Source organism: Actinophytocola sp. (assembly GCF_036378875.1).
Lineage (GTDB): Bacteria > Actinomycetota > Actinomycetes > Mycobacteriales > Pseudonocardiaceae > Actinophytocola.
Map to the genome: position 1 here is coordinate 55,652 of NZ_DASUVO010000098.1, position 55,956 is coordinate 111,607.

Sequence of the window (55,956 nt, forward strand, 5' to 3'; positions counted from 1 at the left end):
GAACACCGAGGACGCGGGCGAGCAGACGTTCCGCGGACCCCGGTACGTGCAGGTCTAGGAGGGGACACAGTGGGTTCGGCGGAGACCCTGGCCGGCTACGACGGCGGCAGCGCGGTCACCACAGCCGTGGCGAAGATCAAGGACGCGGACGCGGCGGCCGTCACCACCGCGGCGAACCGGCTGTCCACCGCCGCGAGCAACGTGTCGTCCTACAGCGGCGAGGTCGCCGGCAGCGTCATCACGCTCGACGCGGCGTGGGAAGGCAGCTCCGCGGACGGGTTCGTCAACTACATGAACCGGTTCAAGACAGCCGGCTCGGACATCGGCACCGCGATGACCAACGCCGCGAACGCCCTCACCGGCGCGGCCAACGCCATCACCGCCGCCAAGAGCTACATCTCCACCCGCTGCGACCAGGCACTCTCCGACATCCGGACGTGGAGCGACAGCCACCCGACCGCCACACCCGACGAGTTCGACGCGATGACACGCGGTGTGTGCGCCGGCGCCGCCGCCGACATCAACACCCACCTCGAAGGCACCGAGCAGACGCTCAGCTCCGCGCTGAGCACCATCAACACCAGCAAGTCGCCGGCCACCACGTTCTCCGCGCTGCCACAACCGAACACACAGCCGTTCACACCGCAGACCGGCCAGCCGATCGAGTGGATCGAGACACCGCCGGCATCGACGAACCCGGCCAACAGCGACCAGCCGCCCGCCCAGGAGAACAAGACCAACTCGGGCAGCTCCTCCGGTGGAGGCAGTGGAGGCAGTGGTGGCGGAGGCAGTGGTGGCGGCGGGGGCGGCCTCGGCCCGTCCGGCGGCCCACCCGCCGGCGGCCCGCCACCGGGCAACGTGCAGGAATGGATCAAGCAGGCGATCGAGATCCTCCGGCAGAACGGCATCAACGTCAGCGAGGCCGACGCCCAGCGGATCTGGCAGATCATCCAGCACGAGTCGGGCGGCAATCCATCAGCGATCAACAACTGGGATTCCAACGCGGCGAAGGGGACGCCGTCGAAGGGGTTGATGCAGTGCATCGACCCGACGTTCAACTCCTACAAGCTGCCGGGGCGCAACGATATCTGGAACCCGGTGGACAACATCTGCGCCGGCGTGAACTACGCCATCTCGCGGTACGGCTCGCTGGCGAACGTGCCGGGCATCAAGGCGACTGCGTCGGGCGGCTCGTACGTCGGGTACTGATTGGTTGGTCACGAGATTATCTATTGCGGACCTATCGGCGTAACCTGGAGGTATGGATCTCGCGTTCCTGCTGGCCCACGCAAGCCATGTGCTGTCGACCGAGCTGACCGCCGAGCTGGCCAGCCAGGGAATCACCCCGAGGGGCCAGTGCGTGCTGTCCGCGGCGCTGGAAGGTGAGCGAACGCAGATCCAGCTGGCGGAGGCATGCCAGCTCGACAAGACGACGATGGTCGTCACCGTCGACGAGCTGGAGAAGGCCGGCATGGTGGAGCGGCAGATGTCGCCGACCGACCGGCGGGCGCGGATCATCGCGGTGACCGAGTTGGGGCGGAAGGTCCACAAGGCCGCGCAGGACGTGGTGGCCAGGGTCTACGAGGACGTGTTGTCGACGCTGCCCGACGAGGAGCGCGCCGCGTTCCTGTCCGGCCTGACCCGGCTGGTGGAGAACCGCCTGTCCACGCCGGTCGCCTGCCAGCGTGCCCCTCGCCGTCGCATGTGATCGCGCGACTGGACCATTCGTGCCGGCAGTCTCCCGGTTTTGTCAGTGCCCGCGGATAACGTGCTCGCGAGCGATCAGGCAAAGTCGTTTGCGCTGGTCAGCGATGTACGGGGATGCTGTTCACAGTGCCGTGGGGGTATCGGGCGTCAGTCGTACTCGTGACCTCGCGCGCAACCGAATTAGTCCCGTTGTAGTCAATCCCACTGTGGATCGTCTGAAACGAGACTATCTGCTACGGTCGCTCCTGTAGCTGAACAACCAGGAGGCGGCTCCACATGTCCCATACCGTTGGTCAACAACGAGACTCACGGTGGTTCGCGCTCGTCGTGCTGTGCGCGGGAATGCTGATGATCATCCTCGACGGCACGATCGTGAACGTCGCTTTACCTGTCATCCAAGCTGATCTCGACTTCTCCCAGTCCGGCCTGGCCTGGGTGATCAACGCCTACCTCATCCCCTTCGGAGGCCTGCTGCTTCTCGCCGGCCGCACCGGGGACCTGATCGGTCGCAAGCGCATGTTCCTCGGCGGCCTGTCGGTCTTCACCGCGGCCTCGCTGCTCTGCGGCCTCGCCACCAGTCAGGGGCTGCTCATCGCGGCGCGGTTCGTCCAGGGGGTCGGCGGCGCGATGGCCGCCGCGGTCATTCTCGGCATGATCGTCACCATGTTCCCGGAGAAGGGGGAACAGGCCAGGGCGATCGCTGTCTTCAGTTTCGTCGCCGCGGCCGGGGGTTCGATCGGTCTGCTCGCCGGTGGTGTACTGACCGAGGCCATCAGCTGGCACTGGATCTTCTTCGTGAACGTGCCCATCGGCGTGGTCGCGTTCGCGCTCGCCCTTCGCAGCGTGCCGGGCGAGCGGGGCGTCGGGCTCCGCGAAGGCGCGGACGTCCTCGGCGCGGCACTCGTCACCGGCGGTCTGATGCTCGGCGTCTACACGATCGTGAAGGCCGCCGACTACGGCTGGGGCTCGACCCACACGCTGCTGTTCGGCGCGGGCGCGGTCGTGCTTCTCGTCGGCTTCGTCGCACGTCAGGCCACGAGTGCCAAACCGCTGCTGCCGCTGCGGATCCTGAAGAACCGCAACGTCGCGGGTGCCAACCTCATCCAGGTGCTCATGGTCGCCGGCATGTTCGGCATGTTCTTCCTGGGTGCGCTCTACCTGGAGAGGGTTCTCGACTACGACCCGCTGCAGATCGGTCTCGGGTTCCTGCCCGTGGCGGTCGGCATCGGTGGTCTGTCACTTGGCGCCTCGGCCCGGGTCAACGCCCGGTTCGGGGAGCGGAACGTGCTGATCGGCGCGCTCCTGCTGGTGGCGGCCGGGCTCGCCCTGTTCACCCGCGCGCCCATCGACGCGAACTATTTCGTCGACGTGTTCCCGGCGGTGACGCTGATGGGGATCGGGGCGGGGCTCGGCTTCCCCGCCATGATGACCCTCGCCATGTCCGACGCCACGAAGGACGACTCAGGCGTCGCGTCGGGCCTGGTCAACACCACTCAGCAGGTGGGTGGCGCGCTGGGGCTGGCGGTTCTTGCCACCGTGGCAACGAGCCACACGAACGGGTTGGTCGCCGAGGGCAGCCCGGTCGTCGAGGCCATGACCAGCGGTTACCGGGTCGCGTTCGGCATCTCCGCTGGCCTGGTCGCGCTGGCGGCGCTCCTCGCGGTCACCGTGCTGCGCCAGCCGAAGGTCAGCGTGGAACAGGAGGAGTTGGTGCCCGTCACGATCGGGTGATGCAGGCTGGTGGCATGTTGAATGTCGCCGCCCGTGCACACATCCCGCCGTTTCACGTGATGGACGTGCTGTCCGCGGCCAACGCCCGTCAGCGCGCCAAGGGGGACGTGGTGTCGCTGGTCGCCGGACAACCGTCGGCCGCGGCACCACGCGCCGTTCTCGACAAGGCGGCCGATTCCCTGCCCGGCTATCTCGGCTACACCGAGCAACTCGGCATCCCGGAGCTCCGCGAGGCCATCGCCCAGCACTACGACCAGCGGTACGCCCTCGAGGTCGACGCGTCGGAGGTCGTCGTCACGACGGGCTCGTCCGGCGGTTTCCTGTTGGCGTTCCTCGCCGCCTTCGACGTCGGCGATCGCGTCGCGCTGACCCGTCCCGGCTACCCCGCCTACCGCAACATCCTCACCGCGCTCGGCTGTGAGGTCGTCGAGCTGCCGTGCGACGCCAGCACCCGGTTCCAGCCCACGGTCGCCATGATCGAGGACGCCGGGCCGCTCGACGGGCTGATCGTCGCCTCCCCGGCGAACCCGACCGGCACGATGCTGCCCGCCGGTGAGCTGGCGGCCATCGCCGGATGGTGCGTGGACCGCGACGTCCAGCTGGTCAGCGACGAGATCTACCACGGCATCGCGTACGGCGCCGACCCGCCGGCCTCCGCGTGGCAGTTCTCCCACGAGGCCATCGTGGTCAACTCGTTCTCCAAGTACTTCGCCATGACCGGCTGGCGGCTCGGCTGGCTCCTCGTCCCGCAGCGGCTCTTCCGTGCCGTCGACTGCCTGACCGGGAACTTCACGCTCTGCCCGCCGACGCTGTCCCAGCACGCGGCGACCGCCGCGTTCCAGTACACGGAGCTCGACGCCCTCGTCGACCGCTACCGGACCAACCGGGACGTGCTGGTCGCGGGTCTGGGGAAGCTGGGCATCGAGGTCGCCCCGGTCGACGGCGCGTTCTACGCCTACGCGGACGTCTCCCACCTCACCACCGACACCATGGCCTGGTGCCAGCGCATCCTCGCGGAGACCGGCGTCGCGATCGTTCCCGGGATCGACTTCGACCCCGTACTCGGTCACCGTTTCGTCCGGATCTCGTTCGCCGGGCCGGCACAGGACATCGAGACGGGCCTGGAGAGGCTGGGCAACTGGCTCGCCCCCTGAGACGAAACCCGTGAATTTCCCCGATGCCCAGGGCGATCGCCGGTGGTTGACTGAGGGAACCGCCGGCGACCGCCAGCCGTTCAGCTGGTAGCCCGGTTCAGGGGAGGTAGGAAATGCAGACGCTACTGAAGATCGCCGGGGCGATCCTCGTCATCTGGGCGGCCTTCTGGATGATCGGCCTCGTGCTCAAGGCCGTGGGCTGGTTGCTGGTTGCCGCGGCGGTCGTGACCATCGGGTATGTCGGCTACAAGGCCGTCACGAGTGGTTCGGAGCGCAAGCAGATCCGTTAGCCGTGAAACTTCGCGACCCGTGACAGGACCTCGTCGACGTCCCGGGCCGTGAGGTCACGATGTGGGATGAACCGCACCTGCCCGCCGATCGGCGCGGCGAGCACGCCGACCCGCTTGAGCGCGCCCAGCGTCACGTCGACGTCGGGCGTCGCGGCAAGCACGATGTTCGTCTCCGGCTGGTTGACCTCCCATCCGAGGTTGGCCAGCCCTTCGGCGAGCTTCCTGGCATTGGCGTGGTCGTCCAGCAACGATGGGATCCGGTCCAGCGCGACCAGTCCGGCGGCGGCCATGATCCCGCCCTGCCGGACACCGCCGCCCAGCATCTTCCTGACCCGTCGTGCCTCGGCCACGAACGCGTCCGAACCGCCGACCAGGCCGCCAATTGGCGCGCCGAGTCCCTTGCTCAGGCACACCTGAACGGTGTCGACGCCGACCGTGAGCGCGGCCGGCGGCACGGACAGGGCCACCGACGCGTGCCACAGCCGTGCCCCGTCCAGGTGGACCTTCAGGCCGACGTCTCTCGCGGTGGCGACCAGCTTGGCGTGTTCGTCCGGCGGGGTGACCGTCCCACCGGCCGCGTTGTGCGTGTTCTCCAGGCATAACAGCGTGGTGCGTAGCTTGTAGTACGGGCCGCTCCGTGCGGTGGCACGCACCGCCTCGACCGGCAGCCGACCCGGCCACGCACCCCAGTCGACGGCCTCGGGCATGCCGCCGGACAGCCACACGGACGCGCCGAGTTCGTCGTCCAGCACGTGCGCGCCCTTCGGCGCGAGGAACCGGTCGCCTCTCTGCAGGTGGATCATCAACGCCACGAGGTTGCCCATGGTCGCGCTCGGCACCCACAGCGTGGCCTCGACGCCGAGCAGGTCGGCGGCCCGCTCCTCGAGCGCACGCATCGTGGGGTCTCTGTCGAGCACGTCGTCGCCCACCTCGGCGCGCGCCATGGCCAGTCGCATGGATTCATCCGGTTGGGTGACAGTGTCCGAACGTAGATCGATCTCCCGCACTTTGGTCACGATCTGATCACACCACACCCGGGCCGGCACGTCCTGACGGGCATCCCCCGTCTGAGGCATGGCCTCGCCCGCTCCGGGGGGTGGCGTACGTCACGTACCTGGGGCATGCAACCTTAGACGCGACACGTTCCGTCCCCCATTCGCAGACGACGAGCGGAGAGAGTCCGCGTGGATCAGCGCGACGAGAAGGACTTCGCGGAGTACTTCGCGGCTCGGCGTGACGCCGTGCGCAGGTCCGCGTACCTGCTGTGCGGTGACTGGCATCGCGCGGACGACCTCGCGCAGACCGCGTTCGTCGCGTTGCACCGGAGATGGCGCAAGATCCGGGACCGTGGGGCCCTGGACGCCTACGTGCGGAGGACGGTGGTGCGCGCGGCGATCGACGAGTCCCGGCGACCATGGCGGCGGGAGCGGTATGTCGAGGAGATGCCGGACACGCCGCAGCCAGACGGCGAGGTGGGCGACTCCGTGGCGACCAGGTCCGCGCTGCTCGCCGGTCTGCGGGCGGTGCCGCCACGCCAGCGTGCGGTGCTCGTCCTCCGGTACCTCGAAGGGCTGGACGTCGCGGCCACGGCCGAGGCGCTCAAGTGCTCGGAAGGCACCGTGAAGAGTCAGACCGCCCGAGGGCTGACCGCGCTGCGGGAGGCGCTCGGGGACACGCTCGACGACCTCAGGTCGGCATCATGAGTGGAGAAGGAGGTGGCGGAATGGATGAGAAGAAGCTTGCTGAGCTGCTGAAAGAGGCGGTCGCCGATACCCCGCCACCGACCTTCACGCAGAGTGACATCACCAGAGAGTCAGAGCGACAGCGCGTCCGTCGCCGGAACGGGTTACTCACAGGTTCCGCCTTTGGTGTGGCGGTGTTGGCGGGCGCGACGGCGCTCGGCGTGGCATTGTGGACAGGGCCGAGGTCGGCGTCGGATGTAACGAGTGCGGAAAGCGTCGCATCAAGCGGTAACGGAAACGCTGCTCCATACGAGTTACCAGACGAGGACAGTGCAGCCGACGCGCCTGCAGAGCGTGGCGGCGAAAACAGCTTCCCGTCTGAGGGGCCCAAGCAGGGGGGTCCCTCGACAGGGAACGGCGGGCCTGCGGGGCCCGCCAGCACTCCTAGTGGGTGCGAACAGGTGGACCGGGAGCTCGCTGCTGCCCTCGCGGGCGAGCTCCCGGCCGCCGCCAACATCGAAGCCACTGATGCGTCGCCGGTCGTTCTGTCCTGCCCCGCAGGTGGCCGTGGCGCCACCTTCGATCTGCCCAACGGTCAGCTCAGCGTGCTGCTGTCGCCGCCGGGTTCGATGGAAGGCCTCGCGCTGGCCCCGCCGGGCGGTGCCGAGGCCACCGCGCGAACCAGCACAGGCGCGCAGGTGTTCGTGGTGAGTACGTCGTCGCCGGAGAGCGGCAGTGTCCCGTACGAGTCCGACCTGAGTCGCTTCGCCACCGCGATAGCCGAACGGAACTGAGCCGTACGATTCCTCGGCATGACGGCCGCCAGCACCCCGAAAGGCGAGCGGCGTCGCCAGGCACTCGTGGAGGCCGCGGCGACGCTGCTGGTCGAAGGCGGCTTCGAGGCGGTGCGGCACCGCGCGGTCGCCGAACGCGCCGACCTGCCGCTGGCGTCCACCACCTACTACTTCGACTCGCTGGACGAGCTGGTCACGGCCGCCGTCGAGCACCATTCGCGTGCCGAGCTGGTCCGTGGCCACGCGCTGTTGGAGGAGCTGCCGGCCGAGAAACGGGACCTCGACTCGGTCATCGAGCTGGTCCTCGACCAGCTGCTCGGCCCTCGGGCCGGCGAGCGGGACGCCGAGTTGGTGCTGCTCCGCTACGAACGGCTGGTGGCGACGTTCCGCCGGCCCTACCTGCGTCCACTGATGCGCACGCTCGGCACCGAGCTACGCAGCCTCCTGCACGAGGTCTTCACCCGATCAGGCACTCCGGTGGACGCCCTTCGCCTTGAGCAGCTCATCGCGCTCGTGGACGGCGCCGTGGTCAACGCGTTGATCGAGGTCAACCCGGACCCGCGCGCGGTCGCCCACCGGATGCTCCGGGACTCGTTGCAACCCTGATCGCCCCCGCGTCGTGGGTAACGGGCGGAAGGGGGCGCATGCGACAGCCCGACGAGGAGAGTTTCCGCCGGTTCGCGGTCGAGCACGCCGCACGACTGCGCAGGTCGGCGTACCTGTGCTGCGGCGACTGGCATCTCGCGGAGGACCTGATGCAGGCCACGATGATCAAGATCTACCGGGCGTGGTCACGGGTGCAGAAGGACGACAGCCTGGTGAACTACAGCCGCACCGTCCTGCTACGCACCTGGCTGGACGAGAAACGTCGGCCGTGGCGCCGCTCCGAGCAGTCGTCGGCGGCGGTGCCGGAGCAGGTCGACGAGGCACCCGGACCGGCGGACAGCCCGGACCGGTTGTGGGCGCGGGAGCTCGTCCACAAGGGACTGCTCCGCCTGCCGCCACGGCAGCGCGCGGTGCTGGTCCTGAGGTACTTCGACGACCTGTCCGTCGCCGAGACCGCCGAGGTCATGGGCTGTTCGGAAGGGACCGTCAAGTCACAGACGGCCCGTGGCCTCGACGCGCTGCGGGCGTCGGTGTCGCGACTGGTGGGGAGGGTCGCATCATGAGCGAGGAAGACGTGCGTGGCGGACTGCGGGACGCCGTCGCCGACGAGCCACCGCTGGACTTCGACGCGGACGTGCTGGTCGCCACGGCCCGCCACCAGGTCGGCCGTCGGCGGGCGCTGATCGGGGTCGGCGTGGCGACGGTCGCGGTCGCCGTCGCTGCGGTGGCCCTCCCGGCTGTGTTCGGTCGTGGCCAGGCACCGGTCGCGGACCGACCGGCATCGACGGCCACGACGACGTCGCCCCCCACTCGGGTCCCGAGCACGGTGTCGCCGGAGACGCCCTACCGGTACACGGCCGATGAGCTGCGCCGTCGCAGCCAGCAGATGGCGAGTCACCTGCGGCGAGCGGTGCCGACGGTGGTGCGTGAAGGGTGGGGGTTCGATTTCGGCGAGTTCGGTGGAGAGGCGGCGGGCCACTTCTACGACGGACAGAACTACGTGAACGCGCCGGTCGGCTTCACCATCGACGGCTCGCGGTACTCGATCTTCGTCACCACCTGGGTATCCGGCGTCGCGGACCCGTCACCCGCCACGGTCTGCGCTGTCGCGTGCAAGCAACTGGGTGAGAAGGACGGCGGGCAGCTCGTGAGCACCACCGACAACCTCGAGGCCCAGACCATCCGGACCGTGTACCACTTCCGGAAGAACGGGAGCGTGGTCCAGATCTCCGTGTACAACTACGACATGGCGGGCGAACCGCCGCCGGTCTACATGCCGACGATCCCGGTGACCCTCGACCAGCTGACGACGCTCGCGACCGACCCCGAACTGGGACTCTAGGCTTGGGGGGTGACGTCGAAGCCCCGCATCCCGAACGTTCTGGCCGGCCGCTACGCCTCGGTGGAGCTCGCCGAGCTGTGGTCACCGGAGCACAAGATCGTCCTGGAACGCCGGTTGTGGCTCACCGTGCTGCGTGCACAGGCCGAGCTCGGCATCGGCGTCCCCGACGGGGTGATCGACGACTACGAACGAGTGATCGACCAGGTGGACCTGGCGTCGATCGCCGCGCGCGAACGGGTGACGCTGCACGACGTCAAGGCCCGCATCGAGGAGTTCAACGCGCTCGCCGGTCACGAGCACGTGCACAAGGGCATGACGTCCCGGGACCTCACCGAGAACGTCGAGCAGCTGCAGATCCGCAGGTCACTGGAGCACATCCGGAGCCGCACGGTCGCGATGCTCGCCCGGGTGGCGACACTCGCGACCGAACACAGCGAGCTGGTGATGGCCGGCCGATCCCACAACGTTGCCGCGCAGGCCACCACGCTGGGCAAGCGGTTCGCGTCCGCTGCGGACGAGCTGCTGGTCGCGTTCGAGCGCCTGGACAGCCTCGTCGAGCGCTACCCGCTGCGGGGGATCCAGGGCCCGGTCGGCACCGCGCAGGACATGCTGGACCTGCTGGGCGGCGACCACTCCAAGTTGGACACGCTGCAGCGCACCATAGCCAGCTACCTGGGCTTCTCCCGCGTGTTCGACAGCGTGGGACAGGTGTACCCGCGGTCGCTCGACTACGACGTCGTGTCCGCCCTGGTGCAGATCGCCGCCGCCCCGTCGAGCCTCGCGAAGACAATTCGCCTGATGGTGGGACACGAACTGGCGACCGAGGGCTTCCGCCCGGGCCAGGTGGGCTCGTCGGCCATGCCCCACAAGATGAACACCCGATCGAGTGAACGCGTGAACGGCTTCGCGGTGATCCTCCGCGGCTACGCCTCCATGGTCGGCGAGCTGGCCGGCGACCAGTGGAACGAGGGCGACGTGTCGTGCTCGGTGGTCCGCCGGGTGGCCCTGCCGGACGCGTTCTTCGCACTGGACGGTCTCGTCGAGACCTTCCTGACCGTGCTCGGCGAGTTCGGCGCGTACCCGGCGGTGATCAACCGCGAACTGGACCGCTACCTGCCGTTCCTGGCGACGACGAAGATGCTGATGGCCTCCGTGCAGGCCGGCGTCGGCCGCGAAACCGCACACGAGGCGATCAAGGAACACGCCGTGGCGGTCGCACTGGCCATGCGCGAGCAGGGCGTGGAACGCAACGACCTGCTGGACCGTCTGGCCGCGGACGACCGGATCCCGTTGGACAGGGCACAGCTGGATGCCTTGTTGGCGGATCGCCTCCCGTTCACCGGCGTGGCGAGCGCCCAGGTGGCGTCGGTGGTGAAGCGGGTGTCGGACGTGGTCGCCCGCTTCCCGGAGGCGGCGGCGTACGCCCCCGGGGCCATCCTGTGATCCTGCGGTACACCGCACCCCCACACTGCGGGAAACCCCACTGTTCCTCGCCACGGTCGCCACTACTCTCGCTTTCGTGGCAACCGTCTCCAACCTGATCCTGTACCCCGTCAAGGGCTGCGCCGGCTCACCGCTCACGCGTGCCGAGGTGCTGCCCACCGGAGTGCTGCACGACCGCACGTTCATGTTCGTCCGCGAGTCGGACGGCGTGTTCCGCAGCCAACGCAGCACACCGAAACTGTCGATCATCCGCCCGGAGCTGACAGTGGAGGCCGACAAGCTCACGCTGTCCGCCCCGGACCTCCCATCGATAGCACTGGACGTGAGCACCGAGGGCCGCCGACTGACGGTGGAGATCCACGGCGTCTGGCGAGGTAAGGCCGTCGACCAGGGCGACGAGGTGGCCGAGTGGGCCAGCACGCTGGTCGGCGAACCGCTCCGGCTGGTACGCGTGGCCCCGGATCACGAACGCGCGGTCGACGACTGGCACGGCACCATCACGTTCACCGACTCGACCGCACTGCACCTGACGTCGCTGTCGTCTTTGGACGACCTGAACGCCCGCATCCTCGAAAAGGGCGCGGAGCCAGTCCCCATGGAACGGTTCCGGCCGAACATCGTGATCAAGGACTGGACGGTCCCGTACACAGAGGACGACCTCCGCGACTTCACGATCGGCACGGCACGCCTCCGCTGGGTCAAGCCAGACGTCCGCTGCAAGGTAACCATGGTGGACCAGCCCACCGGCACCTCAGCCGGCCCCGAGCCCTTACGCACACTGGCGGACTACCGCCGAGAACCAGACGGCGGCGTGAGCTTCGGCATCAAGGTTGCGGTGACCACCCCGGGTGAAGTGCAGATAGGAGATGAGTTGACTGCCCTCTGAGGTCTTCGCTGGACGGCTTGGCGGGTGGTCCGGGGCGGCCCGGGGCCGGGGCGGGGGTCGGGGACGCCCCGGCGGTCGGGTGGGCCGGGGAGGTTGGGCGGCTGAAGGGCCTGGGGTGGCCCCAGGGGCGGCCCCGCGGGCGGTCCCTCGGGGCGGGGGCCTGGGGAGCAGGTGGACCGGGGAGATTGGGCGGCTGGAGGGCCTGGGTGGCCTGGTTGCGGGAGGTGCAGGTGGTTGGGGGAACAGGTACCTTGCCGGCCACACGCCACTCGCTCAGCACCCACGCATGACGGTCTCCGTGTCCGGTTTGGCGGCTAGGGCAACACCCAGCTACCCGCATCGCCGCGCCGCCGACGGCCCAACGAGATCGCGGCGTTTGCGCGAGGAAGGTGCCGTCTCATGACTGTCACCGTGACGACCGACGGTCCTATCCTCCCCCGCGCCACCCGCTCAGGTGCCGACCCGCGTCACCCGCGCACGACGGGCTGGCCTCTCGCATCGGGCGCAGTCGGCCGGCCATCACCAAACACGATCCAACTGCTGAAGCTCCCCCTCGCGGTGCAGCGCCGGGTCGCGGCAGGTGTCCTGTCGTCCGGGCACGCCCGCGGTCTGCTCAGCCTCGAGGACGCCGGACACCAGGAAGAGCTAGTTGCCTGCGGTCTCGGCCGCCTGGTCGCGCGCGACCCTCCGCCACCGAACCTCTCCACGCCGCCCAGCCACACCTACTCGTCTTGTCTGCGTCACACGGCGCGACCGCCATCCGCGCCACCTAATCCTCCGGCGTCGCCCGCCTGCCCATCCCCCCCGGCCGTCCGTCGACTCGCGCCACTCGACCGCTCGGCTTCCAGTTCACCGGTTCCTCGATGCTCCGGGGCACGAACGCGACAGGGGTTTCGTGCCAGGCCCGCCACCCGTTATCTGGCGAACAGGACCCAGACCGGGTCCCCGACCGAGCCGCCGAACTCGCGGGCCGCTGAGCCTTCGTTGATTGCCAGTGCCACCCGGCCACTTGAGTCGACGTACACAATCAGTCCTTCGGGGCCCGCGTCGTCGAAGGTGCGGCCGACGGTGGCGTTTGCTGAGCGGCCGTTGATGTTGGCGTGCGCCATGGCGCCGAGGTTGGCACCACAGGCGTCGAAGTCGGCGCCTGTTGCCGCCAGTTGGATGTTGCCGAACGTGTCTATGTACTGGATCTCGGTGGTCAACTTTCCTGGTTCCACCGTCGTCTCCGGTTCGGGTAGTCGCACGAGCGTCGCCGGATCGACCGCTGGTCCGAAATGCTCTGGCGTTACCCCGGCGGCCAGGTGTGCGGCGGCGGGTGCGAACACGTCTCGGCCGTGGAACGTTGCCGACACTGTCGAAAGCCGGTACGTGGGCTCGGCCAGCTCGTAGGCGGCACGCACGCCGCCGAGCACCTCCGCCGCCGGCACCAGCAGACCGTTGTCCGGGCCGACCAGCACGCCCTCCGCCGCGACGAGCACGACACCTCGCCGATCGGTCCCCACCCCCGGATCGACCACCGCCAGGTGCACCGCCGGTGGCAGGTATGGCACAGCCTGTGCGAGGACACTGGCGCCACGCCGCACGTCCTGTGGCGGCACCGTGTGGCTGATGTGGATGACGCGTGGCCCGCCCGCGATCCGCGCGATGACTCCTTCGCAGATCCCGACGAAGCCGTCATCGATCCCGTAGTCCGTCGTGAACGAGATCCAGTCGTAGCTCATTGCCAAACCCTACGTTCCGGCAAACCGGATGGTGGCCCGCATGAATTCCGGGTGAAACCGTGGCGTAGTTCGGCAACACGTCACTTTCGTGTCAGTTCGGCGTCATGCGCGCATGTCGTCATGGGATTCGTGACCGCTCAACTGATGGTGTCACTGTCCGGGATCAACGCATGGACCCTTGACCACAGCGCCGACCTGAGCACGGAACTCGCGGCTCGTGGTGTGCCGTTCTCGATGCTGGTGGCCCCGAAGATCGCGGGCGCCGACCAGCCGGGCATGGTGCTGACCTGGGTGCGTGAGCAACAAACCGCCGGCAACGCGCTGCTCCAGCACGGCTACGACCACCCGGCCGACCCGAAGACACGAACAATACGCCGGCGAGCCGAGTTCGCCTCTCTCCCGGCCCACGAGGCGAAACTTCGCCTGACCGCCGCCGCGACGGCGATGGAACGCCTGAACCTCAGGACCGACGCGTTCGTCCCACCCCGTTGGGTGGCATCGCCCGGAACCCTGCTCGCGTTGCGTCACAAGGGCTTCGCGACGTGCGCGGACCTGATGGGTGTCCGTGACCTCCGCGCCGACACCGTCCACAGAGGACGAGTGCAGGGCTTCGGGTTCGGTGACCGAACCGAGCCGTGGTGGTGCTTCGCGCTCGTGATGGGCGCTTCGCGTGCGGCACGCAAAGGTCACCTGGTGCGCCTTGCGGTGGACACCACGGACCTCGCCCGTTCAGGACCTCGGCAGGCCCTGTTGGACGCAGTGGACATCGCGCTCCACCACGGCGCCACCCCGATCACCTACCCCGCGCTGGTCGCTCAGCTTCCTGCCCGCGCGGCCTGACCACACGGCCAGGGCTCAGCGGCGTTTGCCGTGGAGCAGGGTGATCAGCTTGGCGACCGTCGCGTCGGTTTTCGCCGTGCGGCTGAACGTGGTCAGCACCAGCGGGGCGCGGAAGCGTTGCCGGGCGATCGCCTTCGGACGGGCGAACTCCTTCAGGCCCTCCGGGCCGTGGATCCGGCCGAAGCCGGACTCGCCGATGCCGCCGAACGGGAGCGACGGGATGCCGGCGAAGGAGATCACGCTGTTCACCGCGGTCATGCCCGACCGGAGGCGGCGGGCCAGTTCCATGCCCCGCCGCTTGGCGAACACCGTCGACGCCAGGCCGTACTTCGAGTCGTTGGCCCTGGCCACCGCCTCGTCCATGTCGGCGACCTTCGCGATGGTCAGCGTCGGGCCGAACGTCTCCTCGCGGACCGCCGCCGAGTCCTCCGGCACGTCCACCAGGACCGTCGGCTGCACGAACCGGTCGCCGACCGCCTTCTCGCCACCCACCAGCGCGCGGCCGCCGCGTGCCAGGGCGTCCTTGATGTGCCGCCTGATGATCTCCAGCTGGCCCGGCATGGTGATCGGGCCGATCTGCGCCTCCGGGTCGTCGCCGGCCCGGACGTCATTCGCGATCTTCACGACCTTGGACACGAAGTCGTCGTACACCCGTTCGTGCACGTAGACCCGTTCCACGCCGACGCAGGTCTGGCCCGCGTTCGACATGCCGCCCCACACCGCGGCGTCGGCCGCCGCGTCCAGGTCGGCGTCCGCGTCGACCAGCAGCGCGTCCTTGCCGCCAGCCTCGATCAGCACCGGGGTCAGGGTCTCCGCGCACGCGGCCATGATCTTCTTGCCGGTGGCGGGCGAGCCGGTGAACGCGAGCTTGTCGACGCCTGACCGGCACAGTGCCGCACCCGTCGCGCCGAAGCCCGTGACCAGCTGGAACACCGGATGCTCCGGCACGACCTCGGCGAAGCTCTCCGCCAGCCACCGCCCGACGCCCGGCGTGTACTCGCTGGGCTTGAACACCACCGCGTTGCCGGCGGCCAGCGCGTACGCGATCGAACCCATTGGCGTGAACACCGGGTAGTTCCACGGCCCGATCACGCCGACGACGCCGAGCGGCTGGAACTCGACCGACGCCGCCTGGTTCGCCATCAGCAGACCGGCCGGACGCCGTTTGCGGCCGAGGACCTTCGACGCGTGCTTCGCGGCCCAGGCCGTGTGGTCGATCGCCAGCACGATCTCGAGCATCGCGTCGGCGTGCGGCTTGCCCGTCTCGGCGTGCACGACCTCCGCGAGCTGCGCGGCTCGCCGGGTGATCACGCCCTTCCAGCGCTGCAACAGCTCGGCCCGCCCGGCGAACCCCAGGCCGGCCCACCACTGGGCCGCGTCGCGGGCCCGTGCCACCGCGGCCTCGACATCCTCGGCGGTGTGAACCGGATACGTGCCGACGACCTCGTCGGTCGCGGGGTTGAGCGAGTTGAACGTGTCCTGCTTCGCTTGGACGGCGGTCATTACTGGCCTCCCTGCTGACAGTGCTGACGCCCACGTTACTCGGCGGTAGCGTTCGTCGCGACTAGCCTGGTCCGTGTGGAGATCGTTCACTTCGGACATTCGTGTGTCCTGCTGTCCACGGACTCGGCGCGCCTGCTGTTCGACCCGGGCGTGCTGTCCAGCGACTTCGAGTCGGTCCGCGAGCTGGACGCCATCCTGATCACGCACCAGCACTTCGACCACCTCGACGTGCAACGCCTGCCCGCGCTGGTCGCGGCCAACCCGAACGCGGCGCTGGTCGTCGACGAGGACACCGTGCCGGAGCTCGAAAAGGCAGGTCTCACCCCAACGGCGGTCGCTCGGCCAGGTGACACCCTCACCTTCGCGGGCGCGGCCATCAGTGTGGTCGGCGGCCGGCACGCGACGATCCACCCGGACTTCGCGATGCCGACGAACGCGGGCTACGTGGTGGACCACGGCGCGTTCTACCACCCCGGCGACGCGCTCTTCGTGCCCGAGCAGAGGATCGACGTGCTCGGGCTGCCGATGAGCGCGCCGTGGCTGAAGACGAGCGAGGCCATCGAGTTCGCGCGCGCTGTTGGGCCGAGGGTGGCGGTGCCCATCCACGAGGCCCTGCTCACCGAGGTGGGCTTCCAGGTTCAGCAGAACTGGGTGACCCGCATGGCGCCCGACGCCGAGTTCCGGGTGCTGCCCCGCGGCGAGTCGGTCACGCTCTGAGACATCACGCGTCGCGGACGATGATCGCGGCGCGCGGGTGCTGGGGAGTTTCGATCTCGTCGAGCAGGGCGATGGCGAAGTCGGCGTAGGAGATCCGGCTGTCGGGGTCGCCGTGCTCAGCGATCCGGTACCGGCCGGTGCGTGAGCCGTCGTGGTCGAAGTCGCCCGCGGGGGCGACGTAGGTCCAGTCGAGGTCGCTGGCACGGAGCTCGTCGAGGCCAGCCGCGTGGCCGAGATAGAAGTCGCGGTACTCGTTCGGGTAGCCGGGCTCGTCCATCATGAGCGCGCCGGACGCCCCCGGCATGATCGACGCCAGACCGACCACCACCAGGCGCCGCACCCCGGCCTTCGTCAGGCCGGTGTTCAGGGCGCGGGACGCCGTCGTGAAGAAGTCCTGCGGTGCCACGGACAGATCCACGGCAGCGCTGATGGCGACGTCGTGCCCGACGCTTGCCTGCGCGATATCCGCCGTGTCCACGACGTCCCCCGGAACGACCCGAACGTCGGTCAGGGTGCTGTGGCGGGCGGGATCACGCACCACGGCGGTGACCTCGTGGCCGCGCCGGCGTGCTTCCGCGACGGCCCGCCGACCCGCCCGACCGCCGGCGCCGAAGATCACGATTTTCATCCCGAGAACGTCCTCTCACCAGGGCCGGAGCGTGTTGCCCAGCCGGTGGGCCGACGCTATCGAGACCCCCGGTTACCAGCCGGATACCAGCTATCGTGAGTTCGTGAGAGAACCCCTGCCCGCCGACATGTTCGACGAGCTGTGCCCGTCCTCGCTCAACCCGATCCGGTTCGGCGACAAATGGGCCGGGCTCGTGATCCGCTGCCTCGAACACGGGCCGCGCCGGTTCTCCGAGCTGCGCGTGCCGCTTCGCCGCGTCACGCCCAAGGTCCTCACCCAGTCGCTGCGGTCCCTCGAACGTGACGGGCTGGTCAAGCGCACCGTCCACGCCGGGGTCGGCCCGCACGTCGAGTACGAGCTGACCCCGGTGGGCCGCAGCATGCTGGTGCCCATGGCGGTGGCCTGTGCATGGGCGGCGGAGCACTGGGACGAACTGCTCGACGCCCGCGAGGCATACGACGGCGTGGAGCTATGACGGTTCGGCGTTGGCCATTTGCGGGGTGCGGGTCGGCCTGTTCCGTAGCTCGTCCGTTTGCACGAGCCAGAACACCCCGAACTCGACGATCAACAATACTTCCACGGTGAGAACCGCGTAGCGGTTGCCAGCCGCGTAGAGCAGGGCACAAACAACGACGGTCAGCGCCATACCGAACGCCATGATGGTGTACCGGTTCCACCAGATGCTCTCATTGCGCTTCGTCGCGAAGTCGACGGCGTTGAACCAGGCCACCACGATAATGCCCGCGAAAAGGAGAATCGCCGCCGTGGTGTGACCGTACTGGAAGAACCAGTCGCGCCGCTCGAAGAAGATCACGAGCCCGATGACGAGCAGGACGAGCGTCACGGCGAGCGTCCGCTTGGCGAAGCCGCTGAGTTGATCTTCTGGTCGAAGCCACCGTATCCGCCAGGCGGCGATCGCCACGACTATCGCGGTCACCAGCACCGCGAGCACGTTGTTCGTCACGCTGTCGGCGAGGAGGGAGTTGTCGGGGGGTGGGGCGTGGGGAGGCGCGCCGGTCAGGTCGGGCCCGGTCGGCACGAACGCGACGATGAACGCCATGAAACCCGAGTAGTCGAGTACCGCGTTCTCTTTGTCGGTATTTCCGCGGTAGGCGATGAGACATACGCCGATCGCGCACAATGCGCCGACGAACACGCTTGACGCGGGTGAGTGGTAATAATCGCTGATCGAGTAGAGGCAACAGTCCGAGCTGAACATCTCTGTCGCGATCGCGATGAGAAGCATTAATGTCAGCGCGACAAGGCCGAACCGCAGGGCTAGATAGGTTTGCCTGGTGTTGTTCTCGTTCATGGCGGGACCTGCCTGGAGTCGTGGCCGGACACCTCGTTCGGCGACTTCCACCAAGGTCGCCGGTCCCGAACGCGACCGTAAGCCCGGAGGAGCAGGTTCACCCGCTAGGGGTGGCCTGTCCACACCTGTGGACAGGCCTGTGGATGATTCGAACTGGCGTTCACAAGTTGTCCACACCTGTGGACAACTCTGGGGATGAATCGAACGTGCGTTTGCTACCGCATGCTAGAACGGCCCCTGACCAGGTCCGCTGCCTTCTCGGCGACCATGATCGTCGGAGCGTTCGTGTTGCCTCGGGGGACCTTCGGCATCACCGACGCGTCGACTACCCGCAAACCGTCGATCCCATGCACACGCAACGTCGGATCCACCACCGCGTGTTCCCCGGTCCCCATGGCACATGTCCCGACCGGGTGATACAGCGTCTGGGTGTGTGCCCGGACCTGGTCGACCAGTTCGCCGTCGCTCAGTAGGAACCGCCCCGCCAGGTACTTCGCGAGCGGACCTTCGGCGGCGACCTCGGTCAGCGTGCGCAGCGCCGACACCATCGCGTCCATGTCCACCGGTTCCGCGTAGTAGGCGGGATCGATCATCGGGCGCCAGCGTGGGTCCGCCGAACGCAGCCACAACCGGCCCCGCGACGCCACGTCCACGAGCGTCGCGCCCGCGGTGAACCCGGCCACCGAGGGCTCGCGCAAACCGTTGTCGTAGAACAAGGTCGGTGCCACGTGCACCTGCATGTCCGGCGCCGGCAAGCCGTCCCGGGTGTGGAAGAAGGCGCCCGCCTCACCGACGTTCGACGCGAACGGACCGCTGCCCGTCGCCTGCCAGCGCATCAGCCGGCCCGGTGTGGCCAGCGACGTCAGGTCGGTCGTGCCCTTGGTGCGCCAGAGCATGGGCACGGCCGGGTGGTCGTGCAGGTTCTCCCCGACGCCGGGAAGGTGCGCGACCACGTCGATGCCCAGCTCACGAAGGTGCGTCGCCGGGCCGACCCCGGACAGCATCAGCAGCTGCGGCGAGTTCACCGCGCCACCGGACAGCAGGACCTCGGTCGACGCGCCCACCTCGTGCTCGACGCCGTGCCACGAGTACGCGACCCCGACCGCACGGCTGCCCGTGAAGAGAATCCGGTTCACCAGCGCGGCCGTCCGGACGGTCAGGTTGGACCGGGTCAGCGCGGGACGCAGGTAGGCGTCCGCGGTCGACCAGCGCCTGCCCCGCCGGCACGTCACCTGGTAGAGGCCCGCGCCCTCCTGTGTCGCCCCGTTGAAGTCGTCCGTCGGCTTCATGCCCGACGCGACGGCCGACGCCACCCAGGCGTGGGACAACTCGTGGGTGTACCGGCGATCCTCGACATACAGCGGACCGTCCACACCGTGCAGCGGTCCCGCGAGCCGTGTGTTGTGCTCGGACCGGATGAAGTACGGCAGCACCTCGTCCCACGACCAGCCCGCCGGCCACGCGTCGTAGTCCGTGCGGTTGCCACGGATGTAGATCATCGCGTTCATCGACGAGCAGCCGCCGAGCATCTTCGCCCTCGGCCAGTACGCGCTGCGGTCACCCAGGTGTTTCTGCTCGACTGTCTCGTAGTTCCAGTCGAAGCGCGTCTTGAACAGCGTCGAGAACGCGAGTGGGATGTGTGCCTCGTCGACGTCGTCCTCGCCGCCCGCCTCCAGCAGGAGGACCCTGGCCGACGGGTCCTCGCTCAGCCGGTTCGCGAGCACGCACCCGGCACTGCCAGCGCCGATGACGACATAGTCGAAGGTTTCGGCCATCCCCCGAGCGTGCCACCTCCGCTACAGCTTGGCGAGTACCTCCTTCTCCTCGTCGAGTGACAACCCGGCCCTCCGCTCGCGGTCCAGACCCAGTTCACGCTCGTGGGCGAGCGCGTCGGCCACCGCGTCGGCGAACGGACGCACCGGCATACCCGCCTCCAGCGACGGCGTCGGGTCGTGCGTCTTGAACCCTTCGTGTTCCGCCGGCACCCACAGCGGGAGCGACCGCGGCCCACCCCAGGAGTTCACACCCGCCTCCGCGAGTTGCTCCGAGGTCGCCTTGACCAGCTCGCCGTCGAACCCGACGGCCGCCGCGATGTCCTCGAGCACCGTGTTCGTCGGCCGGTGCGGCCCGATGGCGTCGAAGGTGCCACCCAGCCGCTTTTCGCCGGCATCGACGATCCAGGTCGCGAAGTCCTTCACGTCGATCATCTGGATCCGCTGGTCGGGGACGTCCGGCACGAGCACCCGCCCGCCGCGCGCGAACCGGCCGGGCCAGTAACCGAAACGGTCACTGCGATCCCACGAGCCGGTGATGAGTCCCGGGCGCACCACAAACGCACGGTCACCCATCGCGGCAAGCACGGCGTTCTCGCTCGCGACCTTGATGCCGCCGTACAGCGCCACCCCGTCCTCGCCGGCGGCCGCCATCTCCTCGCGGGTCGAGTGCTGCTCCAGCGCGGGGACGAGCGGACCGGTGGCCGGCGTCTGACCCGGCGTCCGGACATCCGAGTACACGTTGATCGTCGACACGAACGTCCAGTGCGCGGCCCGCTCGCCGAACGCCTCGAGCGCGCGCCGCACCCACGGGTAGGACAGCGGCGACACGTCCACCACCGCGTCGAAGCTCTCGGCGGCGAGCGGGGCGAGCCCGTCCTCGGCATCCCGGTCGACCTTCACCAGCGTCGCACCAGCCGGCACCGCCCCGGACTCACCCCGCGCCGCACACACGACCTCATGACCACGCCGCACCGCCTCGGCGGCGACAGCGTGCCCAACGAAAATGGTTCCTCCGAGCACGAGAATCCTCATGCGGTCACCCTGTCCTGCCGGCAGGGCAGGGTGCCAGCGATCTCGCGCTGAGCGAACGATCAAGGCCAGCGCGAGCCGGGTTCCCGACGCAACCACTCTGGGTCGCAGTTGTTCACCTAACGTGTGATGGTTCCTGCGCACGCGGGTGGATCAGCGAATCGGATGGGGGCTGGTGGGCAACCGGCGTGGGATCATCGCGAGTGTGGGAAGCATGGGTGATGTCGTGTCGCTGATGGACCGCCCCGTGTACACATACCCGCAGGTCGATCGGGTGTTGGGGCTGACCAAGGGGACGGCGTCGCGGTGGCTGAACGGCTACCGGCGCGAGGGGGTGTGGTACGCGCCCATTCTGCGCGCCGAGCAGAAGACGAGCAGGTGGGTGACCTGGGGAGAGTTCGTCGAGGCGCGCCTGTTCGCTGGCTACCGCGACGTCAATCGCATCCCGGTACCACAACTCCGTCGTGTGGTGGAGGTGCTGCGGGAGAGGTTCGACCGCACATATCCCCTGGCGAACGCGGCGCCGTACGTGCGGGCCGCCGGTCGCCGCATGCTGTGGAAGGCGCAGGAAGAAGCAGGGCTGCCGGGCATGTTCGGTGAAGAGGTGACCGGGCAACTGCTACTTGCCCCATGGGTCGAGCAGTTCGTGGCGTCCGCCCAGTTCGATGAGGAACACGAGGGCGACGTTGCCGCGATTCGACCAGATCCGGACTTTCCTGTTGTGCGACTCGACCCGTACCTGCGCGGCGGCGAGCCCGTCATGGACGGCCACAGCGTCCGCGTCTCGACCATCGCGGGCCTGGTGCGCGCTGGCGAACATCCCGCCGACGTCGCTGAGTGGTACGACCTGACCGAGGACGACGTTCGCCAAGCCGTGAACTACGACCGGCTCCACGCACGCATCGCGTGACCGGCAGGCCACGAGTTCCTGATCTGGACAAGGTCAGGTTCTTTGTCGACGAGGACCTTGCTGGAGTCGGCCTGGGCCTGATGCGGTTACGCAACGATGTGGTGACCGGGTCACACGAGCCCGTCAAGGATCTCATTCCTCGCAAGGATGAGGAGTGGATTCCCGAGGTCGCTCGGCGCGGGTGGGTCGTGATCACGGCAGACCGTCATATCCGCACGCGTTTATGCGAAGCCTCAGCAGCCCTGGCGAACCAACTGCGGTGCGCGTGTCTACGCCCACCCGCTCGGGACGCGTCACGCTGGGACTTCGTCCGTCTCCTCGCCGCGCATTGGGATGCGGTGGAGCAACTATGCGCTCGTACCAATGCGGGCTGGCTCGAAGTCAAAATGCTTCGTACCCGACATCGGGATTACCAGGCGGGAAGGCCACTGCGCCTACCACCTGGGTAGATGCGAACAAGACCCGGCGACTCTCCGAGACGGAGATGGATCGTCGGGCCTTGTCCGTCGCAAGGGTTCAGAGGCGGCGTAGCACGAAGTCCGTTGCCGTGCCGCCTGTGAGGAGCCGATCGATCCGGCCGTCCACGACGTAGGTGCCGTACGGGGTGTCCGCGGCTGTCGTCGGGGCCGGGTCTGGCCATGATGTCGTGCGGAACGGGATCGCGGCGTGGCCGGTGAGTGCGACTTCGTGTACCGCGACCGTGCTGCCTGGCAAGCCGGCGAGTGCGTTGGTGACCACGACCAGCGTGCCGTCGCGGCGTAGAACCATGCCGTCCGCGCCGATCAGGGGTTTCGGCTGCCACAACTCGGTCAGGCGTCCGCCTTGCAGGCGAAAGAGCTTCCCGGTCGAGTAGTTGGCGATCACCAGGTAGCCGCCGGGGTGCCACACGATCCCGTTCGCGCCGATCGACGGGCCGAGACGTGGGTCGGTGCTCAGCGTCGTCACGCGGCCGGCGACGTCCACGCGGTAGACGGCGCCCGCGCCCGTGTCGGTCACGTATGCGTTGCCGGCCGGGTCGAGTGCGACGTCGTTGGCCGCGTGGCCTTCGCCGGACAGGTCGATCAGCTGCTCACGTACCCCGGTCGCCAGGTCGTACACGGCGACGAAGCTCGGGCCGGGGGCCATCGGGCTACCGACGGCCGCGACGATCCGGCCGCGGGCGGCATCGACCTTGAAACCCACGAGCCCCGGCAGGTCCGGGTCGGACACCACCGTTCTCGCCACGCCGTCCCGGCCCACGGCCGAGATCAGCGCGGGTTGGTGGAGCGAGCCCACCAGCAGCGACCGTCGTGTCGGATCCCACGCGACCCCTTCGGGGAACAGGTTCTCCGCCGCCGGCTGGAGTACCGGTGGCAGGCCGCGGGTGGTGGCCGCCGCGCCGGTTGGTGCGCCGACCAGTCCGGCCACCAGTGCGGCGGTGATGAGAAGTGAACGCAACATTGCCTCCTTTGATCAGGACCGATCCTGTCCGTGGCAAGCGCGGTTACCCAGTCGTCCGTGCAACCCTGGGTCTGGCAGACCCAGGCTAGGAACCTGGCTGACCGGAATACTGATCGTATGGATCGCAGGGTGGAGCTCGGCGACTTTCTTCGGTCCCGGCGCGCTCGTCGGCAGCCGGAGGACCTCGGGTTGACGCCCGTCGCCGGGCGTCGGCGGGTGCCTGGGCTGCGGCGTGAGGAACTCGCGCAGGCGGCGGCGCTGTCCGTCGACTACTACGTGCGGCTGGAGCAGGGACGGCTGCGGAACCCGTCCGCCGAGGTCATCGACGCCGTGGCAACCGCGCTCGCACTCGACCCGTCCGAGCGCCGCTACCTGCACAACCTCGCCCGGCCGCAGCGCAAGGCCGGCGCCAACGGGTCGCCGGCGCTGCGTACCGCGCTCCAGACCTTGCTCAACAACACCCACGTCCCGGCCGGGATCCTCGGCAGGGCCGGCCAGGTGCACGCATGGAACCCGCTTCTCACCGCCCTGATCACCGACTTCGGGGCACTGCCGCCCGAGGAGCGCAGCATGCCGAGGCTGGTGTTCCTCAACGACGAGGTCGCCTCCCGGTTCGCCGACTGGGAGGACAAGGCCCGCCTCATCGTCTCGCAGTTGCGCATGGAAACCAGCCGAACGCCCCACGACGAGGGCCTCGCCACGCTCATCGGCGAGCTGAGCATGCGCAGCCCCACGTTCGCGCGGCTCTGGGCGGGACACCCGGTGCGGGAGAAGGTCCGGGGCGGACACCGCTACCGTCACCCGATCGTCGGGGAGTTCTACCTGCGGTACGAGGTCTTCCGCCCGCCGGACGAGCCGGACCTGTCACTCGTCGTCCACGTCGCCGACCCCGGCAGCCCGGACGAGGAGGCACTGCGGCTACTGGCCTCCTGGACCGCGGAGACCAGCCGGCCGGCCCGGGTGAATGCCCAGCTCACATAGGTTGTCTAGCTCGGGCAGGGGCCGCCCTCGCCAAAGACTGGCGACCTCAGCACACTCGCCCGGCGCTGATCGTTCCGCCCAGCGCGAGAACGCTCTCGCGCTGGGCGGAACGATCAAACAGAGTTGTCCACAGGCCTCGAGCCCGAAGCACCGGTTTTGTCGGTGCCTGCCGGTAGCGTGGAAATCGGGGGGCCCCCGGCCGCACGAAAGGACCATTCGTGCGGGGCGCGGTTATACCGCGGTTCTACAGGCGGCGGAGGACGAAGTCCGTGGCCGTGCCGCCCGACAGGAACTGGCTGATCCGGCCGTCCACGACGTACGCGCCGTACGGGGTGTCGGCGACCGTCGTCGGTTCGGGGTCCGGCCACGGGGTGGTGCGCACCGGGATCGCGGCCCTGGCGGTGACCTTGAGCTCATGCACGGCGGCCGTGCTGCCCGGGATGCCGCCGAGCGCGTTCGTGACCACGATCAGTGTGCCGTCGTGTCGAAGGACCATGCCGTCCGCGCCGTACAACGGGTTCGTCAGGCGTAACTCGGTCAGTTGTCCGCCTTGCAGGCGGAAGAGCTTCCCGGTCGTGTAGTTGTTGATCAGCAGGTAACCGTTCGGGTGCCACACGATCCCGTTCGCGCCGATCGACGGGCCGAGTCGGGAGTCGGTGCTCAGCATCGTCGCGTATCCGGATGTGTCCACCTTGTACACCACGCCCGCGCTGCTGTCGGTCACGTACGCGTTGCCGGCCGGGTCGAGTGCGACGTCGTTGGCCGCGTGGTTCGGGCCGGACAGGTCGATCAGCTGTTCACGCACACCGGTCGCCAGGTCGTACACCGCCAGGTAGCTCGTGCCCGGGGTGATCGGGTTGCCGGCGGCGGCGAGGATCCGGCCCCGTGCCACGTCCACCTTGATGCCGACCAGCGCCGGTAAGTCCGGGTCGGACACCACGGTTCTCGCCACGCCGTCCTTGCCCACCGCCGAGATCAGGGCGGGCTGGTGGAGCGAGGTCACCAGCAGCGCCTGCCGGGTCGGGTCCCATGCCACGCCTTCGGGGAACAGGTTCGTCGCCGCTGGTTGGAGTACCGCTGGCCAGGTGCGCGTGCTGGCGTCCGCACCCGTTGGTGCGCCGACCAGTCCGGCTACCAGCGCGGTGGTGATGAGTAGTGAACGCAACGTCGTCTCCTTCGATGTGGGACAGACTCCTGTCCGTGAATGCGCCGTTACCAGGTCATTCGTGTGGCTCCTGGTGGCAGACCCAGGGTCAGGAATCCGGCCAGCTTGGACACTGGTTCGCGCGAACAGCGGTCGGACTCCGTGACTTTCCTCTGGCGCCGGACCCGGAGCGCTGTCTCTCGACTACTACGTGCAACTAGAAGTTCAGGCGATGGGGTGCCGCGAAGACCGGGCGGCCCGGCCGGGCGAACGCGCAGCTCAGGTAGTCTTTGGGGGTACGCCACCCTCGACCCAGGAGCAGCCTGTCGTGGCCCGAGTCGTCGTCGACGTCATGCCCAAGCCCGAGATCCTCGACCCCCAGGGTCAGGCCGTGGCCAATGCCCTACCCCGGCTGGGATTCACCGGAATCTCCGATGTCCGCCAGGGCAAGCACTTCGAGCTCGAGGTCGACGACACCGTCGACGACGAGACGCTCGCCAAGATCGCCGAGGGGTTCCTGTCGAACCCGGTGATCGAGGACTTCGTGGTGCGGAGGATTTCGTGAGCCGGGTGGGCGTCATCACGTTTCCCGGCACCCTGGACGACGCCGACGCGGCGCGTGCCGTGCGGTACGCGGGCGGTGAGGCCGTCGCGCTGTGGCACAAGGACGCGGACCTGCGTGGCGTGGACGCCATCGTCGTCCCCGGCGGGTTCTCCTACGGCGACTACCTGCGGGCCGGCGCCATCGCCCGGTTCGCGCCGGTGATGGGCGAGGTCGTGGCCGCCGCCAAGCGCGGGATGCCCGTGCTCGGCATCTGCAACGGCTTCCAGATCCTGTGCGAGGCCGGGTTGCTGCCCGGCGCGCTGCTGCGTAACGCCGGCCTGCACTTCGTGTGCCGGGACCAGAAGCTGCGCGTGGAACGCACCTCCACCGCGTGGACAGAGGGATACACGGACGGCGCGGAGATCGTCATCCCGGTCAAGAACATGGACGGCCGGTACGCCGCGACCCAGTCCACTGTGGATGAACTGGAGGGGGAGGGCCGGGTGGTTTTCCGGTACCTGGACATCAACCCGAACGGCTCACTCGGCGACATCGCCGGGATCTCTTCGGCGGACGGGCGGATCGTCGGTCTCATGCCGCACCCCGAGCACGCGATCGACCAGCTGACCGGACCCGGGGACGACGGCCTCGCCATGTTCCGCTCGGTGCTGGGGACGGTGCTCGCGTGACCGCCACAGCCCACGTCGACACGGTCCAGCACGCCACGGCCACCCCGGAAACCCCGCAGCCGTACCGGGAGCTGGGGCTCAAGGACGACGAGTACCAGCGGATCCGCGAGATCCTCGGCCGGCGCCCCACCGACGCCGAGCTCGCCATGTACTCGGTCATGTGGTCGGAGCACTGCTCGTACAAATCGTCCAAGGTCCACCTGAAGTACTTCGGCGAGACCACCACCGACGAGATGCGTTCTGCCATGCTCGCGGGCATCGGCGAGAACGCCGGCGTCGTGGACATCGGCGACGGCTGGGCGGTGACGTTCAAGGTCGAGTCGCACAACCATCCGTCCTATGTGGAGCCCTACCAGGGTGCGGCGACCGGCGTCGGCGGCATCGTGCGGGACATCCTCGCGATGGGCGCGCGGCCGCTCGCGGTGATGGACCCGCTGCGGTTCGGCGCCGCGGACGCGCCCGACACGCGCCGGGTGCTGCCCGGTGTGGTGGCCGGCATCGGCGGTTACGGCAACTGCCTCGGCCTGCCCAACATCGGCGGCGAGGTGGTCTTCGACCCCACCTACCAGGGCAATCCGCTAGTGAATGCGCTGTGCCTTGGTGCGATGCGGGTCGAGGACCTGCACCTCGCGCATGCCTCCGGCACCGGCAACAAGGTGATCCTCTTCGGCGCGCGGACCGGGCTCGACGGCATCGGCGGTGTGTCCGTGCTGGCGTCCGACACGTTCGCCGGTGACGAGGGCGGCGCGGGGCGCAAGAAGCTGCCGAGCGTGCAGGTCGGCGACCCGTTCACCGAGAAGGTGCTCATCGAGTGCTGCCTCGAGCTGTTCCGGGAAGGGCTCGTCGTCGGCATCCAGGACCTCGGCGGCGCGGGACTGTCGTGCGCGACCTCGGAGCTGGCGTCGGCCGGTGACGGCGGCATGCACGTCAACCTGGAGCGGGTTCCCTTGCGGGCCAAGGGGATGACGCCGGCGGAGATCCTCTCGTCCGAGTCGCAGGAACGCATGTGCGCCGTGGTTCGACCGTCCGATGTGGACGCGTTCATGCGGGTGTGCGCCAAGTGGGACGTCATCGCGACGGAGATCGGCGAGGTCACCGACGGCGACCGGCTCGTGATCACGTGGCACGGTGAGACGGTGGTCGACGTGCCGCCGCGAACCGTCGCGCACGAGGGTCCGGTGTACGAGCGGCCGATCGCCCGTCCGTCCTTCCAGGACGAGGTGATCGCGGCCGACCCAGCCACACTGACCCGTCCGTCCACAGCGGACGAACTGCGCGCGGAGATCATCCGGATGGCCGGCTCGGCCAACCTGTCCTCCCGCCGGTGGGTGACCGAGCAGTACGACCGCTACGTACGCGGTGGGACCGTGCTGGCGCAGCCGTCCGACGCGGGCATGATCCGCATCGACGAGGCGACGGGCCGCGGTGTCGCGGTTTCCTGTGACTGCAACGGGCGCTACGTGTACCTCGACCCGTACGCGGGTGCGCAGCTGGCGCTCGCAGAGGCCTACCGGAACGTGGCCTCCTCGGGTGCCCGGCCTGTCGCGGTGACCAACTGTCTCAACTTCGGCTCCCCGGAGGACCCTGGGGTGATGTGGCAGTTCCAGCAGGCCGTGCGTGGCCTGGCGGACGGCTGCGCGACGCTCGGCATCCCGGTGACCGGCGGAAACGTGAGCTTCTACAACCAGACCGGCTCGACGGCCATCCTGCCGACCCCGGTGGTGGGCGTGCTCGGCGTGATCGACGACGTGGCGGCCCGCATCCCCACCGGCCTCGGCGCGGTGGGCGACACGCTGATCCTGCTCGGCGAGACCAACGACGAGTTCGGCGGCTCGGAGTGGGCGCACGTCGTGCACAACCACCTTGGCGGGCGGCCTCCGGCCGTGGACCTCGACCGCGAGCAGGTGATCGCGTCGGTGCTCCGCGATGGCGGGGTGGCCGCGGCCCACGACCTCTCCGAAGGCGGCCTGGCCCAGGCGCTGGTGGAGGCCACCGTCCTGACGGGTCGCGGCTGCGACGTCGAACTGACCGGTGACCCGTTCGTGGCGCTGTTCAGCGAGTCATCCGCCAGGGTGCTGGTGTCCGTGCCGAACCAGGACGAGTTCACTGCCCGCTGCGACGCCGCGGGCCTGCCGTGGCAGCGCCTCGGCCAGGTCACCGACACGACCGCGCTCCGCGTCGAGGGTGTCGGCGAGCTGGCACTGGCAGAACTGCGCGAGGTTTGGGAAGGCACGCTGCCCGCCCTGTTCAACTAGTTGGGCGGACCAGGCTCTGGCCTCGCACCACCCAGCCGGGCGGTGGCGGCGCCACGCTCCTGAACTTCGCGCTCGACAGGTTGGGGTCCCGTTCGAAGGTCGTGTCCGCGAAGGAGACACGACCTTCGAACGTGGCGTTGTCGAACCGGGTCTCCCCGTGGAACACGGTGCTCTCGAACCCCGCCTTGCCCAGCACGCGGACCCTGCTGAACACGGCCAGGTCGTGGAACTCCATGTGGTGCAGCCACAGCCGGCCCCAGCTCGTGGATTCCGTGAACCACGCCGGGCCGTGGATCTCGCAGTGGTGCAACGAGTTCGACTGGTACAGCTTCAGCACCCGCGCCCGCAGCTGGCCGATCACGCGGTGGGACAGGTCGCAGTACTCGAGCGTCGCGCCCGTGAGGTCGAGGTCGTAGGCGGGCGCGTTCGGTGTGCCGACCTTCGGGAGCAGATCGGCCAGCAACCGTTGTGCGGTCAGGCGAACGACGCGCCAGCGGTCGGCCTCGGCACGGTCAAGGGCCTGATCTGAGTCGTCGCCACGTGCTTCCCGGTACTCCGGGTGCTCGAACGGGCGTCGCAGATAGGAACAGATGACGTCCAGCACGTCCTGCGTGTAGGACGGGTGGCTGCGGGCCAGGCCGGCCAGCGCGTGCAGGGCGCCCACCCGCACCTGGTCCGCGTCGTGGCCCAGCAACTCGACCGCACGCAGGAAACGATCGTCGGCGGCCCGCTCCCGCTCGTGGTTGGCGCGGGCGCTCTCCAGCTGCTGCCGTTCGTGTTCCAGCAGCTGCCGTTCCTCGTCGACACGTCTGCGCCGGTCGTTGAGCCACAACGCGTACAGCGCGACGACCGAACCCGCGGCCAGACCACCGGTCCGCAGCGCGTCGGCCCGTGCGACGTCCGGGAGCAGCCAGCCGGTCACCACCGCGAGTGCGCCGAATGCCAGCAGCATGGTCGCGACCAGGCGAGACGACCACGCGAAGACGACAATGCCGCCGACGACCGCCACGAGACCCAGGATCATGAGAGTGGCAGCCATCGGCGGCAGAACCTACCTCAGTACGCGAAGAAGGTGTAGATGCACCACGCGCCGTCTTCGAGGAACGCACTCGTCCGGCCCTCGGCCGCCTCGCCGGCGAGCGTGCCCTTCAGGTCGGCGCCCACGTAGCTCGAGTCCGCTGTCGTGCCCTCCGGGACCATCTGCAGCTGCGCGCCCTTGGCGGCGGCGTCGGTGATGTCGGTCTGGCTCGTGCTGTCCGAGCAGGACATGGCGGCCGCGCCCGCGCCGTCGCCCCCGTTCAGCTTGTCGAGGAACGACTGGACGAACTGCTCACCCTCGGAGTCACCGGTCGCGCCGCCGGCCGGAGGCTCCGCGGTGTCCGAGGACGCGGTGTCGTCCTCCGACGTGCTCTCCTCCGTCGGCTCGTTCGACGAGCCGCCGGCGCCGTTGGTGATGTCCTGCCAGCACCACTTGCCGCCGTCCTTGACGACCGTGGTCTCGTAGTCGTCCGTCTCGCCGTCGACCTTGATGGTCAGGATCGCGATGGCCTTGGTGTCGGACTGCTCGCTGATCTCCTTCAGGTCGGCGCTCGTGATCTCGTCGATCGCGTTGGTCGCGCCCGTGACCCCGTCGGACGCGTCGGAGCACTGCAGGTCCTTCAGCGCGCTCTTGTCCTTGTCGTCCGCGGCCGCGACGAGCTTCTCGATGAACGCCTCCGCGCCGGTGTCCTTCTTGCCGCTGGTCGTGCTCCCGCCAGCGGCGTCGCTGCCCTTGTCCGACAGGAAGAAGCCCGGCGCGACGAAGCCTGTGATGCCGACACCGGCGAGGATAAGGACCACAATGGACACCACCGCGATGATCGGGCCCTTGTTGGTCTTCTTCGGTGGCTGCGGCCCCCCGCCGAGTCCACCGTACTGCTGCCCGTAACCACCGCCGTACTGGGCGTTCGGGTCGTACCCACCGTACTGGGGCTGCTGCGGCTGCTGCTGTGGATAGCCGCCGTACTGCGGTTGTTGCTGTCCGTAGGGATCCGGCTGCTGCCCGTACGGTCCCTGCGGTGGGTAAGTCATTGGCCCTCCCCGATCATGTTCCTGCCCGGTCCGACGTGGTCACGGGGATGTTCGGTTCCCTCAACTCACGCAATATTCACGCGGAGCTTAGACACACGAACGGGGCCTTCGCTCCTGGTGGTGGAGGAAGGCCCCGTCAGGGTGTCAACAGGACAGTCGGTCTCAGTCGCTGTTGGACGCCAAAACGACCAGCCGGTCGTAGGAACCGTTGAAGCTGTTGTGGTCGATCGGCGACGAGCTGTACTGCCAGACCGTGTAGACGCCCCAGTCGAACGGCAGGGCGCCCACCGCGGACGCGTAGCGTGCCACCCACAGCGGGTTGGTCGAGCTGAAGCTCGACCCGACGCACTGGTTCCACCAGCTGGTGGAGGTGTAGATCGCCGGGTACTTGTCCCACCGCGCCTTGTAGGTGTTGCTGAAGTCCCTGATCCACGCGGTCATCGCGGCCTTGGACAGGCCATAGCAGGTGGCGCCGTACGGGTTGTACTCCATGTCAAGCGCGCCCGGCAGCGTCCTGCCGTCACCAGACCAGCCGCCACCGTTGTTGGAGAAGAAGTTCGCCTGCGCGGCGCCGGAGGACCGGTCCGGCAGTGCGAAGTGGTACGCCCCTCGGACGAAACCCTGGTTGTAGGAACCGTTGTACTGCTGTGCGAAGTACGGGTTCTCGTAGCCGGTGCCCTCGGTCGCCTTCGCCCAGACGAACCGCTTGCCCTGGCCCCACCAGTAGGGCCAGTCCACATTGCCCTGGTGGCCGCTCACGTCCATGCCTTCGACCGTCGCCAGTACCCCGCTGTCGGCGGGGTTGACGCTCTGCGGCATCTGGGCCGTGCCTTCGTGCTTGCGGATCTGCGACCCCATCGCGTGGTCGTACTTGTCGACGTACGCGTCGATCGCCGCCCGGTCGCCTGCAGGGTTGGCAACGGGATCGGCCTGTGCGGGGCTCGCAAGCCCCGCGACCAGCAACATGGTGGTCATCGCGACGGTGGCGAAGCCCCGTCGTCTCCCACGCCCCAACATCTTCATGGGATGCCCTTTCCAAATCTGCCCTCGCGGATGGCAGCTCCCGGGCAGGCGCTGCCCGACACAGATTGTGGTCGTCTTGTACCGATTTGTCACTATTATCGGTGAATAAGCAACCAAGCTTTTGGTAACGTTTAGTTTTCACATGAAGCTGCGAAGATCACCACCGGTGGAGGGCGGATTCACCCGGTCGATGGTTGTGACCAGTGCGAACGGTGCGCACCGGAACGTGGACGCTTAGTGTTGGCGCCCGTATCCTGGCGCGTGCCACGCAGGGCGGGTGGTGGTGCGCGAACTATGCCGGAAGGTGTGACGTTGGCAGGCCCGACAGGCTCCGATCGCGGTTCCCTCGTGGCCGCGTGGGCGAGGGTGCTCGCGGACTCCGGCTACGTGGCGACCGACTGGGCCGCATTCCACGAACGGGTGGGTGAACTCGTCGACGTTCTCGTCGGCGCGCACGCCGCCGACGAGTTCGATCAGGCCGCGGTCGAGCGGGTCGGCGCCGGGCTTGTCGAGCTGCGACACCTCGCGGCCGAGTCGATCGGGGGCACCGTCGAGCTGATCGGCACCCACCTGGGGTCGGGGCCGAGGGTCGCGAAGATCCAGGCCGCGGTCACCGCCGGGTTCGTCCGTGCCGCCCACGCGCGGATCTTCGGCGAGCAGGAGGCGCTGCGCCGGTCCGCGCTGGAGGCCCGTGACGGCGCGGAAAGTGCGCGGCGGGCGAGCGAGGCCCGGTTCCGCGCGGTGTTCACCGACGCCGCCATCGGCATCGGCATCTCCGACACCAAGGGCCGGCTGGTCGAGGTCAACAGCGCGATGGCGGCCATGCTCGGTTTCCGGATCGACCAGATGCTCGGCCACTTCCTCGCCGACTTCGTGCATCCCGAGGACCCACCCGAGCTGCACCGGTACTTCCTGGAGATGGTGGCGGGCAAGCGGGACAACTACCGGATCGAGCGGCGGTTCCGCAAGAGCGACGGCACGGCCCTGCGTACCAACGTGACCGTCTCACTCGTGCGTGACGAGCACGGCGCACCGCAGTACCTGGTCGGCATGGTCGAGGACAACACCGAATGGCACGTGCTTTCCGAGCAGCTGCGCCACCAGGCCCACCACGACCACCTCACCGGCCTCGCCAACCGGGCGATGTTCACCGAGCGGCTGCACGCCTCCTTCGGCGACCCGCGTGGTGAGCGGGTGGGCCTCTGCTACGTCAACATCGATGGCTTCAAGGCCGTCAACGACACCCTCGGCCACGTGGTCGGCGACCAGCTGTTGGTCGAGGTCGGCAAGCGGCTCGACGAGCTCGTGTCCGGGCCTGGCCGGTTGGTGGCCCGGCTGGGCGGCGACGAGTTCGTGGTGCTCGTCGAGCACACGAGCTGTCTGACCGAACTGATCGAGCTCGCGGAGCGGATCCTCGGGGCGATCGCGGCTCCGGTGCGGATCGCCGGGCACCGGCTCGCGGTGTCGGCGAGCATCGGCCTGGTCGAGCGCTCGGTGTTCGACGCCTCGCCCGCCGAGACCATGCGGGACGCGGACGTCACCCTCCACTGGGCGAAGGTCGACGGCAAGAACCGTTGGGCGGTCTACGACCCGGAGCGCAACGCACGGGAGATCGCCCGGATCTCGCTGTCCGCCGCCATGCCCGCGGCGTTGGAGCGCGAGGAGTTCTACGTCGAGTACCAGCCGATCGTGTCGCTGGCCGACGGCACACTGCTCGGCGTCGAGGCGCTGGTGCGCTGGGCGCACCCGGAGTTCGGGCGGCTCGGCCCGGACCGGTTCATCGGGCTGGCCGAGGAGACCGGCCTGATCGTGCCGCTCGGCCGGTGGGTGCTGGAAACCGCGTGCCGCCAGGCCATGAAGTGGCGGGCGGCCGGGGCGACCCCGCTGGTGAGCGTGAACCTGGCGGCGCGGCAGGTCGCCGAGCCGGGACTGGTCGACGACATCGCCGGCATCATCTCCGAGATCGGGATCCCGTCGACGTCACTGCAGCTGGAACTGACCGAGAGCGCGATCATGGGCACGACCGGCGAGCCGCTCGAGGCGTTGCGCAGGCTGGTCGACCTCGGTGTGCGGATCGCCATCGACGACTTCGGCACCGGCTACTCGAACCTCGCCTACCTGCGCCATCTTCCGGTGCACGCGCTGAAGATCGCCGGGTCCTTCGTCGAAGGACTACGAGCCGGCACAAAGGACTCGGTGGACGCCCAGATCGTGACAGCGCTGGTCACGCTGGCGCACACGCTGAAGCTCGACGTGATCGCCGAGGGCGTCGAGACCGGAGGGCAGGCCGACCTGCTGCGCCGCATCGGCGCCGACTCGGCACAGGGCTGGCTGTACGCGAAGCCGGGGCCGCCGGAGGACGTCGAAAGGTGGTTGCGCTAACTGAATCGGAATGGATTTCGTCTTTAATGTCCTGACCTCTGTACCAGTTGAACCGAGCCAGGCTGGTAACCGTGAACTGTTAATAGGTTCTGATTGGTTGCTTGTGGGAACCGGGTCACAGGCGGCCGCATCAGAGCTACAGTCGTCGCAATCGCACACTGAGGAGACACGACGTGTACGTGGCAGATGGTGGCGGTGGGGGCGCAACGCCTGCCCCGCTGTTCACGGGCACCCAGACCCTGAACGTCGAGCCAGCCGCGATTCCGGAGGCGCTCAAGGCATTCACCGACGCGCACGACCGCGTCAGCCGCAAGATCACCGAACTCGAAGGCCTGCCGATCAGGGAATGGGCAGGTGACCCTGTCAGCAGTGAGACCGCGGCGCGGTTCGCCGAGCGGAGCAACAACGGTGGCCTCGACTCGGCACTGGCCTGCCTGCAGGGCTACCAGGAGCAGTTGGCGCGCGCGATCGACTCGCTGAAGGGTGCCTACGACGAGTACCTGCGAGTCGAAGGCGACAACACCGCCCAGTGGGGCAAATACTGATCCGGAGGGGACCTCATGGGTCACAGATGGCGGGGCTATGAGCACCCGGAGCTGTACACCATGATCAATGCGGGACCGGGCGCCGCGGCGTCCGACCCGCAGACGACCTACTGGCAGAACCTCGAGAAGGAGCTCACCGAGGTCGACGAGGAGCTCAACACGAAGCTCGCCAACCTCGGCTCCCGCTGGGAAGGCAAGGCGGCCGAGAGCGCGCAGACCGGCCTCACCCCGCTCGCCAGCTGGGCGAGCGACGCGCAGACCGGTGCGTACGTGATGAAGACGTCCTCGGAGTTCCAGGGCGAGTACGTCTCCGACGCCCGCGCGCGCATGCCGGAACCGGTCGAGGTGACCACACCGGCGCCGTCCGGTTGGGACATCGCCGGGGCGGCGGCCGCGTCGGTGCTCGGCTTCAACGGCCCGGCCATGAACGTGATCCAGCAGGCCGCGGACCACGAGGCGCAGGAGGCCGCGAAGAACGAGGCCGAGCTGCGGGCCATCGAGACCATGCAGACCTACGAGTCGAGCAGCACCTGGAACCGGGACACGCTCGGCACGTTCGTCGCGCCACCCGATGTGGTGGTGTCGACCCCAGCGCCGCAGGGAGGCGCCGCGCTGGTGGGCGGCCTCAGCGCGACCGCCGTCAACGGGGTCGGCAGCGACAGCGGCGGCAGTGGGTCGGTCGACCGGCAGACCGTCACGACCCAGCAGAACGGTCCCGTGACCCCGCCGTCCGTCAACACTGATCTGCCGACCGTTGACACGGACGTCGACGGTGGCGGTGGTGGTGGCGCGGTCACGCCACCGACCCTTCCGCCTGGTGGCGGCAGCACCACCCCGGCCGACGTGTTCGTGCCACCGCCTGGTGGTGCCCCGCCGGTGAACCCGTTGCCGACAACCGGCGGCCCTGGGCCGAATGCCAATCCGTTCCTGCCCGGCGGCGGCCCGTTCCCGTCCTTGGGCGGTGGCGGGGAGAACGCGAGCGACGTGGTTCGTCGCGCCATGCCGCTGCGGCCGATGCCCTTGGAGGGCGGCCCGTTCGGACGCGGTATGCCTGGCGGCCTCGGCGGCGCGGTCGACGGCGAGCGCGTGCCGTCGCAGCTGGGCCGCGGTGGCGCGATCGGTGAGACCGTGGTCCGCACCGGTCCCGGTGCCGCGAATGCCGCAGGCCGTGGTGGCGCCGCTGCCGGTGCCGCTGGCAGGCGAGCCGAGGACGAGGAGGACGAGGAGCACTTCGCCGCGGACTACCTGCTGGAGCCCGACGACGTGTTCGGCGACGACAGACACGTCTCGCCGATGGTGATCGGCGAGTAGTCTTTAAAGGTAGGTCGGGGAGTCGCTAACGCGGCTCCCCTTTGCCTTTGTGGGGGTAGGGTTGATGTTCGTGACCAGCACTTTCTCGATCGGGGACCAGGACGCGCCACCGATCACGCTGTCCGCGCTGGAGTTCGACGTGCTGTGGGAGCACCTCCGGCTCGACGCGATGCCGCTCGTGGTGAAGGTGCCCTCGCCAGGCCGCACACACGAGGAACGGGCGCGGCTGGAGGCTCGGGCGTGGGCGGACCTCGAGGCACGCGGACTTGGCCGTCCGGTCGAGGTGAACCCGGTCATCGAGGAAATCCTTGGCCTGCTGGCAAAACCGGCGCGTGAGGTGGACGTCCGCGCTTACGTTGGCCGAAACGTGCGTGTCCTCGCCGCGGCTGCGGACAACACCGCGGCGGTCGCAGAACTCTCGGATGACGTGGTGACGTTGCGGCAGGTGACGGAGTCCGGCCTCCCCTCGGCCGCGCTGGCCGTGCTGCCGCCCGCCCCGGCTGGCCCCGGCCGCTCGGTGACGCTGCCGACGGCGGACTTCGAACGCGCCGCCAAGAACGCGGGCCGCTCCCGAGACGACTTCGGCGCCGCGCTGCTGGAGGTGGGCCTCCGCACCGACGACGCGCAGGCCCTCACCGAAATGATCAAAGACGTCACCAGAACCGGCAACTTCGGCGCCGCCGCCCGCGACCGTTTCGGCCGCCGAAGACGAGCCACCCGAGTGGTCTCCTACTTCGACACCGAAGACGGCCGCTACGTACAAATCCGACGCGCCGCAGACGACGGCACGCTGTGGACGACAGTTTCCCCCGCTGACATGCGAAAACTGACACACCACGTAACCGAGCTACTAGACGAGATCGTGGCCGAGGCCGAACGTTGAGCACCTCCGTCGACCCTCAGGAAATGCGCGAGGCGGTCGCCGCCGTACTCCCGTGGGCCGACACCCCGCCGCGCCCGACCCTCGCCAAAGCCGTACGGCTGAGCCTGCGAACACTGGCGCAGGTGGCACCGGGCCGCAGCGTGGAAGTGCGCGTACCGCCTTTCGCGGCCGTGCAATGCATCGAGGGCCCACGCCACACACGCGGCACCCCACCAAACGTGGTGGAAACCGACGCACGCACCTGGCTGGAACTGGCAACCGGCAGTCTCAAATGGACGGACGCGGTAGCCGAGGGCCGGATCACCGCATCAGGCAACCGAGCGGACCTCTCAAGCCTACTTCCCTTGGTACGACTCTGAATCCGAAGCCCGCAAGCCATGATCGCGTCCATGATCAACGCCAACACAGATGGTTGCGTAGGCATCCCCCACCCATACCCGGGGGGCCACCCCGAGGCCATCGTACCAAGCGATAGAGACAAAACCCCTGGTCGCTGGGGCCTGTGGACAACTTTCGGGTGCGAGTCCGGGCGAATGGTCCATTCGTGCGCCCAGGCACCCCGCAGCGCTGGCCGCGCACCAGCCGCACCCGTGGTGCCCGGCGCACACCTGCGGCGGGCGGCCCACAGGGTGCTTCGCTACGAACTCGGCGGTGCGGTGAAGGGAGGGCCTTCCTCGCGCTGGGGGTGATAAGGGACGCCTTCCTCGCATGGCCGCGCCGCAGAAACCGCCCGCGCGCGGAAACCGCCCACCCATTGCGCAGAGGGCCTACCGAAACGGGGCCGGGCGCAGCCCGCCGCCGCGGCGAGAGTGGCGAGAGTGGCGAGACAGCTCACCCGCCCAGGCCTCGCGGCCGTCAAGCGCAGCTGCGCACCCGACTAGAACAGTCGACCCAAGGTGTTGTCGTACAAGGACTTTCCTGCTTCGACCAGGTCGCCGGTGCCGCCGACAACCACGTCACCTGCGTCGTTCAGTAGTTCCTTGCCCGTGTCGGTCAGCTCGCCCCAAGCCTCGTCCCAGTCGCCGGACATGGCTTCTCGGCCCGCGTCCATCAGGCCGGAGCCCGCGTCGCCGGTCAGGTCCGCCACGCGGCTCTCGTTGGTGCCAGGGATGACCGCGTCGTAGTTGCCTGTCGCGATGTTGGCCAGGTTGGACAGCGACTCGTTCGAGTAGTACACGCTGTGCGCGGAGGTGAGATCCGCGTCGTCCAGGACGCCGAACTGGTTGGCGCCGAAGGACTTGTCGTACGGGCCGACGCCCGAACCGTCCGCGGTGAACCAGCTTCCGCTCGTCGCCTGGACGATCGGGTCGTGTTCGGACGCGCCTGCCCACACGTGGCCAGCGCCCGGGGACAGCTGGTCCGCCGACGACGCGCCGACGCCCGGTGAGCCGAAGAAGGCGACGTCGTCCGCCGCGAGGTCGTTCATGGCGGCGTAGCCGACCGTCACGCTGCCGTAGCTGTGCCCGAGCACGGTGATGTGCTGTGCGCCGGCCGCCGCCGCGCGGTAGCCATCCACATCGGACACGAGGTTGGCGGCGCCCGCGGTCGCGTTGTCCGGGGACGTCACGGTCGTGTCCCATTCCGGTGCGTCGTAACCCAGCCACGCGATCGTCGCGTTGCCAGAGCCGACCTTGTCCATGGCCGCGCGCAACGCCTGCGCGCTGCCGTTCGGGAAGCCCGACTCCAGTGTGGTTCCCGTGCCCGGCACCACGACCGCCACGTTCGTCGCGGTGTCCGGATTGCCGTACGCGATGGCCAGCACGCCGTCCTTCCGGCCGGGACCGTCCACGTCGTATGACTGCACGTAGGTGTCGTACCCCGACTTCGCCGCGCCCTGCACGCGGGTGTTCGCCGCGGTGGCGTTGTCCACGCGGCGGTTCGCCTCCTGGCGCTGGTCGAGCAGGTCGGCCAGGGCGGGATCGCTCCGCAGCGCTTCCTCGTCGGTCGGGTCGAGGCCGAGTTCCCGCGCTCGCGTCTCGATTCGGGTGTTCAGGTCACGCGCCACCGCCGAGTACCGGGCGACGTCCGTGTCGATGCGGCGCAGGTTCGCCTCGTTCAACACCGGCGCTGGCAGGCCACGCAGCCGGCCGAGCGCCTCGAACTGGGTGGCCAGCAACTCGTCCCGCGTCGCGTCCGGCAACGCTGCCCACCAGGAGGCCACGCGTCGTGGGTCGATGCCCGGCGGCGGGATGAGAACACCGGCCGGTGCGGTCGCGAACGTGCCGGCCACCGTGCTGAACGCCGGCCGCAAAGCCCGCAGTGCCGCCGCGCAGGACCGCAACACGTCCTCGTAGGCGTTGCGTAGGTCGGTCAACACGTCGGTCACCAGCGCGGCGGGGGTGCCGGACCGGTACTCCTGTATGGCCTGGTCAGCGCTGCCTCGGATGGACCGGTAGGCGTTGGCGGCCGACTCGACCACCGCGATCGCGTCGGTCAGCTGGTCCGTCGCTGCCGCGACCGCGGCCCTCGTCCGCGTCACCCGCGTGCCGAACTCGGTCGCGGCCGTGCCCGACCATGACCGGACGGTCGTCAGCTCGACCTCCGCCAGCGCCGATCGCGCGCCAGACAGCGGCTCGAGCGCGGCCAGGATCCGGCTGGCGTCCCCGGTGGCCAGCCGCGCGTACAACGCTTCGGGATCTGTCACGCCTCCACCTCCCCCGCTCCGTGGCGCCGGAACGCTCCGCAGGCTCCGCTACTCCGGCGCCCTCCGCGGGCTCGGCGCCGTCGTGAGTGCTGTCGGTTCGCTCCGCAGGCTCCGCTCACAGTGGGAACACGTCCCGACACGCGTACTCCTTGGCGTTCTCCACCAGGCTCTCCGCGGTGTCGGTCACCCAGGCCTCGCCCCGTCGCAGGTCGTCGGCCTGCCCGCCGACGAACTCCGCGAACGCCGCCGCCAGCTCGTAGGCCGCGTCGACCTCGCCCAACGCTCCCGGCACGAGCTGGGCCACCGAAAGCCGGGTGGCCGCGAGACCTACGGCGTCCGCGCTCGCGTGGACACCGAGGGACGCCGCGCGCAACGCCTCGGGATCAACCTCGTAACCGTCGGCCACCGTCTGACCGTAACCTGTGTATGAGGGGCATAGGGTTGCTTCTTCTGGCTCTGTGCGTACGGGAAGGACAGCGCGATCGTGTGGACGGCCACCAGGTGGACCGCCGTGTTCGCCGAGCAGGCCGGCCTGTTCCGCACCGCGGTGGCGACCGCCGACCTGCAAGCCGATGTGCCGTCCTGTCCGGGATGGACTTTTCGGGATCTCGCACTCCACGTCGCGCGGTTCCTGCACACCGCCACCCGGTACCTCACCAGCGGCAGCATCATCGAGCTGCGGCCCCTGCCCGTACGGAGGGACGTCGATCCGCTCGTCTACCTCGACGAGCAGCTCGCCGCCGCGACACAGGTGCTGCGGAACACCTCCGGTAACCGTCCGGTCTGGACGTTCTCCCCGGCCGCGCCGGACCTCGCGTGGGTGTGGCACCGCCGCGTCGCGCACGAGCTCAACCTGCGCCGCTGGGACGCACAGGCCGCGCTGCGCATGCTCACCCCGACCGACCGTGACCAGGCCGCGGACGCCATCGACGAGCTGCTCGGCACGCTGCTCGCCGCCCGCCTGCGAGCCGACTCCCCGCCCACCGCCAAGGGCACGGCACTCATCACGTGCACGGACAACACGCAGACCTGGCACGTGCGGCTCTCTCCGGGGGTCGCCCCCGAGGTCCGCGCGGCCAGCCGCGACGAGCAGGCCGACTCGCGACTGTCCAATCGCACCGCGAACGTGCTCTATCAGCTGTGGAGCCGCATGCAGCTCACTGGATCGGGTGATTTGGCCGTACTACGTGCACTCAGAATGAGTTGACCGCCACGTCCGCCGTGACGCGTCGCACACCCCAACACGACCTACACTGGAGCTACCTGACGCCGTCCCCGCAGGGAGTGCTTTCGGTGGTCATCGACCAGACCGTCACCGACCAGTCCGACCAACCGGAGCCCGAGCCCCGCGAAGAGTGCGGAGTATTCGGGGTGTGGGCCAAGGGCGAGGAAGTCGCCAAGCTCACCTACTTCGGCCTCTACGCGTTGCAGCACCGAGGGCAGGAAGCCGCCGGCATCTCCGTGTCCGACGGCGAGAAGATCGTTGTCTTCAAGGACCTCGGTCTCGTCTCCCAGGTGTTCGACGAGCAGGTCCTCGTCTCGTTGCAGGGCCACATCGCCGTCGGCCACTGCCGTTACTCCACCACCGGGTCCACGACCTGGGAGAACGCGCAACCGACATTCCGCACCACGGCGACCGGCAGTGGCATCTCGCTCGGCCACAACGGCAACCTGGTGAACACCGCCGAGTTGCGTGACCGGGCGCGTGCTCTCGGCGTCCCCATGAGTACTGGCGCCACCAGCGACTCCGACCTGCTGACCGGGCTGCTCGCCGCCTCCGCCGCGGACGTGGGCTTCGAGCAGGCCGCGATGAAGCTGCTGCCGGACGTCCAGGGTGCGTACTGCCTGGTGTTCGCCGACGAGACCACGTTGTACGCGGCACGTGACCCCCACGGTGTGCGTCCGCTCGTGCTCGGCCGGCTGGAACGCGGCTGGGTCGTCGCGTCGGAGACCGCCGCGCTGGACATCGTCGGCGCGTCGTTCGTCCGTGAGGTCGAGCCCGGCGAGCTGCTCGCCATCGACGAGCACGGCCTGCGGTCCTCGCGGTTCGCCAACCCCGAGCCCAAGGGTTGCGTGTTCGAGTACGTGTACCTGGCCCGGCCGGACACCACGATCGCCGGCCGTTCCGTGCACGCCACCCGCGTGGACATCGGCCGCCGGCTCGCGCAGGAGGCGCCGGTCGAGGCGGACCTCGTGATCCCCGTGCCGGAGTCAGGCACGCCCGCCGCCATCGGCTACGCCCAGGGCTCCGGGATCTCCTACGGATCGGGCCTGGTCAAGAACGCGTACGTGGGCCGCACGTTCATCCAGCCGTCCCAGACCATCCGTCAGCTGGGCATCCGGCTCAAGCTGAACCCGCTGCGGGACGTGATCCGTGGCAAGCGCCTGGTGGTCGTGGACGACTCGATCGTGCGTGGCAACACCCAGCGGGCCCTGGTGCGGATGCTGCGGGAGGCCGGCGCGGTCGAGGTGCACGTGCGGATCGCGTCACCGCCGGTGCGCTGGCCGTGCTTCTACGGCATCGACTTCGCCTCCCGCGCCGAGCTGGTCGCGAACGGGCTGGACCTGGACGGCATCCGCCGTTCGATCGGCGCGGACTCACTCGGCTACGTCTCGCTCGACGGGCTCGTCGCGGCCAGCGAGCAGCCCCGCAGCCGGCTGTGCACGGCGTGCTTCGACGGCTCGTACCCGATCCCGATCCCCGAGGAGACCCAGATCGGGAAATACCTCCTGGAAGGGCTCGAGCGGGGGGTCGCGGGCTCGGCTGCCCCTGTCGTACCGGCGGGCTATGGTGCATCGGACGCACTCCAGCGTCCGTAGCGTTCAGGACCCACCCCCATACCGGAGCCATGACCGACACGAACGATAGTCCTGATTCCCCGCACGCCACCTACGCCGGCGCGGGGGTGAACATCGAGGCGGGCGAGGAGGCGGTCGAGCAGCTGAAGCCGTTCGCCGAGAAGGCGACCCGGCCCGAGGTGCTCGGCGGCATCGGCGGGTTCGCCGGGCTGTTCAAGCTCAGGCTCGACCGCTGGAAGGAGCCGGTGCTGGCGTCCTCGACGGACGGCGTCGGCACCAAGATCGCGGTCGCGCAGGCGCTGGACGTGCACGACACGGTCGGTATCGACCTGGTCGCCATGGTCGTCGACGACCTGGTGGTGTGCGGTGCCGAGCCGTTGTTCCTGCAGGACTACATCGCGGTCGGCACGGTCGTGCCGGAGCGGATCGCCGCGCTGGTCAAGGGCATCGCGGAAGGCTGCGTCCAGGCCGGCTGCGCGCTGCTGGGCGGCGAGACCGCCGAGCACCCCGGCCTGATGGCCGACGGCGCGTACGACCTGTCCGCCACCGGCATCGGTGTGGTCGAGGCGGACGCCGTGCTGGGCCCGGAGCGCGTGCGACCCGGTGACGTGATCATCGGCATGGCGTCGTCCGGTCTGCACTCGAACGGATACTCGCTGGCCAGGCACGTGCTGCTGGACATCGGCAGGATGGCGCTCGGCGGGCACGTCGAGGAGTTCGGCCGCACGCTCGGCGAGGAGCTGCTGGAGCCGACCCGTATCTACGCCAAGGACTGCCTCGCGGCCGCCGCCGAGGCGGACGTGCGGACGTTCGCCCACATCACCGGTGGTGGCATGGCCGCCAACGTGGCTCGGGTGATCCCGAAGGGGCTGCGGGCGGTGCTCGACCGAGGCACGTGGACGCCGGCGCCGGTGTTCTCGCTGATCGCGCAGCGTGGCCGGGTCGAGCGCCTCGAGATGGAGAAGACGTTCAACATGGGCGTCGGCATGGTGGCCGTGGTGGCCCCGGAGGACGCCGACCGGGTGCTCGCCGTGCTGACCGCCCGCCACGTGCCGGCGTGGGTGCTCGGCGAGGTGTCGAAGGCCGACGACGGGGCACGTGCAGAACTGGTCGGCAACCACCCGCGTTTCTAGGGCAACCGGAACCCGCGACCGGTCGTATCACCGGAGGACCGAGAGGAACGAGGGGGCGTGCAGGATCGGGACACGGAGTTCGGGGAGTTCCTCGACAGCCGTGCCTCGGTCATGCGCCGAACCGCGTACCTGTTGTGCGGCGGCGACTGGCATCGGGCGGAGGATCTCGTGCAGACCACACTGACGAAGATCTATGTCGCCTGGCCGAGAATCCGTCGGGACGGCAGCGTCGACGCGTACTCCCGCAAGATCATGGTCCGGGCCGCGATCGACGAGTCACGCAAGGCCTACCGTCGCCGCGAGTCGGTCGTCGAGGACCTGCCGGAACCCCTGTCGACGCCACCGGCCGGCGTGGAGGACGCGGTGGACGTGCGGCGCGCGCTCGCGCAGCTGCCGGCGGGCCAACGCGCGGTCGTCGTGCTGCGGTACTGGGAGGACATGTCCGTCACCGACGTCGCGCAGACACTGGGCAAGAGCGAGGGCACGATCAAGAGCCAGGCCGCGAAGGGCCTCGCCGCGCTGCGCAAGCTCCTCGAGTCCGGGGACCTGGCCGAGGCGGGCGACGGATGAACGACGACGACGTCAAGCACCTGCTCGGCAGGGCTTTCGGCGAGGAACCCCCTCTCGGCATCGACCGCGACGAGGTGCTGCGCGACGGCCGCAAACGCTTGCGCCGCCGCCGTTTGTTCGCCTCGGGCGGCGTGGTGGCCGCGGTCGTGGTGGTCGCCATCGGTGCCGCCACCCTCCCCAACCTCGTGGACGACTCGACACCTGAGCGGATGCCACCGGCCGCCACCGGCACATCCCTTCCCGAGTCCTCGTTCCCGCCGCCCCCGCCGTCCATCAGGACCCAGGCGCCGCTCACGCCAGACTGGGCAGCGAAGCTGACAAGCAAGCTGTACGGCTCGGGCTACCTGCCGGAGTCCGCGGTGCAGCCGGTGGCGGGCGAGGTCGAATTCCCGAAGTTCCAGGTGGTGGAGGACAAGTACGTCTACCGCGCGAAGATCATCGGCCCGAGCGGCGAGGGCGTTCTCAAGATCACGGTCGAGTCCTCGCGAGGTATCAAGCCGGACTGCGCGTCCATCACCCGCCAGCATCAGTACTCGTCGTGCGAGATCCATCCGAAGGACGGCGTTGACCTGTTGGTGGCGCGAGAGCGGTGGTCCGACCGCGCCGAGGTCATCACCTACGCACAGGCTGTCCTGAACGACGGCACGCTGGTCACCGCCAAGGTGTCGAACGTGGTCATCCCGAGCACCAGCAACGGTACGACACCGACCCCCCTGCTCCCCGTGTTGGACGGCATCGTCGTGAAGTCAGGCCTCAGTGTTCGCTGACCTGGAGGTCACCCCGACTTTCGTGATCCCGGGCGCTGAGTTGCGGGAGAGGTTCTCGCGTTCTTCCGGCCCCGGCGGCCAGGGCGTCAACACGGCGGACAGCCGCGTCGAACTGTCGTGGGACATCGGCGAGTCGCCGTCCGTCCCGGACTGGCTGCGCGAACGACTACTGGCGCGACTGGCCAGCCGACTGGCCGGCGGCGTGCTGACGGTGGCGGCCAGCACTCAACGGGCACAACTGGCCAACCGCGAGGAAGCCCGCGCCCGCCTGGCCGCCCTGCTACGAGCCGCTGCCGCACCCCCACCACCGAAGCGTCGACCGACCAAGCCCAGCCGAGGCGCCAAGGAACGCCGCCTCGCGGAGAAGCGCCGCCGCAGCCAGACAAAACAGACCCGCCGAGCCCGCCCGGAGGACTAACGTCCGGTCGCTCGGCACACCGCCTGCGCAGGTCAGGCCCCTGGAGTGGCACGCGGGGCGGCGGCCTCCGGCCCCCGGTTTCCAGCCTACGGCAGGGCACCGACGGTTTCGCCGCTCCAGACCGCAGCCTGTGGACAACCGGACGAGCTGTGGACAACCCGCCCGGTGCTGATCTTGCCCAACCGGAACTGTCGGTCCCGAGCCTAGGCTGGAAATCGGGGGGCCCCCGGGGCGCCCACCCGATCGGGCATGTCCTCAAGGGCACCTTCGGGGCCGTTCAGCGTCGATCCGCCGATGATCTTCTTGGGATGTCGCACCGCCCGAGAGTTGTGGGCCTGGTCAGACGCTTCGCGTTCGGGGCATCGCCGATGTCTCGAAAGACGCGCTGATGACGTTCAACGACTTGAAAGGGTCTTTCGGGACAGTGTCGGTGGCACAAACGCGCCGTTCGCGCGGAAACCGCCCGCCGGATCCACAGAACCTCGCGCGGGCAGCATGATCATCGGTGGATCTGGGGTCAGCGTCCTCAAGGGGACCCCTCGGGACATCGGCTCGCTCCCGGCCCTCGGGCCCACGAGCGCAACGCATGGCTGTGGTGGCCTGGCTCGGGTAGGCGCTGCGAGGCCCCGAGACCGTATGTCCTGAGAGGCACCTTTTGCTGACCCCCTGGGATGCATGAGTGGGACTTTCGCTCGGGTTGGGTGGGTGAACTGTTTGCCGATTGCCCGTTGTGTGGCCGGAACTGTCGGTGCTCGCCACTAGGCTGGATTCCGGGGGGCCGGAGGCCGCGGTTGATCTTGCCTACCGGTCAGGCCCGGCAGACGAGAACTCCGTGTCCGCGTCAGGTCTGCCAGTAGTAGCGGCGCTCAGGCCGGCCGGTGCCGTAGCGCAGGCGGACGCCGGCCTGCCCTGTCGCCACGAAGTGTTCGAGGTAGCGGCGCGCGCTGACCCGGGAGATGTTGGTACGGGCCGCGCACTCGGCCGCCGAGAAGTCCTCTGTGGACGATTGGAGCGTCTCCGCGACCAGTGCGGCCGTCTCGCTGCTGAGTCCCTTCGGCAGCGGGGTCGCGCCGCTCGGCCGGCCGCCGAACACCTGGTCCACATCGGACTGTCCGGCTTCCGACAGTGCGCTGAGTCGTTGGTGCAGCGCGGCGAAGTGCTTCAGCTGGTCGTACAGCGCGGCATAGGGGAACGGCTTGATCAGGTAGTGCAGCACGCCGCCGCGCATGGCGGCACGCACGGTCTCCACGTCGTTCGCCGCGCTGATCACGATGACGTCCGTCTCCGCGCTGGTGGAGCCGCGCAGTGAGCGCAACACCGTGACGCCGTCCATGTCCGGCAGGTAGATGTCCAGCAGCACCAGGTCCGGGCGCAGATCGTCGATCGCGCGTAAGGCGTCCTCGCCGGTGTGTGCCACGCCGACGACCTCGTAGCCGGGCGTCTTGTTGACATATCCACTGTGGACTTTGGCGACCATGAAGTCGTCGTCGACGATCAGGACTCGGATCATGCGTCGACCCCGAGTCGGGCGGTGAACACCGCGCCGGCTACCTCGACCGAACCGCCTCGGCGCCGGCAGGTCTGCCTCGTGAGCGCCAGGCCCAGGCCGCGTTGGCCGCCTTCCTCCGCGGCCTTTGTCGTGAAGCCGTGCCGGAAGATCTCCTCGGCGATGTCCGGCGCGACACCGGGACCCGAGTCCGTGACCACCACCAGCACCTCGTCGTCCGTGTGCTGGAGGTCCACCTCGATCCAGCCGTCGCCTGGCAGCGCGTCGATCGCGTTGTCCACCAGGTTCCCGATCACCGTGACCAGGTCCGCCGACAGTGACTCCTCCACCTCACCGAGCCTGCTCGACGACGTGAGGCGCATGCCCACGTTCCGTTCCGCGGCCACGCTCGCCTTGGCGATCAGCAGCGCCGCGACCGCCGAGTCGCCGATCCGCGCGCTCACCTCGGCATGCCACGCCTCGCGGGTGTGGCTCACCCGGTCCACGAAACGCCGCACCTCCTCGTACTCGCCCAACTCGATCAGACCGGCGATCGTGTGCAGGCGGTTCGTGAACTCGTGTGCCTGCGCCCGCAACGCGTCGGTCGTGCTGCGGTTCGTGTCCAGTTCGTGTTGCAGCGCAACGATTTCCGTGCGGTCCCGCAACGTCACGACCGAGCCGACCGCGGTGCCGCCCGCCGCGATCGGCATGCGATTCATGATCAGCACCCGGCCGCGGCGCAGCACGATCTCGTCGGCGCCGTCACCGGCCCGGCCCGTCAGCACGTCCACGAGCCGGTCGTTCAGGTCCAGCTCGCCGACCGATCTGCCGACCACATCGTCCGAAAGGGACAGTAGCCGTCGCGCCTGGTCGTTGACGAGCGTGATCCGGTGGGCGGTGTCGAGACCCACGACCCCCTCACGGATGCCGTGCAGCATGGCCTCGCGATGTTCGACCAGCCCGGCGATCTCGCGTGGCTCGAGCCCGAACGTCTGCCGTTTCACCCGCCCCGCCAACAACAATGACCCGACGACACCGATCACCGTCGCGATGCCGAGGATCAGCAACGCCTCGCCCGGTGAGTTCACGATGCCCTCGAGGAACGTCGGCGTCGCAACACCCGCCGCCACGATGCCGACCACCTCGCCGGAACAGTCGTTCGGCCGGCAGCTGCTGATCACCGGGACGTGCGCCACCAGCGAGTCGCCCACGACACCGACCCATGACCGGCCCTGGCGGATCATGGAGTCGCCGATCGACAGCTTCGTCCGGACCACGCTCGGGTCCGTCGGCGAGGTCAGGATGGTCAGGTCCGGCAGCGCGATGATCACGAAGTCGGCGCCGGACAGGTTCATGGCCCGCGTCGCGAACGGCGTCAGCTGTTGGTAGCGCGTCGGGTCGGCCAGCGCCTCCTGCACCGTCAGCTGGGCAGCCACGTCCTCGGCGACCGACATCATGCGTCGGCCCTCGGTGTCCTGGAAGCTGTTGTTCGACTGGATGGCCGAGAAGACGGCCACGGCGGCGAGCAGCGCGACGACGATCAGCAGCTGCCAGCCCAGCAGCTGCTTCGACAGTGGCCCCCGATCCGCCAACGAACCTCCCATGACCACAACGACCACAACGACCGCTGTGCGACTAAGACGACAAGACGGTAACCCCACGGGACCATGAGCAGGCAAATCCGAGCAGAGAGGCTCGATAGCGGATGAGTGTGAAACCCTTGCTCGCGGCACTCGGCGCCCTGGCCGCTGTGCTGCTGATCCCGCCGCTGGTCTCCTCCGGCGCGGGTGACGATCCCGGTGCTCAGGTCCGGGGTCTGCGGATCCTGGTGCCCAACACACCCGGCGGCGGCTACGACATCACGGCGCGGACCGCCGCGAAGGCCATGGAGGACGCCGACCTCACCCGGAGCATCGAGGTCTTCAACCTGCCAGGCGCGGGTGGCACGGTCGGCCTCGGCCGGCTGGTCAACGAGGCCGGCAACGACAAGCTCGTGATGTCCATGGGTCTCGGCGTCGTCGGCAGTGTCCACACGAACAACTCGCCGTCGTCCCTGCAGGACACCACGCCGATCGCCCGGCTCATCCAGGAGCCGGACATCATCGTGGTGTCCAAGGACTCGCCGTACCAGGACATCGACCAGCTCATCGACGCGTGGAAGGCCGACCCAGGCGCCGTGCCCGTCGGGGGCGGGTCCTCGCCCGGCGGGCCGGACCACCTCGCGCCGATGCTGTTCGCGCAGGCCATCGGGCTCGCGCCGAAGAACGTCAACTACGTGGCGTACGACGGCGGCGGTGAGCTGCTCGCGTCCGTGCTCGGCGGCAAGATCGCGTTCGGCGTGTCGGGCGTCGGCGAGTACCGCGACCAGATCGAATCCGGTGACCTGCGGGTCCTCGCGGTGACCAGTGCGGAGCGGGTCGACGGCATCGACGCGCCGACGCTGTCGGAGGCCGGTGTGGACGTCGAGTTCGTCAACTGGCGCGGGATCGTCGCGCCGCCGGGCATCTCGCAGAACGACACGGACAAGCTCGTGCGCCTGTTCACCGATCTGCAGAAGACGCCGCAGTGGAAGGACGCGCTGGCGAAGAACGGGTGGACCCCGGCGTTCCTGCCCGGCAAGGAGTTCGGCGACTTCCTCGCCGAGGAGAACGACCGGGTCGCCTCGGTCCTGTCGGAGTTGGGGCTATGAGCGGAGCTTGCGGAGCGAATCATCGATATCAGGACGGCACCGAGCCCGCGGAGCGGCGCCGGAGGAGCGGAGCCTGCGGAGCGTTCCGGCGACGCGCAGCGTGCGAGGGGGCGTCATGACCGCGACACTCGAGAAGGCGGACGACCAGAAACCATCGTCGTCCTGGAAAGACCGTTCCGAGCTGGGCATCTGTGCGTTGCTTGCGGTGCTCGGTGTGCTCGTGCTGGTCGACGCCATCCGCATCCCGACCGACTTCGCCCAGCGCGGGCCCGTCGGTCCGAAGGCCGTGCCGATCCTGGTCGGCGGGCTGCTCCTGCTGACCGCGGCGCTGCTGGTCCGCGACGTGCTGCGCGGCGGCCGGGGCGAGGCCGAAGGCGGCGAGGACATCGACCTGACGGCGCCGAGCGACTGGCGCACGGTCTTGCTGCTGTCGGCGTCCTTCCTCGCCAACGCGGCGCTGATCGGCGTCGTCGGTTTCCCGATCTCCGGCGCGATCCTGTTCTGGGGTGCGGCGTACGCGTTGGGCAGCAGGAACTTCGTGCGTGACCCGCTGATCGCGGCGGCGCTGTCGATCGTCACGTTCGTGCTGTTCAACAACCTGCTCGGGGTGCCGCTGCCGGGTGGCCCGCTGATGGAGGTGCTGTAGGCATGGACTCGTTCACGCAGCTGATCGACGGGTTCGGCACCGCGCTGACCCCACTGCACCTGCTGCTCGCCGCCGTCGGCGTGCTGCTGGGCACGTTCATCGGCGTCCTGCCTGGCATCGGACCGGCGATGGCGGTGGCGCTGCTGCTACCGGTGACCTACGGGCTCGACCCGACCGCCGCGTTGATCATGTTCGCCGGGATCTACTACGGCGGCATGTTCGGCGGGTCCACCACGTCCATTCTGCTGAACACGCCCGGTGAGACCGCGGCGGTGATGACGGCCATCGAGGGCAACCAGATGGCGAAGCGGGGTAGGGGCGCGCAAGCGCTTGCGGCGGCGGCCATGGGCCACTTCGTCGGCGCCATGATCGGCACGATCGGCCTGGTCCTGCTCGCCCCGGTGATCGCCGGCCTCGCCGTGGACATCGGCGCGCCGGACTACTTCGCGATCATGGTGCTGGCGTTCATCGCCGTGACGTCGGTGCTCGGCAGTTCGCGGGTACGCGGGTTCGCGTCGCTGCTGATCGGTCTCACCATCGGCCTCATCGGCCTCGACGAGATGACCGGCCAGGCCAGGCTCACGTTCGGCTCGCTGGAGCTGGCGGACGGTATCGACATCGTGATCGTGGCGGTCGGCCTGTTCGCGGTGGGTGAGTCACTGTGGATCGCGTCCCGGCTGCGGCACAACACCGACGAGCCGATCCCGGTCGGCCGCCCGTGGCTCTCGCGTGACGACCTGAAGCGGACCTGGAAGCCGTGGCTGCGCGGCCCGCTGATCGGCTTCCCGTTCGGCGCGATCCCGGCCGGCGGCGCGGAGATCCCGACGTTCCTGTCGTACGTGACGGAGAAACGGCTGTCGAAGCACAAGGAGGAGTGGGGCTCCGGCGCGATCGAGGGCGTGGCGGGACCGGAGTCGACGGCGTCGGCGTCCGCGTCGGGCACGCTGGTCACGATGCTGACGCTGGGCCTGCCGACCACCGCGACGGCAGCGGTGATGCTGGCGGCGTTCCAGCAGTACGGCCTCCAGCCGGGACCGCAGCTGTTCGAGCGGGAGTCGACGCTGGTGTGGGGCCTGATCGCGAGCCTGTTCATCGGGACCCTGCTGCTGCTGGTGCTGAACCTGCCGCTCGCGCCCGTGTGGGCGAAGCTGCTGAAGATCCCGCGGCCGTACCTGTACGCGGGGATCCTGTTCTTCGCGTCCGTCGGCGCGTACGCGGTGAGCGGGCAGGTGATGGATCTGATCCTGCTGTTCGTGATCGGCGTGCTCGGGTTCGCGATGCGCCGGTACGGCCTGCCGATCCTGCCGGCCATCATCGGCGTGATCCTGGGCCCGGCGGCCGAGCTGCAGATGCGGCGAGCGCTGCAGCTGTCGGACGGCTCCTTCGCCGGGCTCGTGAACACGGCGTTCTCGGTGACGGTGTACGCGATCGTGCTGGTGATCCTGCTCTGGCCCGTGGTGCGCCGCTTCACGAAGAAGCCGGAGCACGAGCGGCAACCGGTGGGCTGATGGGCGCCCGCGTCGGCCTGCGGCCCCCGATCTCCAGCGTAGAGAAGTGCACCGACGATGCCGGGGTCACGGACACCGGTTATCCACAGGCGAGGCGGTTGTCCGCAGCCGGCACCGCGACGCCCCGGAAACGTCGGTGGCCATGGCTAGGCTGGATTTCGGGGGGCCGGAGGCCGCGCCCGGCGTCCTGACAAGCCCCGGAAAGCAAAAATGGCGGGTCGGCGTTTCAACAACGCCGACCCGTTCACCGCTCGAGCAACCACCCAGGGTGGACTTCGCTTCGCACGCCGCGACACTGGGCCGCGCCGTGCTTCCGGTCAACGAGTTCGGCAGCTTCGCTGCCGTCGCGCGCAGGCCCGTGACCTGGGCCGGTCGGCCCGCGGTCGTGGTGATCCGCACGCATCCTTCGCCGTGGACGGACGCCGGTGCCAGGTGGGAAGCCCGAGGTCTCGACCAGAGTCGAGATCGCGGACGCGCGCGTGGTGGTGGACGAGGCGAGCCAGGTCCGCTACCTCACGCATCCCCGAGGCTCATCGACGGTAGTCGTCCTCGTAGTCGTCTTCGTCGTCGAAGGCCTCGTCGCCGTTGTCGCCCTTTGTGGACTTGTTGCCTGACAGCTCGCGCTGCAGTGCCTCGAAGTCCGTCTGGGGAGTGCTGTATTTGAGCTCTCGGGCTACCTTGGTCTGCTTAGCCTTCGCCCGGCCGCGCCCCATGGCTCGACCCCCTCGCACAAGTGCGGGGCGGCCGGGGGAAACGGCGGCCCCGCTGATCTCGACAACTGGTTCCTGTAGCTACCGTACCGTGCCGACGGGGTTCAGCGCGAAGGGGCACGGTGTTCGAGTGCCGAGCGATCGCGTTTGGCGGAACCGTGAAACCATGCGCAAGTGCCTCGACCGTTCGTCGCCTACCTGAGGGTGTACGAACCGTTGTCCGCTTTCGACTCGGACGTAGCTGACCGCATCCGAGAATCGGTACAAAACGGACAACTTGACTACTCGACGGTAGGTGACCGGGAGCGAGATCTGTGGTTCAGATCACAGCTGTCTCAGCCGCCGACCTTACTGCCCGGTGAGCTCGCCAACGGCTCGCCGTCGCCGCGTGCCCTCCGTGAGGCCCTCGTGCTCGACCCGAAGGCGGTGTCCGGCGAGGTCGGCGACGGACCGCTGGTGTGCCCCCTCGACATCCGCGCCCGCTCGGCGGCGGCCCTCGTCGGGTTCGTGACGACCGCGCACCACGCGTTGCGGACGGCCGCCCTGACGGCACAGCCTGACGTGGTGCGGGAGAAGGCCACCCGGGTGCTCTCCGAGCTCCCGGGCCGGGCCGTCCACGTCGTGTCGACCACCTGGACCGTGCCGCTCCCGTGGTTCACGCTCGTCGATCCCGAACAGCGGCACATGGAGCTCGCCACGCAGGGCGACTCCCGGCGCCGGGTGTGCTGGCGGGTCGCGATGTCCGACGCCCGCGCGCGGGTGACACACGCGCACACGCTGGCCGAACGCGCCATGGGTGACCAGGGCCCCACGAAGGTGCTCGAGGACACCGGGCGGTGGCTGGAGCACTTCGACCCGATGTCCGCGGTCGAGCTGGACTACGGCGGTCTCGTGCAGCTACTGACCGACGAGCAACTACGGGAGGACACCTCCGCGGAGGACGTGAACGCCATCGTCACCGCGCTGGAGGAGGAGGACGTCGAGGAGATCGCCACCCGCTTCGAACGCCTGCGCGACTTCTGGGGCGAGCTGGCCGTAAGGGAACGTTTCAACTAGCTTCGTCGCCGCGTTCCGCGGCCAGCAGAGTGTCCACCGAGGCGCTGCCCGCCTTGTAGCGGGCGCCGATCTCGTCGTTCAGCGCGTCCACGACCTGCTGGACCTCGCGGCGGCGCTGGGAGACCGACTCCTCCTCCGCCACGTACGTCCGCAGCGCCAGGTCCAGCCGCTCGTCCGGGAGGGACGCCACGTCCGACAGGTCCGCGTCCGAGACCAGGGCCTCCACATGCCGGCGGTGTGCCTCGGCGCGGGACGGCTCCAGCGTCTGGTGCCGGCCGGCGCCGGACGGGGCACCGCCCCCGATGTTGCCCGCCAGGATCTCCGCCAGCCGTTCCACCACCGAGCTGGATCCGCCCTCGCGGCGGCGCTTCTGCTCCGCCCGCACGATGTCGATCCGCCCGTGCAGCAGCCTGCGCAGGTAGGACAGGTCGGTCTCTTCCTGTGCGGCGTCGTCCCGGCGGTTGCGGACCTCGGTGAGGTCGAGCTGGGACAGATCACGCACGTAGTCCGGCGCGAGCACCCGGTCGATACGCCTTCGACCGCCAGGACGGACTTCGATCACGCTGCCTATCTTCCGTTACGCGGCCCGGAACCGCCAACCACCGAGATCAGTTGCTTTGTGCGACGCGCAAAAGCGTACGTACTTCGGCTGGTGTGATCGGCGGGCGTTGAGCAATTTTGGCCAGCCCAGCCGCTCGCGCGACCAGCTGGGCGTTGTCCCGCACCCGTTCCCCGCGTGCGTAGGAGACCGTGTCCTCCATGCCCACCCGCAGGTGACCGCCCGCCGCCAGTGAGGCGAGCATCACAGGCAGGGAGGTGCGGCCGATGCCGGTCGCCGAGAACGTCGCGCCGGGCGGAATCATGCGCAGCGCCGCGACCAGCGTCTCCACGTCACCTGGCATGCCGCCGGGCACACCCATGACCAGGTCGACATGCACGTGGCCACCCGCCGGCAGGCCGTGCTGGTCCAGCAGCCGGTGCAGGGCGGCGAGGTGGCCGATGTCGAAGATCTCGTACTCGGGGACGATGCCGCGGTCCCGCATCCGCTCGTGCAACTCGACGACGAACTCCCAGCGGTTCATGAACACGTCGTCGCCGAAGTTCACCGTGCCCATCGTGCAGCTGGCCGAGTCCGGCAGCGCGTCGAGCACGCGGAGCCGGTCCTCCTCGGGATCGGTCACCGCGCCGCCGGTGGACAGCTGCACGACCAGCGACGTCTCCGCCCGCAGCGCCGCCACGGTCTCCTTGAGCCGGCCGAGGTCGAGCGTCGGTTTGGCGTCCGCGCCTCGGATGTGCACGTGGATCATCGCCGCGCCGACGCGCTCACAGTCCTGTGCCGTTCTGACCAGCTCGTCGAGCGTGACCGGCAGGTTGGGGACGTCGGACTTCGCCAGCTCCGCGCCGGTGGGCGCGACTGTGATCAGGGTGCCGGTAGACATGGGCGAATGGTAGTCAGCCTCGGAGGCGTCGTGCGGCCTCGCGGCCGAGGCCCGGGGTGGCCTCCGGGACCAGGTCCGGGTCGATGGCGGCCTGCACCACACGGTCGTCCTGGCCGGCCAGCAGCTCGGTGTCCAGCGGCACCGAGTACTTCACCAGCGCCAGCGCGATCGGGCCAAGCTCGTGGTGCCGCACAACCGAGCCGACCCTGCCCACGGTCCGCTCCCCGTTGACCACGGGATCACCGGTCTCCGGCAGGACCTCCGGCGAGCCGTCCAGGTGCAGGAGCAGCATCCGGCGCGGTGGGCGGCCCACGTTGTGGACCTTCGCGACGGTCTCCTGGCCGCGGTAGCAGCCCTTGGCGACGTGCGCGGCGACGTGCACCCAGCCGACCTCGTGCGGGATGGTGCGCTCGTCGGTGTCGATGTCCATGCGTGGCCTGCCCGCCTCGACACGGAACGCCTCGTAGCCCCAACTACCCATGGGCCGCGCGCCGTTCGCCGTCAGCCGATCCCACCACAGCTGGTGGTCGTCCCTCGGCACGAGCAGGTCGACACCCAGCGCGCCGCGACGGACGAGCACGCCCTCGGCACCCGCCACCTCGTGCGGGCCGGGCACCGGCAGCGTGACCTTCGTGAGCAGGTCGTCTGTCTCCGGGCCGAGCAGGGTCAGGACGGCCCGCTCGGACGTCGCGTCCCGCAGCTCCACCTTCGACCAGAACACCATCGACCGCAGGTACTCCAGCAGCGGCTG

General features: G+C 69.1%; 57 protein-coding genes and 1 pseudogene (2 of these 58 only partly in view). 38 read left to right on the forward strand and 20 right to left on the reverse strand.

Going from position 1 to position 55,956, the window contains the following annotated elements; translation table 11 throughout:
• The 6 genes from VF106_RS27795 to VF106_RS27820 form a co-directional block, all read left to right on the forward strand.
• Nucleotides 1-58 carry the 3' end of a hypothetical protein gene (locus VF106_RS27795; RefSeq protein ID WP_330842803.1) on the forward strand. It extends 257 nt beyond the left edge of the window, so 58 of the gene's 315 nt are visible here — the last part of the coding sequence; its start codon lies beyond the left edge, outside the window; the stop codon is at nt 56-58.
• An 11-nt stretch (nt 59-69) separates the two neighbouring features.
• On the forward strand, nt 70-1,209 hold the full coding sequence (locus VF106_RS27800) for a transglycosylase SLT domain-containing protein (protein ID WP_330842804.1): 1,140 nt from the start codon (nt 70-72) through the stop codon (nt 1,207-1,209).
• A 52-nt stretch (nt 1,210-1,261) separates the two neighbouring features.
• Nucleotides 1,262-1,708 (forward strand): MarR family winged helix-turn-helix transcriptional regulator, encoded by a 447-nt coding sequence (locus tag VF106_RS27805; protein WP_330842805.1) that lies wholly within the window; start codon nt 1,262-1,264, stop codon nt 1,706-1,708.
• Nucleotides 1,709-1,983: 275 nt separating this feature from the next.
• Nucleotides 1,984-3,438 carry a DHA2 family efflux MFS transporter permease subunit gene (locus VF106_RS27810; RefSeq protein WP_330842806.1) on the forward strand — a complete coding sequence of 485 codons (1,455 nt, stop codon included), beginning with the start codon at nt 1,984-1,986 and terminating at the stop codon, nt 3,436-3,438.
• A gap of 14 nt (nt 3,439-3,452) precedes the next feature.
• On the forward strand, nt 3,453-4,592 hold the full coding sequence (locus VF106_RS27815) for a pyridoxal phosphate-dependent aminotransferase (RefSeq protein ID WP_330842807.1): 1,140 nt from the start codon (nt 3,453-3,455) through the stop codon (nt 4,590-4,592).
• Between the two features lie 113 nt (nt 4,593-4,705).
• On the forward strand, nt 4,706-4,882 hold the full coding sequence (locus VF106_RS27820) for a hypothetical protein (RefSeq protein WP_330842808.1): 177 nt from the start codon (nt 4,706-4,708) through the stop codon (nt 4,880-4,882).
• Here the strand turns inward: VF106_RS27820 and VF106_RS27825 are convergent.
• Nucleotides 4,879-5,898: a threonine aldolase family protein gene (locus tag VF106_RS27825; RefSeq protein ID WP_330842809.1), complete on the reverse strand. Its 1,020-nt coding sequence runs from the start codon at nt 5,896-5,898 to the stop codon at nt 4,879-4,881. The two genes, VF106_RS27820 and VF106_RS27825, sit on opposite strands and share 4 nt — an antisense overlap.
• 168 nt (nt 5,899-6,066) lie before the next feature.
• Between VF106_RS27825 and VF106_RS27830 the strand changes: the two genes are divergently transcribed.
• From VF106_RS27830 to VF106_RS27865, 8 genes and pseudogenes are all read left to right on the forward strand, one after another.
• Nucleotides 6,067-6,585, forward strand: a complete 519-nt coding sequence (locus VF106_RS27830; RefSeq protein ID WP_330842810.1) for a SigE family RNA polymerase sigma factor — start codon at nt 6,067-6,069, stop codon at nt 6,583-6,585.
• 20 nt (nt 6,586-6,605) lie between these two features.
• Nucleotides 6,606-7,358, forward strand: a complete 753-nt coding sequence (locus tag VF106_RS27835) for a hypothetical protein (protein WP_330842811.1) — start codon at nt 6,606-6,608, stop codon at nt 7,356-7,358.
• Between the two features lie 18 nt (nt 7,359-7,376).
• A complete protein-coding gene (locus VF106_RS27840; RefSeq protein ID WP_330842812.1) occupies nt 7,377-7,964 on the forward strand; it encodes a TetR/AcrR family transcriptional regulator in 588 nt (195 codons plus the stop codon).
• 38 nt (nt 7,965-8,002) lie between these two features.
• Nucleotides 8,003-8,527, forward strand: coding sequence for an RNA polymerase sigma factor (locus VF106_RS27845; RefSeq protein ID WP_330842813.1), 525 nt, complete (start codon nt 8,003-8,005; stop codon nt 8,525-8,527).
• Entirely contained in the window at nt 8,524-9,306 is a 783-nt protein-coding gene (locus tag VF106_RS27850) for a hypothetical protein (RefSeq protein ID WP_330842814.1), read from the forward strand. The genes VF106_RS27845 and VF106_RS27850 overlap by 4 nt, the downstream gene beginning before the upstream one ends.
• 9 nt (nt 9,307-9,315) lie before the next feature.
• Nucleotides 9,316-10,749 (forward strand): adenylosuccinate lyase, encoded by a 1,434-nt coding sequence (gene purB / locus VF106_RS27855; RefSeq protein WP_330842815.1) that lies wholly within the window; start codon nt 9,316-9,318, stop codon nt 10,747-10,749.
• 76 nt (nt 10,750-10,825) lie between these two features.
• The gene (locus VF106_RS27860; RefSeq protein ID WP_330842816.1) at nt 10,826-11,635 is read left to right on the forward strand and encodes an MOSC domain-containing protein; all 810 of its coding nucleotides are present in this window, start codon (nt 10,826-10,828) and stop codon (nt 11,633-11,635) included.
• Between the two features lie 476 nt (nt 11,636-12,111).
• Nucleotides 12,112-12,289 (forward strand): annotated as a pseudogene (locus tag VF106_RS27865) (ParB-like helix-turn-helix domain-containing protein); the annotation flags it as partial.
• Nucleotides 12,290-12,549: 260 nt separating this feature from the next.
• On the opposite strand, the gene VF106_RS27870 reads toward VF106_RS27865, so the two are convergent.
• Nucleotides 12,550-13,359 (reverse strand): SAM hydrolase/SAM-dependent halogenase family protein, encoded by an 810-nt coding sequence (locus tag VF106_RS27870; RefSeq protein ID WP_330842817.1) that lies wholly within the window; start codon nt 13,357-13,359, stop codon nt 12,550-12,552.
• A gap of 120 nt (nt 13,360-13,479) precedes the next feature.
• Here VF106_RS27870 and VF106_RS27875 point away from each other — a divergent pair, with 120 nt between their 5' ends.
• Nucleotides 13,480-14,199, forward strand: coding sequence for a DUF2334 domain-containing protein (locus VF106_RS27875; RefSeq protein ID WP_330842818.1), 720 nt, complete (start codon nt 13,480-13,482; stop codon nt 14,197-14,199).
• Nucleotides 14,200-14,214: 15 nt separating this feature from the next.
• Here the strand turns inward: VF106_RS27875 and VF106_RS27880 are convergent, their stop codons facing one another.
• Entirely contained in the window at nt 14,215-15,702 is a 1,488-nt protein-coding gene (locus VF106_RS27880) for an aldehyde dehydrogenase family protein (protein ID WP_330842819.1), read from the reverse strand.
• A gap of 75 nt (nt 15,703-15,777) precedes the next feature.
• Here VF106_RS27880 and VF106_RS27885 point away from each other — a divergent pair, with 75 nt between their 5' ends.
• Nucleotides 15,778-16,419 carry an MBL fold metallo-hydrolase gene (locus VF106_RS27885; RefSeq protein ID WP_330842820.1) on the forward strand — a complete coding sequence of 214 codons (642 nt, stop codon included), beginning with the start codon at nt 15,778-15,780 and terminating at the stop codon, nt 16,417-16,419.
• Between the two features lie 4 nt (nt 16,420-16,423).
• Here the strand turns inward: VF106_RS27885 and VF106_RS27890 are convergent, their stop codons facing one another.
• Nucleotides 16,424-17,047, reverse strand: a complete 624-nt coding sequence (locus tag VF106_RS27890; protein WP_330842821.1) for an NAD(P)-dependent oxidoreductase — start codon at nt 17,045-17,047, stop codon at nt 16,424-16,426.
• A 103-nt stretch (nt 17,048-17,150) separates the two neighbouring features.
• On the opposite strand from VF106_RS27890, the gene VF106_RS27895 reads away from it, so the two are divergent.
• Nucleotides 17,151-17,522, forward strand: a complete 372-nt coding sequence (locus VF106_RS27895) for a winged helix-turn-helix transcriptional regulator (protein WP_330842822.1) — start codon at nt 17,151-17,153, stop codon at nt 17,520-17,522.
• On the opposite strand, the gene VF106_RS27900 is transcribed toward VF106_RS27895, so the two are convergent.
• From VF106_RS27900 to VF106_RS27910, 3 genes are all read right to left on the reverse strand, one after another.
• Entirely contained in the window at nt 17,517-18,359 is an 843-nt protein-coding gene (locus VF106_RS27900; protein ID WP_330842823.1) for a hypothetical protein, read from the reverse strand. The two genes, VF106_RS27895 and VF106_RS27900, sit on opposite strands and share 6 nt — an antisense overlap.
• A 215-nt stretch (nt 18,360-18,574) precedes the next feature.
• Complete coding sequence (locus VF106_RS27905) at nt 18,575-20,134, reverse strand: GMC family oxidoreductase (protein WP_330842824.1); 1,560 nt, start codon at nt 20,132-20,134, stop codon at nt 18,575-18,577.
• A gap of 21 nt (nt 20,135-20,155) precedes the next feature.
• Nucleotides 20,156-21,166, reverse strand: coding sequence for an NAD-dependent epimerase/dehydratase family protein (locus VF106_RS27910; RefSeq protein WP_330842825.1), 1,011 nt, complete (start codon nt 21,164-21,166; stop codon nt 20,156-20,158).
• A gap of 211 nt (nt 21,167-21,377) precedes the next feature.
• On the opposite strand from VF106_RS27910, the gene VF106_RS27915 reads away from it, so the two are divergent.
• Together VF106_RS27915 and VF106_RS51020 are read left to right on the forward strand one after the other, a co-directional pair.
• Nucleotides 21,378-22,073: a DUF433 domain-containing protein gene (locus VF106_RS27915; protein WP_330842826.1), complete on the forward strand. Its 696-nt coding sequence runs from the start codon at nt 21,378-21,380 to the stop codon at nt 22,071-22,073.
• On the forward strand, nt 22,070-22,522 hold the full coding sequence (locus tag VF106_RS51020) for a PIN-like domain-containing protein (protein ID WP_414639071.1): 453 nt from the start codon (nt 22,070-22,072) through the stop codon (nt 22,520-22,522). The genes VF106_RS27915 and VF106_RS51020 overlap by 4 nt, the downstream gene beginning before the upstream one ends.
• A gap of 67 nt (nt 22,523-22,589) precedes the next feature.
• On the opposite strand, the gene VF106_RS27920 is transcribed toward VF106_RS51020, so the two are convergent.
• On the reverse strand, nt 22,590-23,510 hold the full coding sequence (locus tag VF106_RS27920; protein ID WP_330842827.1) for an SMP-30/gluconolactonase/LRE family protein: 921 nt from the start codon (nt 23,508-23,510) through the stop codon (nt 22,590-22,592).
• A gap of 120 nt (nt 23,511-23,630) precedes the next feature.
• Between VF106_RS27920 and VF106_RS27925 the strand changes: the two genes are divergently transcribed.
• Complete coding sequence (locus tag VF106_RS27925) at nt 23,631-24,494, forward strand: helix-turn-helix transcriptional regulator (RefSeq protein WP_330842828.1); 864 nt, start codon at nt 23,631-23,633, stop codon at nt 24,492-24,494.
• A 244-nt stretch (nt 24,495-24,738) separates the two neighbouring features.
• On the opposite strand, the gene VF106_RS27930 is transcribed toward VF106_RS27925, so the two are convergent.
• A complete protein-coding gene (locus VF106_RS27930; protein WP_330842829.1) occupies nt 24,739-25,659 on the reverse strand; it encodes an SMP-30/gluconolactonase/LRE family protein in 921 nt (306 codons plus the stop codon).
• A gap of 307 nt (nt 25,660-25,966) precedes the next feature.
• Between VF106_RS27930 and purS the strand changes: the two genes are divergently transcribed.
• Genes purS through purL form a run of 3 tightly spaced genes read left to right on the forward strand, consistent with a single transcriptional unit; the run spans nt 25,967 to nt 29,126 of the window.
• A complete protein-coding gene (purS, locus tag VF106_RS27935; protein ID WP_330842830.1) occupies nt 25,967-26,203 on the forward strand; it encodes a phosphoribosylformylglycinamidine synthase subunit PurS in 237 nt (78 codons plus the stop codon).
• Entirely contained in the window at nt 26,200-26,871 is a 672-nt protein-coding gene (gene purQ, locus VF106_RS27940; protein ID WP_330842831.1) for a phosphoribosylformylglycinamidine synthase subunit PurQ, read from the forward strand. Before purS ends, purQ begins: the two co-directional genes overlap by 4 nt.
• Entirely contained in the window at nt 26,868-29,126 is a 2,259-nt protein-coding gene (gene purL, locus VF106_RS27945; RefSeq protein WP_330842832.1) for a phosphoribosylformylglycinamidine synthase subunit PurL, read from the forward strand. The genes purQ and purL overlap by 4 nt, the downstream gene beginning before the upstream one ends.
• Here purL and VF106_RS27950 read toward each other — a convergent pair.
• From VF106_RS27950 to VF106_RS27960, 3 genes are all read right to left on the reverse strand, one after another.
• Nucleotides 29,119-30,165: a pentapeptide repeat-containing protein gene (locus tag VF106_RS27950; protein WP_330842833.1), complete on the reverse strand. Its 1,047-nt coding sequence runs from the start codon at nt 30,163-30,165 to the stop codon at nt 29,119-29,121. The genes purL and VF106_RS27950 overlap by 8 nt on opposite strands.
• Nucleotides 30,166-30,182: 17 nt before the next feature.
• Nucleotides 30,183-31,196 (reverse strand): hypothetical protein, encoded by a 1,014-nt coding sequence (locus VF106_RS27955; RefSeq protein ID WP_330842834.1) that lies wholly within the window; start codon nt 31,194-31,196, stop codon nt 30,183-30,185.
• A 162-nt stretch (nt 31,197-31,358) separates the two neighbouring features.
• Nucleotides 31,359-32,171, reverse strand: a complete 813-nt coding sequence (locus VF106_RS27960) for a lysozyme (RefSeq protein WP_330842835.1) — start codon at nt 32,169-32,171, stop codon at nt 31,359-31,361.
• Between the two features lie 354 nt (nt 32,172-32,525).
• Between VF106_RS27960 and VF106_RS27965 the strand changes: the two genes are divergently transcribed.
• The 5 genes from VF106_RS27965 (at nt 32,526) to VF106_RS27985 (ending at nt 37,699) form a co-directional block, all read left to right on the forward strand.
• Nucleotides 32,526-34,601, forward strand: a complete 2,076-nt coding sequence (locus tag VF106_RS27965) for a putative bifunctional diguanylate cyclase/phosphodiesterase (protein ID WP_414639073.1) — start codon at nt 32,526-32,528, stop codon at nt 34,599-34,601.
• Nucleotides 34,602-34,774: 173 nt separating this feature from the next.
• Nucleotides 34,775-35,146: a transcriptional regulator gene (locus VF106_RS27970; protein ID WP_330842837.1), complete on the forward strand. Its 372-nt coding sequence runs from the start codon at nt 34,775-34,777 to the stop codon at nt 35,144-35,146.
• Between the two features lie 15 nt (nt 35,147-35,161).
• A complete protein-coding gene (locus VF106_RS27975) occupies nt 35,162-36,457 on the forward strand; it encodes a PPE domain-containing protein (RefSeq protein ID WP_330842838.1) in 1,296 nt (431 codons plus the stop codon).
• Between the two features lie 64 nt (nt 36,458-36,521).
• Nucleotides 36,522-37,340 carry an ESX secretion-associated protein EspG gene (locus tag VF106_RS27980; RefSeq protein ID WP_414639072.1) on the forward strand — a complete coding sequence of 273 codons (819 nt, stop codon included), beginning with the start codon at nt 36,522-36,524 and terminating at the stop codon, nt 37,338-37,340.
• Between the two features lie 23 nt (nt 37,341-37,363).
• Nucleotides 37,364-37,699, forward strand: a complete 336-nt coding sequence (locus VF106_RS27985; RefSeq protein WP_330842840.1) for a sterol carrier family protein — start codon at nt 37,364-37,366, stop codon at nt 37,697-37,699.
• A 518-nt stretch (nt 37,700-38,217) separates the two neighbouring features.
• Here the strand turns inward: VF106_RS27985 and VF106_RS27990 are convergent.
• Complete coding sequence (locus tag VF106_RS27990) at nt 38,218-39,984, reverse strand: alpha/beta hydrolase (RefSeq protein WP_330842841.1); 1,767 nt, start codon at nt 39,982-39,984, stop codon at nt 38,218-38,220.
• Between the two features lie 115 nt (nt 39,985-40,099).
• On the reverse strand, nt 40,100-40,390 hold the full coding sequence (locus tag VF106_RS27995) for a hypothetical protein (RefSeq protein ID WP_330842842.1): 291 nt from the start codon (nt 40,388-40,390) through the stop codon (nt 40,100-40,102).
• Between the two features lie 78 nt (nt 40,391-40,468).
• Between VF106_RS27995 and VF106_RS28000 the strand changes: the two genes are divergently transcribed.
• The 6 genes from VF106_RS28000 (at nt 40,469) to arfB (ending at nt 45,671) form a co-directional block, all read left to right on the forward strand.
• Nucleotides 40,469-41,191, forward strand: coding sequence for a maleylpyruvate isomerase N-terminal domain-containing protein (locus VF106_RS28000; protein ID WP_330842843.1), 723 nt, complete (start codon nt 40,469-40,471; stop codon nt 41,189-41,191).
• An 86-nt stretch (nt 41,192-41,277) separates the two neighbouring features.
• Nucleotides 41,278-42,804 (forward strand): amidophosphoribosyltransferase, encoded by a 1,527-nt coding sequence (gene purF, locus VF106_RS28005; protein WP_330842844.1) that lies wholly within the window; start codon nt 41,278-41,280, stop codon nt 42,802-42,804.
• A gap of 29 nt (nt 42,805-42,833) precedes the next feature.
• Nucleotides 42,834-43,916, forward strand: coding sequence for a phosphoribosylformylglycinamidine cyclo-ligase (gene purM / locus VF106_RS28010; protein ID WP_330842845.1), 1,083 nt, complete (start codon nt 42,834-42,836; stop codon nt 43,914-43,916).
• Between the two features lie 57 nt (nt 43,917-43,973).
• A complete protein-coding gene (locus tag VF106_RS28015) occupies nt 43,974-44,486 on the forward strand; it encodes a SigE family RNA polymerase sigma factor (protein ID WP_330842846.1) in 513 nt (170 codons plus the stop codon).
• Entirely contained in the window at nt 44,483-45,253 is a 771-nt protein-coding gene (locus VF106_RS28020) for a hypothetical protein (RefSeq protein WP_330842847.1), read from the forward strand. The genes VF106_RS28015 and VF106_RS28020 overlap by 4 nt, the downstream gene beginning before the upstream one ends.
• Nucleotide 45,254: 1 nt before the next feature.
• Nucleotides 45,255-45,671, forward strand: coding sequence for an alternative ribosome rescue aminoacyl-tRNA hydrolase ArfB (gene arfB, locus VF106_RS28025; protein WP_414639074.1), 417 nt, complete (start codon nt 45,255-45,257; stop codon nt 45,669-45,671).
• Nucleotides 45,672-46,512: 841 nt separating this feature from the next.
• Here the strand turns inward: arfB and VF106_RS28030 are convergent.
• Both VF106_RS28030 and VF106_RS28035 read right to left on the reverse strand, forming a co-directional pair.
• Complete coding sequence (locus tag VF106_RS28030; protein WP_330842849.1) at nt 46,513-47,181, reverse strand: response regulator; 669 nt, start codon at nt 47,179-47,181, stop codon at nt 46,513-46,515.
• The gene (locus VF106_RS28035; protein ID WP_330842850.1) at nt 47,178-48,761 is read right to left on the reverse strand and encodes a sensor histidine kinase; all 1,584 of its coding nucleotides are present in this window, start codon (nt 48,759-48,761) and stop codon (nt 47,178-47,180) included. Before VF106_RS28035 ends, VF106_RS28030 begins: the two co-directional genes overlap by 4 nt.
• Before the next feature lie 101 nt (nt 48,762-48,862).
• On the opposite strand from VF106_RS28035, the gene VF106_RS28040 reads away from it, so the two are divergent.
• The 3 genes from VF106_RS28040 to VF106_RS28050 all read left to right on the forward strand — a co-directional run bounded on the left by VF106_RS28040 (nt 48,863) and on the right by VF106_RS28050 (nt 52,000).
• Nucleotides 48,863-49,846 carry a Bug family tripartite tricarboxylate transporter substrate binding protein gene (locus VF106_RS28040; protein WP_330842851.1) on the forward strand — a complete coding sequence of 328 codons (984 nt, stop codon included), beginning with the start codon at nt 48,863-48,865 and terminating at the stop codon, nt 49,844-49,846.
• A 115-nt stretch (nt 49,847-49,961) separates the two neighbouring features.
• Nucleotides 49,962-50,492, forward strand: a complete 531-nt coding sequence (locus VF106_RS28045) for a tripartite tricarboxylate transporter TctB family protein (protein ID WP_330842852.1) — start codon at nt 49,962-49,964, stop codon at nt 50,490-50,492.
• A gap of 2 nt (nt 50,493-50,494) precedes the next feature.
• On the forward strand, nt 50,495-52,000 hold the full coding sequence (locus VF106_RS28050) for a tripartite tricarboxylate transporter permease (protein WP_330842853.1): 1,506 nt from the start codon (nt 50,495-50,497) through the stop codon (nt 51,998-52,000).
• Between the two features lie 530 nt (nt 52,001-52,530).
• Here VF106_RS28050 and VF106_RS28055 read toward each other — a convergent pair.
• Entirely contained in the window at nt 52,531-52,713 is a 183-nt protein-coding gene (locus tag VF106_RS28055) for a DUF3073 domain-containing protein (protein ID WP_330842854.1), read from the reverse strand.
• Nucleotides 52,714-52,884: 171 nt separating this feature from the next.
• On the opposite strand from VF106_RS28055, the gene VF106_RS28060 reads away from it, so the two are divergent.
• Nucleotides 52,885-53,766, forward strand: coding sequence for a DUF8083 family protein (locus tag VF106_RS28060; RefSeq protein ID WP_330842855.1), 882 nt, complete (start codon nt 52,885-52,887; stop codon nt 53,764-53,766).
• On the opposite strand, the gene VF106_RS28065 is transcribed toward VF106_RS28060, so the two are convergent.
• The 3 genes in view from VF106_RS28065 to ygfZ are tightly spaced (at most 46 nt apart) and all read right to left on the reverse strand, a layout consistent with a single transcriptional unit that may run on beyond the window.
• On the reverse strand, nt 53,759-54,328 hold the full coding sequence (locus tag VF106_RS28065; protein ID WP_330842856.1) for an RsiG family protein: 570 nt from the start codon (nt 54,326-54,328) through the stop codon (nt 53,759-53,761). The two genes, VF106_RS28060 and VF106_RS28065, sit on opposite strands and share 8 nt — an antisense overlap.
• Before the next feature lie 46 nt (nt 54,329-54,374).
• The gene (locus VF106_RS28070) at nt 54,375-55,205 is read right to left on the reverse strand and encodes a beta-keto acid cleavage family enzyme (protein WP_330842857.1); all 831 of its coding nucleotides are present in this window, start codon (nt 55,203-55,205) and stop codon (nt 54,375-54,377) included.
• Nucleotides 55,206-55,218: 13 nt separating this feature from the next.
• On the reverse strand, nt 55,219-55,956 hold the 3' portion of the coding sequence (gene ygfZ, locus VF106_RS28075) for a CAF17-like 4Fe-4S cluster assembly/insertion protein YgfZ (protein WP_330842858.1). 339 nt of this gene lie beyond the right edge of the window; only the last 738 of its 1,077 coding nucleotides appear in the window; the start codon falls outside the window, past its right edge; it ends in the stop codon at nt 55,219-55,221.

Coding starts and splice junctions, on each gene's coding strand:
- VF106_RS27805 (WP_330842805.1), top strand. CDS start 1,262: ATGGATCTCGCGTTCCTGCTGGCCCACGCAAGCCATGTGCTGTCGACC.
- VF106_RS27810 (WP_330842806.1), top strand. CDS start 1,984: ATGTCCCATACCGTTGGTCAACAACGAGACTCACGGTGGTTCGCGCTC.
- VF106_RS27815 (WP_330842807.1), top strand. CDS start 3,453: ATGTTGAATGTCGCCGCCCGTGCACACATCCCGCCGTTTCACGTGATG.
- VF106_RS27820 (WP_330842808.1), top strand. CDS start 4,706: ATGCAGACGCTACTGAAGATCGCCGGGGCGATCCTCGTCATCTGGGCG.
- VF106_RS27835 (WP_330842811.1), top strand. CDS start 6,606: ATGGATGAGAAGAAGCTTGCTGAGCTGCTGAAAGAGGCGGTCGCCGAT.
- VF106_RS27840 (WP_330842812.1), top strand. CDS start 7,377: ATGACGGCCGCCAGCACCCCGAAAGGCGAGCGGCGTCGCCAGGCACTC.
- VF106_RS27845 (WP_330842813.1), top strand. CDS start 8,003: ATGCGACAGCCCGACGAGGAGAGTTTCCGCCGGTTCGCGGTCGAGCAC.
- VF106_RS27850 (WP_330842814.1), top strand. CDS start 8,524: ATGAGCGAGGAAGACGTGCGTGGCGGACTGCGGGACGCCGTCGCCGAC.
- VF106_RS27870 (WP_330842817.1), bottom strand. CDS start 13,359: ATGAGCTACGACTGGATCTCGTTCACGACGGACTACGGGATCGATGAC.
- VF106_RS27875 (WP_330842818.1), top strand. CDS start 13,480: ATGGGATTCGTGACCGCTCAACTGATGGTGTCACTGTCCGGGATCAAC.
- VF106_RS27880 (WP_330842819.1), bottom strand. CDS start 15,702: ATGACCGCCGTCCAAGCGAAGCAGGACACGTTCAACTCGCTCAACCCC.
- VF106_RS27890 (WP_330842821.1), bottom strand. CDS start 17,047: ATGAAAATCGTGATCTTCGGCGCCGGCGGTCGGGCGGGTCGGCGGGCC.
- VF106_RS27900 (WP_330842823.1), bottom strand. CDS start 18,359: ATGAACGAGAACAACACCAGGCAAACCTATCTAGCCCTGCGGTTCGGC.
- VF106_RS27905 (WP_330842824.1), bottom strand. CDS start 20,134: ATGGCCGAAACCTTCGACTATGTCGTCATCGGCGCTGGCAGTGCCGGG.
- VF106_RS27910 (WP_330842825.1), bottom strand. CDS start 21,166: ATGAGGATTCTCGTGCTCGGAGGAACCATTTTCGTTGGGCACGCTGTC.
- VF106_RS27915 (WP_330842826.1), top strand. CDS start 21,378: ATGGGTGATGTCGTGTCGCTGATGGACCGCCCCGTGTACACATACCCG.
- VF106_RS27925 (WP_330842828.1), top strand. CDS start 23,631: ATGGATCGCAGGGTGGAGCTCGGCGACTTTCTTCGGTCCCGGCGCGCT.
- VF106_RS27950 (WP_330842833.1), bottom strand. CDS start 30,165: ATGGCTGCCACTCTCATGATCCTGGGTCTCGTGGCGGTCGTCGGCGGC.
- VF106_RS27955 (WP_330842834.1), bottom strand. CDS start 31,196: ATGACTTACCCACCGCAGGGACCGTACGGGCAGCAGCCGGATCCCTAC.
- VF106_RS27960 (WP_330842835.1), bottom strand. CDS start 32,171: ATGACCACCATGTTGCTGGTCGCGGGGCTTGCGAGCCCCGCACAGGCC.
- VF106_RS27975 (WP_330842838.1), top strand. CDS start 35,162: ATGGGTCACAGATGGCGGGGCTATGAGCACCCGGAGCTGTACACCATG.
- VF106_RS27980 (WP_414639072.1), top strand. CDS start 36,522: ATGTTCGTGACCAGCACTTTCTCGATCGGGGACCAGGACGCGCCACCG.
- VF106_RS27985 (WP_330842840.1), top strand. CDS start 37,364: ATGCGCGAGGCGGTCGCCGCCGTACTCCCGTGGGCCGACACCCCGCCG.
- purM (WP_330842845.1), top strand. CDS start 42,834: ATGACCGACACGAACGATAGTCCTGATTCCCCGCACGCCACCTACGCC.
- VF106_RS28020 (WP_330842847.1), top strand. CDS start 44,483: ATGAACGACGACGACGTCAAGCACCTGCTCGGCAGGGCTTTCGGCGAG.
- VF106_RS28030 (WP_330842849.1), bottom strand. CDS start 47,181: ATGATCCGAGTCCTGATCGTCGACGACGACTTCATGGTCGCCAAAGTC.
- VF106_RS28035 (WP_330842850.1), bottom strand. CDS start 48,761: ATGGGAGGTTCGTTGGCGGATCGGGGGCCACTGTCGAAGCAGCTGCTG.
- VF106_RS28040 (WP_330842851.1), top strand. CDS start 48,863: ATGAGTGTGAAACCCTTGCTCGCGGCACTCGGCGCCCTGGCCGCTGTG.
- VF106_RS28045 (WP_330842852.1), top strand. CDS start 49,962: ATGACCGCGACACTCGAGAAGGCGGACGACCAGAAACCATCGTCGTCC.
- VF106_RS28050 (WP_330842853.1), top strand. CDS start 50,495: ATGGACTCGTTCACGCAGCTGATCGACGGGTTCGGCACCGCGCTGACC.
- VF106_RS28055 (WP_330842854.1), bottom strand. CDS start 52,713: ATGGGGCGCGGCCGGGCGAAGGCTAAGCAGACCAAGGTAGCCCGAGAG.
- VF106_RS28070 (WP_330842857.1), bottom strand. CDS start 55,205: ATGTCTACCGGCACCCTGATCACAGTCGCGCCCACCGGCGCGGAGCTG.